Genomic DNA, 57,671 nt, shown 5'->3' on the forward strand with positions numbered 1-57,671 from the left:
TCAAACGATTGGGGAGAGTGAATGATGGAGATTTTAATGTGTTTTGCTATAGGAATTCTATTTACGATTTCCACCTATTTACTTTTATCAAAAAGCTTGCTTCGTATCATTATTGGAACAAGCATATTGAGCCATGCGGTGAATTTATTGGTTCTTACCATGGGAGGATTAAAACAAGGAGCTGTGCCTATCTTAAGTGAACACGCCAAATCCTATGTGGATCCGCTGCCACAGGCATTAATCCTGACAGCGATTGTAATTAGCTTCGGTGTCACATCTTTCTTCCTGGTATTGGCCTATCGTTCCTATCAGGAACTTGGAACGGATAACATGGATCAACTGAGAGGAAATAAGTCATATGAATAACCTTGTTATATTACCTATTTTACTTCCGTTATTGACAGGAATTTTATTGTTATTCCTTGCGAAAAAAATAAATGCCCAACGAATAGTCGCCTTGGCCTCTTCTATACTGGTCCTGGTAGTTACCTTTTCACTTTTAATAGAGGTAAAAACAAATGGCATTCTTACCTTGCAGGCCGGCAGCTGGGATGCCCCTTTCGGAATTAGTCTTGTAGCGGATATGCTGGCAGCCTTACTGGTTTTAACTACATCTCTTATTACATTAGTAACGATTATTTATTCTTTTAAAAATATTGATGCAAACCGTGAAAAATATTTCTACTATGCCCTTATCCAATTTTTAATTGTAGGTGTTAACGGGGCATTTTTGACCGGAGATATATTCAACTTATTTGTATTTTTTGAAGTAATGCTGATGTCATCTTATGTATTACTTGTGACAGGTGGTACAAAAGTACAGCTTCGCGAGTCTATTAAATATTTGCTTGTAAATGTAATTGCTTCTGGCCTTTTTGTTGCTGCTGTTGCATTCTTATACTCTGTTGTAGGTACGCTGAATATGGCAGATATCTCAGAAAGAATTGCGGAAGTAGACCAGCCGGGAATCATCACGGTTATCGCTGTTCTGTTTCTAATCGTGTTTGGATTGAAGGCAGCCATTTTTCCTTTATATTTTTGGATGCCCGGCTCATACTTTGCGCCGCCAATTCCAATCCTGGCTTTGTTTGGTTCATTATTAACGAAGGTTGGTGTTTATTCCATCCTAAGAACCTTTACCATTATGTTTTATCATCATACTGATTATACGCATACATTGCTGGAGTACCTTGGAATTTTAACCATTGTATTGGGCTGTATCGGTGTATTGGCCTATATGGATGGTAAAAAAATCATCATTTACAATATCGTAATTGCCATTGGTGTTATAATCTTCGGTATTTCAATCATGAATACCGCATCCATATCCGGTTCAATTATGTATACAATTCATGACATGATGATTAAAGCAGCCCTGTTTCTGCTTATTGGAGTAATGATGGCCAAAACAGGGACAAGTAATATTAAGCGCATGGGTGGGTTAATTCACGAATCTCCACTTTTAGCTTGGATGTTCTTCATAGCGGCTATATCGTTAGCAGGGGTTCCACCTTTCAGCGGTTTTACAGGAAAATTACTAATCATTCAGGGTGCCTTTGATGAAAGGCATTACGTAGGAGGATTGGTAGTCCTATTCTCAAGTTTAATTGTTTTATATTCCGTGATGCGCATTTTCATATTCGCGTTCTGGGGAGAGAAAAAAGTTTCCGATGAGAACTTCTCCAAGAAAGATAACCGTTTTTTACTATTGCCGATCGGCATTTTACTTGTAGTCTCAATATTGTACGGATTGGGCTCTGAAGTTGTTTATACGTATGTTTCTGATGCGGTTGATGTTTTAATGAATCCATCAGATTACATTCAGGCCGTACTAAAGGAGTGATGAAGATATGTCTTATCAAATATTATTAAATGTAATTCTAGCCTTGACCTGGATGTTCCTGACGACGTCAAATACAGCCGCTTCCTTTATTATCGGCTATTTAATTGGGGCGATTATTCTTTTTCTATTCAGACGCTTTTTTTCGACTCGGTTTTATTTGCATAAGGTAGTGGCTGTCCTTCACCTTCTGGGGATATTTATACGAGAATTATTGATTGCAAACTTCGACGTTTTTAAAACAATCATCAGACCAAAGCTTGAACTGAAGCCAGGAATTTTTACTTATGAAACCAAACTTAAATCGGATTGGCAGATCACTCTTCTGTCCTGTCTGATTACCTTAACTCCCGGTACATTAGTTCTGGATATTTCTTCTGATAACAAAACATTATTCATCCATGCATTAAACATATCGGAGATTCCAGAGATGCAAGAAAGTATAAAAAATTCATTTGAGCGGCTTATTCTGGAGGTGAGTGAGTAATGATTAATTTCATCCTTCAGCTTTCTTTAGTCTGTATAGCTATTTCGATGCTCATTCTAATTTATAGAGTAATTAAGGGACCAAGCATCCCTGATCGTGTAATGGCATTGGATGCTATTGGCATGAACTTAATTTGCATGATTGCCATACTATCTTTATTGCTCAGCACATCCATGTTTTTAGAGGTTATCCTTCTGATCAGTATTCTTTCGTTCACTGGTACGGTTGCCTTTTCGAAATTCCTGGAGAAAGGGGAAATCATAGAAAATGAACGAAATTAGTTCCTATATTTTTGTTTGTATCGTTTTAATCGGTTCTATATTAACCGTTGTATCAGCTCTTGGAATACTCCGTTTACCCGATGTCTATACGCGGAACCATGCAGCTTCTAAAACATCCACTTTGGGTGTAACCCTTGTATTGCTTGGCACATTCTTATATTTCTGGATTACAGAGGGCCATTTTAACTCCCGTATCCTGTTAGCTATCTTCTTTATTTTTATGACAGCTCCGGTTGCCGGACATTTAATCAGCCGTGCAGCCTATAATACAGGCGTTAAATTGTGGAAACATAGTGTGCGTGATGATTTAAAAAAGGCAAAAAAACAAAAAAATAGCTAATGACAGAAAAAGAGGATGCTTACAAGATCGCTTTAGACCTTGTAAAACATCCTCATTTTTTTATTTGAATAACAGCAAGCGTACATCTGCTGATACATATTAATTCGTTCTCTTCATCCGTTATTTTAATTTCCCATACCATTGTTTTTTTTCCTCTGTGTACAATATTTCCTGTTGCGGTCACCAAGCCTTCCCTTTTGCTTTTAAGATGATTCGCATTAATCTCTAAACCAACGACTGCTTCTTTCTCCTCGTCAACCATTGTATATCCACCAAGACTGGCGACCGTTTCGGCAAGAGCCACCGATGCGCCACCGTGAAGAAGTCCCATCGGCTGGTGTGTCCGATGGTCAACAGGCATGGTTGCAACAACTCTTCCTTCACAGACCTCAACTATTTCTATCCCTAATGTACCCATCAATGTTTTACTTAAATCCAATTAAAGGCATCCTTTCCATTGCTTATTTGTTATGAATTAGATAAAGAGCGGAAAAATAAAGGAGTAAAGCTTTCTTACAACTGATTCCTATTCTGATTTTTAAGGTGAATCCCTTCGAAAAAAGATGAACTGGATATCTGTAAGACTTTACAAAAAGCATATCTAGATGATGGAGGATTGGTCAAATGGATCTTCGAGAAGGAATGGTTCCAACTGTATTAGGTACCGCTGTTGCTGCTACTGGTTATGCCCTTAAACAAAAGCATAATAGCAATAAAATGATTGCCAATGCACTATTTGGATTTGGGCTTGCCCATATTGCTCTTGGTGTTATTGATTTAGTCGAGCATCGCAACGATATCTAAACGAACATCATCTATCCCCTAAATAAGCAACCTAACCGTTGCTTATTTTTTGGTCTAATACAATCTACCTTCTCTTATATATAGTTATAAGGTATTTTATTTCGTAAGAGGAGGTGCCCATATGTATGCAAATCAACAGTTTTATAACTGGGCTCAAAGTCTAGGTCCTCATTACCACATACCCACATGGATCCATCCATCTGTTACTGGTATGAATTCTTATTCTTCATATAACAGAAAAGTTCCTGCTATAGATACAACAAAATTTAAGAATTCTGCCAATCGAACCGCGTCCTATCTGACTGAAGCATTAAGAATTGCCAATCAGATCTCTGCATCTCAAGATTTAGCTCGTCAAATTATGGCAGCCTCTGAGTTTAATAACCTAAGCGAAGTGAATCGATTATTGCTTTCAACCGGTATTCGAATAGCTCCTTCCATCTATTACGATCCGGAGGGAATTCGGCTGGTTTTTGCTGATAAACAAACCAGTCCTCCCTGTTGTGAAGTTGGGGTAGTCATACGATGGAGCTAAAAACCAGCAGTTTGATAACTGCTGGTTTTGTTTACAAATTATTATTAATAAAATCCGCCACCATATCCCCATGGGGACCCATATCCATACGGAGGATAACCATATCCATATCCCCATGGTCTGCTAAGCAATGCTCCACCTATTAATCCGCCGGCTAATCCTAAACCAAATCCCCCGATCGGACCTCCAAATCCAAAACCAAAACCTGGTCTACCCCATGGTCTTCCCCACGGTCCGCCCCACGGTCTGCCCCATGGTCTTCTCTGTCTGTAATCCATCTGTAAAATACCTCCTGTTTGTTTAAATGCCTACACTATTATGTATGCAGAAACCTAACAGCAGGTAAGGGCGTATGCCCTCTTACAAGGATAACATTCACATTTAAATCTATTTATGAGATTAGATTAATCTTCACCATCCAAACCAAAACGTTCAACCAATACAGCCAATGTCCTCGCCATTACACCAGTAGCACCTGATGGTCCAAGTTCATAGCTGGAACGTCTTGTAGATGTACCAGCTATATCTAAATGCACCCATGGAGTCTCCTCGGCAAACTCACCAACAAATGCACCTCCCATAATGGCATGCCCCTCTGCTCCCGGCGAATTATTAAGATCAGCTATTTTGCTATTGCGAACACGCGCTTTATCCCTTTCGGTAATTGGCAATCTCCACATGGGTTCTCCAGCTTCATCAGATGCTTTTAAGACTTCCTCAAACCAGCTTTCATGATTTGTCATCGCACCTGTCATTTCTACACCTAATGCTGTAATAACTCCCCCGGTTAATGTAGCTACATCAACTAAATAATCCGCTCCATGCTGTTTAGCATATGTAATCGCATCTGCCAACACAAGACGCCCCTCGGCATCTGTATTCAAGACCTCAATTGTTTTACCAGCCATGGAAACTATGACATCATCCGGTTTGAAGGCATTTCCGGAAATCATATTATCTGTTGATGGAATAACAGCCACAACATTTTGTTCAGGTCTCAATTCCCCAATTATCTCCATAGCTCCAAGGACAGCGGCTGCTCCCCCCATATCCGTTTTCATTCCAACTATCCCTGCTTTTGTCTTTATTGAATATCCGCCTGTATCAAATGTAATTCCTTTGCCAACCAAACCAATTACATCTGTCCAGTCAGATTTCCCTTGATATTTTAGGACAATCATTTTAGGTGGTTCAGCAGATCCTTGGTTGACGGCAAGCAAGGCTCCCATTCCAAGCTCCTGCATATCTTCTTTTTCAAGGATTTCGCACTCAAACTGATACTTATCAGCCAGCCCTTTAGCATAATTGGCCATATCTGTAGACGTTAGCATATTACCTGGAAGATTTACTAAAGTCCGAGCTGAATTGGTTCCTTTTCCATATGTATATCCAACAAAAAGGGAAGACTCAACTAGCTCTCGGTCGGCTTCCGTATATACAGAAACCTCTTCTATTTTCTGATCTGGTTCATTTTTCTTATGCTTATATCCTTCAAATTCATACGTAGACAAGGCTAATGCTTCTCCTAAAGCATGTGCTGCATCCTCCACCGTAATGACATCTGTCAGGAATGACGTTAAGTCGACGCTAATCTTTGTCCATCCACGACCTTCGACTTTCTGAAACATTTTGCCAAATGCTTCTTTCAGCTCTTCGAATGTTAAATCTTTTTGTTTCCCCAATCCAACGAACACCAATCTCTCCGGTGGAATAAGATCAAGTGTATGCAATGTCGAAACTTTTTTCTTCCGAGCGGAAATATCTCCAACCTTGGCAAGCTCCTGAAGCTTACTATTCATCATTTTATCCGCTTCCGATAAAGTCGCTGCAAGCGTAACTGGATGATTAAATGCTCCAGTTACCAAAACAGGCATATGTAGTTGACTCGGATTTTCATTATAAACTTTAAACATACTACTCCTCCTGATCGTTTATCTTTATTCATGCCTTTTCTTACTGACATTAACTATCCTTACCTATTATCTTACCATTGGCATCATAATTTAGAACAAATGACGCATTCCATTCACTGAAAAATTAAACGATTTACCCCGACATATCTTGCCTATTTTACCCTTCCTTTAGACATAAAAAAACAGAGGACTATTATCCTCTGTGAATTAGTTGCGGAGGCCAACAGGATGTTGGTCACAAAGACGTTGTCACAGGACATGGCGTTCTTAGTCTTTGTTCCTTGAAATGGTCGCCTCAGCTTTTATGCAATCCGGCTTCAACGGCTAGAAACTCAGGTCATAAGCATGACCTCTACAGGAGGGGAGAACGCCTCCTTCCGAGCCCCTGTCTTATGCTCCTCGCTTCTGAGCAAGCCGTTTCAGCACTATAGATTATATCCAACACATACCGGCGCTTGGTCATATGGGTCGATGATGATTCTGGCTTCTATTTGGAATACGGTTTTTAGTACTTCTTGGTTAATGATTTCGGTTGGTGTGCCGGATTTGATTATACTGCCGTCTTTCATGGCTATGATATGGTCTGAGTATCTGGAGGCATGGTTAATATCATGAAGAACCATTACAATTGTACTTTTTTCTTGGCGATTGAGTTCCTGAATAATTTGCAATACATCCAGCTGGTGGGCCATATCCAAGTATGTTGTGGGCTCGTCTAAGAGGATGATATCTGTTTTCTGAGCTAGGGCCATGGCTAGCCAAACCTTTTGTCTTTGCCCACCAGATAAGCTTGCGATGCTTCGGTTTCGGAAAGGGGATGTTTTAGTTATATCCATTGCCCATTCAATGATTTCCATATCTTCATTCGTCATTATTTTATTATTTTTACGATGTGGATAACGTCCATAGGATACCAATTCCTCCACACCCAACAAGCCCGGTGCAACCGGGCTTTGCGGCAGCATAGAAAGCCGTCTGGCAATCTCCTTCGTTGAAATCGTGTTCATATCTTGCTCTTGCAAAAATACCTTCCCTTGCTTTTGTTTCAGTATACGTCCCATTGTTTTTAATAAAGTAGATTTTCCACAACCGTTCGGTCCAATAATAGTCGTTATTTTTCCTTTAGTAATGTCTAAGTTTAAATTTTGAAACACGGTCTTTTTTTCATAACAGGCCTCAAGATTTTCTGTACGCAGAATACTCATATCAAATATCCCCCCTTTATGCTTTCGCCTTTTTGAGTAAATACAAGAAGAATGGTACCCCAATAATGGATACGATAATACCAACTGGCAGTTCAGCAGGGGCAATGATTGTTTTGGCAATATAATCAGAAGAGACTACCAACAGCGCACCGATTGCTGCACTCACAGGGATAACAAATCTATTTTGAACACCAACAAGATAGCGCGATATATGCGGCGCCATTAAGCCAATAAATCCAATACTGCCTGATACTGATACACAAGCGCTTATTAAGCCGATACTGCTGAGAAGTAAGATTGATTTTTCTTTATTAATGGCTATACCTAAACTGATAGCGCTACTATCCTCTAATTGGAGCAAATCAAGTATATAGGCCTTTTTTAGAATGATCGGTATACATATAAACAGCCAGGGGGCCATGGCAAGTATGTAAAGCCAATTGGCATCATAAATGCTGCCTGTGATCCACACAACTGCCATTTCAAAATCAGTTGCTTTCATTTTCAGCGACAAATATAAGGAAACGGCACCAAAAGCTGAACCAATCGCTATTCCAGTCAAGATGAGTCGTTCTACATCAAGGGAACCATTTTTCCATGAAAAGGCGAATATAATTAAGGCCGCCAGCAATCCTCCAACGAGACCAAATAAGGGCATAGCCATAATGGAGAGCCATGTCATTCCTTGAAATACGCTATGAAAGAAAAACATAAATAAAACTACAGCCGTACCAGCACCGGCATTAATACCAAGTATTCCTGGATCGGCCAAGCCATTCTTCGTCACTCCCTGAATCACAGCACCGGCTATTCCAAGCCCAATCCCAACCAGACAGCCAATCAGAATCCTCGGTAACCTAAAATCAAAGATGACCAAATCGTGTTCCGGATTTACGTCTATTCGTGCTAATGTCTTTATTACATCGATAACAGACAATTGAAAGGTTCCGGCCATCAAGCTATAAACGATGACTGCTGTAATAGCGAGTACAATCAGCCATAATGTTATGTAATATCTTAGTTTTGAAACTTTATGCAAGGCCTCTTCCTCCTTTTGTTCTGATTAAATAGAGGAAGAATGGTACACCAATCAATGCAGTCACAACGCCAATCGGTGTTTCAAAGGGATAATTAATAAACCTGCTTAAAACGTCACATAAACCAAGAAATACAGCCCCGAGTATGCCTGCACAAGGAATTATCCATTTATAATCAACGCCGACAAGCATACGGCTAATGTGCGGAATGATTAAGCCTACGAAACCAACTTTTCCTACTAATGCAATTGCCGTACCCGTTAAACAAATAACAGACAGAATACAAATTACTTTGACTAATCCGGTACGCTGGCCCAGGCTGATTGAAACTTCCTCACCAAGAGAAAGAATCGTTACGGATTTGGAAACTAGTAAGGCAAGGAAGATTCCAACTATTCCAATTGGTACAGCCAGTCCAAGGAGCTCTGAATCTATTTGATGCAATCTCGCATTATACCAAAAACTAATATTCTGGGAGACTTGGTAATAGGAGGCCAATGCTTGAGACAGGCTGCTCAGAAACGTCCCAATTACAGTACCTATAATTGCCAAACGAACAGGTGATAAACCATTGGGAAGCATAGAGCCAAATCCATAAACAATTCCTGCACCGAGCGCTGAACCAACCATTGACAACAAAATCATTTCAATAGATGTCATATTCGGTAGGAAAATCATTGATACAGTAATGATAAAAGCTGAACCGTCTGCCACCCCCATAATGGAAGGGGATGCAAGATAGTTTCTTGTCATCCCCTGCATTAGTGCACCTGATATAGCAAGGAAAGCTCCAACAAGAAGTGCGCTTATTGCTCTCGGTAAACGGGATGTCATAATAATGGCATGGTCTACATTACCGGCATCATAATGAAAAAGGGCATTCCAAATCGTTATATAATCTATATTTTTGGCTCCATAAAAAACGGATAACAGGATGATAAGGAGTATAAGAATGGGTGCCGCACATATTATCAGTAAAGGTATTTTCCTCTTATCCATACACCATCAACCTTACTCAGTCAAAGAGCTGGTTGCAGCTTCGAGGAAAGCCGTCTTACTCCATGCCGTACCGCCCTGGGCAAGAGGATCCACAGTATTAACGAATACTTTTTCGTTTTTAGCAGCATTCATACTTTTCCAAATTGGATTAGCTTCTAGTTCTTCTAATGCTTTCGGTTTATCAGCATTTTCACTTTCTTCGAATTGAAGGAACACATAATCCGGATTCACTTCCGCAAGCTTTTCCATTGAGATAACTTCCTGTGCCTTCGCAGATTTTACCACTTCCGGTACCTCAAGTCCTAAATCATTGTATAGAACTGGGTTAAGGTACATACTTTCCGGATACACATAGACATTGCCTCCTCGGATACGAAGGACCATTGCCTTTTTCCCTTTCAGAGTTTCACCCAATTGTTCTTTTGCTTCCTCAGCATCTTTCTTATAACCAGAAATAATCATATCTGCTTCAGTTTCTTTACCTGTCAAATGAGCCATTAAATTTAAGTTATCTTCCCAATTTGTTGAGATATGGGAGTATGGGAATGTTGGTGCAACCTTCGTTAATTGTTCAGTAACATTCTCCTTCGCTTTGGAAGTCCAAAGGATTACATCAGGCTTTAATCCAAGTAACGTTTCATAATTTGGCTGTGTTTTTTCCCCTATCGACTTGGCACCAGCCAAATCTTCAGCCAAATAAGCAGGCAGTTCTCCGGCAATTGTAATAGCGCCTACAGGCTTAACTCCTAAAATTGCTGCATCCTCCATGGATTCAAGACTCGCTGTAGCAATCTTTTTCACTTCAGAAGGAACCGTATATTCTTTATCTAGGTATGTAATCGTTTGAGTTTTATCTTCTGATTTCTTACTTTCATTAGCTTGAACTTTATTGTCGGATTGTTTTATTTGTGTCTCCGTACCATTGCATGCTGCCAAACCAAGGCAAATCATTGCGGATAAACCCACTATTAATAAATTCTTTTTAATACTCATTTTCCTCTTCCTCCATCTAATCTTTTTTCTATGTACTCGCTTTCACTCTAACTTAACTATTGTTTTTCCTACCCCCATATTTATCGCAGAAAGCATTGAAAATGATAATCATTATCAAGTATTATATAAAATATATACTAACAAACTGGAATTTTCAATTAATTTTATGTAAATTTTTGAATGATTTATACTTAATTTGTCAAATAATCTTTTGAATCAAATGAAAAGAGGTCAATAAATGAGAGAGACACCCCAAAAAAATTCTATGGAAGACAGCTTGCCTTGGCAGCAAAATATTTCTTTACCCAATACCTGGGAAATAGATATGTACAATCAGAAACAGGACCGGTTTTATCGTATTTTTATTTACAAGCCGGATACTGTTCCTCCTCCTGAAGGATACCCGGTTATCTATGCGTTGGATGCAAACTCTGTATTTGGCACCTTTGTTGATGCAATGCGTGTGCAGATGAGAAAGCCGGAAAAAACTGGCGTGTATCCAGCGATTATTGTTGGAATTGGTTATCACACAGATCAGCCATTCTCTCCTTACCGTGTCTATGATTTTACTAGGGCAATATCAAAAGAGGATTTACCGCCGCACCCAGCAGGCTTGGAATGGCCGTCTCATGGCGGAGCTGAATCTTTCATTACATTTATTAAAGAGAAAGTTAAACCTGAAATTGAGCGCCATCTGCCGGTCAATATAGACAAACAAACACTATTTGGCCATTCACTAGGCGGATTATTTGTTTTACAAACTCTTTTTTCAGAGCCAGATACTTTTCATACATACATTGCAGGAAGCCCCTCTATTCATTGGGATATACAGTTTTTTAGAAGTGAGAAAGAAGCATTCATCCATAAGGTAAAGCAATCTCAACGGCAAATAAAGATTTTGGTCGGGGTAGGCGAGCTGGAAAAGCTACACTTTAGCGGAATGAATAAAAATGCTGCTGAAATTTCCGAAGAACTTAATCAATTGCATCAATACGGTATTCACATACAGTTCAGAGAGTTTACAGAGGAAAGTCATGTATCGGTATTATTACCACTTATTAATCGTGCAATTAAACTGGGGAGTATATAAAAAAGCTATATAGCGAACACCGAATTTAAATCATAAAAAAACCGCCCATGAGGAACGGTAAAGGAAGAAAAATATTTCACTACTTGTTATTAATAATTTGATTTCTAAATACTTGCAAGCTCTCTGTTTCATTCAAAGCTTTTAGCTCAGGTTCAGTCAGCTTGCCTGTTCCCATACTGACTACATACACCTTCAGCTGCTTTTTCCCCCATTTCTGATATACATCGTCCACGGTATCGTAATAAAGATCTATTTTATTCCCCTTTATGGCTGAACCTGTATCAGCAACCACTCCATACCCATAGGATGGGATAAAAAGAATGGTCCCAATTGGAAAGACACTTGTGTCCGCTGCAATCGTTGAATATAAGTCACGTTTTACCCTAACACCGGAATAGGTGATTCCGTAGCTGGGATGGTTTGGATTTTTCCCAGTTGACTCGTATCCTGCTGTATAACCTGTAGCAATCACTTCTTTAGCCGGGTATTTATTCCAATTATCATTTTCTTCCAGCGTGGACGCTGATTTTATTTGTTTAACAGAGGAAGTTGTGTCATAGCTTGATAACGATATTTGCTCTTTGGGCTTAGGATTTTCCCTTACTATTTTAGAATGTATATGGCGAAAAACAGGAAACTCATGAACACTAATTCCTGTAAAATATGAAAGGGTTACAACGGTAGCCAGTAAGAATAAAAAAACGAGTGAAATTGCTCTGATAAATTTAAAAGTATGGTCCATGTGACGATTTCTCCTTTCACACAAACCATTTTTCCCAATACCAGATTATCTATTCGTTTTTCAGAACTATCTATATTTTTTCAAATAAAAAACCCTTTAACGATTGCTCGAAAAGGGTTAAAACATTCTGTATCCCATGGTACGAAGTATTCTTATAACGATACCTGAAACAATCGACCCTGCTAAACCTGCGGCTAGGATAATTGCATCTGCAGAGGCAAGATTGAATAAATGCTCTTTTAATGATTGAAAGCTAGAAGATGGATTTACAAAGTACTCCGTTAACTTAACACTGTTAATAAAATATAATGCTGCCAAAGGATAAATAACGGCCATAATCCATGTCTTTCTAAATAACATATTTAAAATAAAGCCCAATCCGAAAAAAAGAATAAAGAACAATACAACTGATATAATTACAACCGGAATTGACATGCCCATTCTCTATAACTCCCCCTTAGTCGTACAAAAGTAAGTTTATAGGATGGAATAATTTTCGTCAATTGGGTTGTTTTTGAAAAATAACATTTATTTAGTGTTTTTTGTTTTACCACTTCCTCCGCAACATGAGCATGTTTCAGATCCTCCAAGCAATAATTGAAAATATCCCTTTCCATAGCAATACGGGCACTGATAGGCTTTTTGATTCATAATATGATCAACCCCTAATTTAATTGAATTTTCTGATAATATAACAGAAAATTTGGTAAATGAAAAGCACCCCAAAAGACTCAGTAATTTAATGTAAGCGTATACAAGTTAAATTTCCTTTTAAATACTCCCTTATACACCGCTTATAAATTATATAAATAATTTATAAGCGGTGTATTGAAAGACATCCCCAGGATTGATTCCTTCAAGCGGTTTCTTATGAAGGGATGCATGTTTTTCATTTAACTCCGTCAATAACAATGAACTGTCCGGATCCTTTTTAATTGTCTCCTGGTCCATAAAAGCGACATCCAATAATTCAGTTTTTTGTATCGAAATCTCTCCGGAAATTGGTTCCAATAAAAACAGCAGCATATTATCACTGATCTCATTACGTATAACACCTGTTCTAAGGCCAAATAATCCAATGATTTTCGTCTCAATCCCCGTCTCTTCTTTAATCTCTCTAACCACTGCTTCATCTGCTGTTTCTCCCGGCTGTACAAAACCTGCCGGCAATGACCATTTCCCTTTTAAACCGCCATAAGACTTCTTCACAACAAGCCATCTGCCATCCTTTGTTACGACCAATCCTGCTACACCTAACCAGACATATTTGCTTCTTTCTAACATATGAGCACCTTTTCCTAGATTTTTTTAATTATCTATACAAAAAGCTGTCTCGAGTATAATCGGACAGCTTTCTTTCGAAGTATATTATACCTTTATTAGATTAATTTAAATTTACCCTTTTTCATGAGAAGCGGCAAGCCACCCATCATGTATAAGGCACGATTATCAATGATTTTTTTCATCGCAGCTGCTTTTGTACCTTTTAATTTTTTGCCAAAAACGACTCCAATAGCATCATCATCCCCAAGTGAACATACAGTGCCTTTTGGTTCAAATACGAAATCTTTCATTTTCTCTCCTCGAATAAGGGCAGCAATATTTTCAGAGCAAACTTCTGCCTGCTGCATAGAAATTTGAGCTGTTGGTGGGTAAGGACGATTAATCTCTTCATTAATGATTAACGCACAATCTCCAATGACAAAAACATTTTCAAGACCGGGCGCCTGCAAAGTAGGCTCTACTTTCACACGGCCTCGCATCGCCTCAATACCTGACTTTTCAATGATACTGCTTCCTCTGACACCCGCAGCCCAGATAACTGTACCGGCTTTTATTAATTCTGTATCGTCTTCGCCTTTTCCGACAAGAATTCCCTCTTCCGTGCAGCCTTTGACTGGTGTGCCAATCATAAACTCAACACCTTTTTTCTCCAATCGTGCAACAGCATATTGTACAAGCTCCGGATCAAAGCCTGGCAATGCTGTAGGTGCTGCTTCTACACAAATAATACGCGCTTTATTAGGATCAACATCATATTCTTCACAAAGAGCTGGCATACGATTAGCAAGCTCTCCAATAAATTCAATACCTGTAAATCCAGCACCGCCTACTATAATAGTCAGTCTTTCTTCCTTTTTATCCGTTTGGTATTGGGAGAACTGATAATCAATATGTTCACGAATATGACGTGCTTTATTTACACTGGAAATACTGAATGCATATTCCTTTAATCCTTCAATACCAAATGTTTCAGATTCAGCACCTAAAGCAACTACTAAATAATCATATGAAACAGTACCATTCTCGCAAACTATCACTTTCTCATCTTTTTTTATTTCTACAACGGTATCTTCAATCATGGCTACCTTATTACGATCGATGATACTGCTAATATCATAACGTACTTTATTGTGATGTATGGTACCCGCTGACGCTTCATGCAGCCAAGTTGTTTCATAATGATAACGATGCTTATTAATTAGTGTAATTTCAGCTTCATTCACATTAATTTTATTTTGCAAACGCTTAGCTGTTAACAATCCGCCATAACCGGCTCCTAGAATAACAATTTGAGGCTTTTTCACTAGTATCACGTCCACCTTTTTTATATGATATAAAAATTCAAACATCTTGTGATATCATTCACGTATATCACGTCAAAAATGTCACAAAATATTAACATTTCGCTATAGATTACTATATTCTCTTTTGGTTATTTTTTCAAGCGCTGGATATAAAAAGGATAAAAAAATAAGTAACGGTATTACCTTTGACTTTTTTGAATATTTACTCTTATTATCTTTATATACACACATATCCTTTAGAGGAACGTTATACCAAGATATATGGTACTATTTATTAAAGATTTATTTACAATATAGGGGGTAATCAAGTGAAAGAAGATCAAAAAGTATATGACGTAACGATCATAGGTGGAGGACCTGTAGGATTGTTCACTGCTTTCTATGGTGGTATGAGGCAAGCCTCAGTGAAAATCATCGAAAGTCTGCCCCAGCTAGGCGGACAATTATCCGCACTCTATCCCGAGAAATATATTTATGATGTAGCGGGTTTTCCCAAAATACTCGCTCAAGAATTAGTTAATAACCTAAAGGAACAAATGGCTAAGTTCGATCCAACCATTTGCCTTGAACAAGCTGTCGAGAATGTTGAAAAACAGGCAGATGGCGTTTTTAAAGTAACAACCGATAAGGAAGTTCATTATTCAAACACGATCATCATCACAGCCGGTAATGGAGCATTCCAGCCAAGGCGCCTTGAACTTGAAAATGCGTCTAATTATGAAGGGAAAAATCTTCATTATTTTGTTGATGATTTAAATAAATTTGCCGGTAAAAAAGTCGTCGTATGTGGCGGAGGGGACTCTGCAGTAGACTGGGCATTAATGCTTGAGCCTATCGCCGAGGAAGTAACCCTTGTTCATCGCCGGGATAAATTCCGTGCCCATGAACATAGTGTGGAAAATCTTAAAAATTCAAGTGTAATCATAAAGACTCCATATATACCATCTGAATTAGTTGGCGATGGGGAATCCATTAAACAAATCGTGTTGGATGATGCAACCGGGGATCATAAAGAAACGATTGATGTTGATGACGTATTAGTTACGTTTGGCTTTGTTTCTTCACTTGGACCTATTAAAGAGTGGGGACTTAATATCGAGAAAAATTCCATCATTGTGAATAGCAAAATGGAAACTAATATACCTGGTATATATGCAGCAGGAGATATTTGCACATATGATGGGAAAGTGAAGCTAATTGCCTGTGGATTTGGTGAAGCTCCTACGGCTATTAACAATGCAAAAGCATATATGGATCCTAAAGCAAGAATCCAGCCCCTTCACAGTACAAGTATGTTTAAGGATTGATTTATTGAACTAAAACTGGTCAAGACGCGCCATGCAGAATAAATAAAGGAATTCAGGATGTAAGCTCCTATGCTAACACATTCTGAATTCCTTCTTTTTTTAGAACCCAACCTTCCCTCTTTGTATGTATACAAATTCTTCCCTTACGTACTAGTAAATACCAGAGTCAGGCCCCCTATGAAGCGGGTATGAGTTACTAGTGAGGTGATTACAATGAATGTGTTAATAGTCGGTGCAAACAATCGCACAGGCCAGCGAGTACTAGAGCTTTTGAATAAGTCTTCTCATCAGGCATACTGTTTAGTACATGATGAAAATCTTGCTTCATTAGTTAGAAGTCTTGGTGCTGAACCCATGTTCGGAGAAATAACCGATTCTCTCCAATTGGAGGGCATGCACGCAGTTATTTACGCAGTCGATGTAACAAATCCTAGTATTCATGATACGATCTCCCATGTAACACAGCACGGAGCTATCCACTTTATACGAGAGTGTGAAAAAGCGGGCATAGAGCGCTTCGTCATGCTAAGCTCCGTTTATGCTGACAAACCGGATGAAGCACCATGTGTTCTTTATTCCTTATTGGAGGAAACAAGGATGACGGAGAATTATTTAACTGGATCCAGTAGGTTAAAGTATACAATTGTCCGTCCAGGCAAAATGATTGATTCTGATGGCACATTTAAAATACTGGCGGCAGAATCTATCGATGATGATGGAATGATTTCACGTAATGAAGTTGCACAGGTTTTAGTTGATACATTAGAAATAGATACGACTTTTAATAAGAAATTTTATTGTATTGAAGGCCCTTTTCCTATTAAGGAAGCCTTGGCTGAAGTGTAATATAAAAACAACTAGTCTCCCTCTCCCCGCTCTTATTGGGAGAGGTTATTTTTGTATTTAGCAGGAACCTTAAAATGCCTTAGTCTCATATAAAAAATTCCTTCTCAATAGATACCTTTTTGATCGCATCTGTTTAAAGAAGGAATTCCAACTAAATCAGTATTGATTTGTTAGTTTAACATTGCTCTGGATTACCCGTAACTTTAGCTGTACGAAATGAAGACCCACAACCACATGTGGCAATGGCATTCGGATTATCAATCGTAAAACCTCCGCCGAGCATCGATTGTTTATAGTCTATACGCGTTCCAGTCAGGATAGGCGCGTCCTCTTTATTCACAAGAAAATGAATTTCATGCTGTATGGTTTCAATATCACTATCTTGTTTTTTTTGCTCAAAGTTCATGCCATACGATAAACCGCTGCACCCTCCACCATGGACGGAAACACGCAAATATGGCTGATCTTCCCCGCTTTCTTTTATCATCGTATTTATTTGAAAAGCTGCTGCTTCTGTTACAATAATGACATCATTATTCATTACCATTCTTCCCCCTTATAAAAAGTTAGAAGGAAATTAAATCCTCTATTTATTAGTATATACATTAACCGGTGTCCTCTCAACCTTAAAACTGCCCATAATATGCTGCTGTTCGCACGTTTTTGAATAAGATATACGCTTTTAAATAACACTTTACCTAAATGACTATATTATTTTATCCAAAAGATTAATTAATATTTTTTACATAAACAGCAGCGGAATGAAAGAAAATAGAAAGACGAAATTGAAAGGAGTTTCCTTGATGCTTTCTTCCGAACAACAATCCAATCTTCAATCAAAATTAGCAGATGAAAAAAAGGAACTTGAACATCACATTTCCCTGAATAATCATTTTGGCATAGGGGAAGATGAAAATTTTTATAATTATGTAGGAGAACTCTCTACATATGATAACCATCCTGCGGATACCGCCACTGAGCTATATGAACGTGGTAAAGACCTAGCCTTAAATGAACATTTTGAGAATGAACTTAATCAGGTAAATAGAGCTTTACAGGCAATTGAACAAGGAACCTATGGTAAATGTGAAGTATGCGGTAAAGACATCCCTTTTGAGCGGCTTCAAGCAATACCATCTACCACTTATTGCATCGAGCACAGTACTGAGCAAACCGTTTCTCACGAACGTCCAATAGAAGAACAGGTCCTGCATCCATTATATGAAAAAAAGCATGAGACAGAAGTAAATGGCTTTGATGAAGAAGATTCCTGGCAGGCTGTTGCGGAGTGGGGGAGTTCAGATACCCCATCTGATTATTATGATCCAAAAGAGCACTATGATCAGGTCTATTTAAATTCCGATGAATATATTGGATATGTGGAGGATATTGAAAATTTCGCTGGAAACGATATTGAAGGGAAAAATGTTCAAATCTATCCTACAGCAGAACTTGAGCAATTAAAGGATTTATTGGATGAAGAAGGTATCATGACATCCTTTGGCGATTTAAAACCATATGAGGAAGATCCTTATACTGAAGATACCAATGATGATAAGTAATTCTTTATACAAAAAATAGGGAAGAAATAAGCAGAGTATGCCTATTTCTTCCCTTTTTATTATATTAAAACATTGGGTTCTCTTCCAGATATTCATAAATATGATCTACTAATTCTTCCGGACTGTCCCCTGTTACGACTTCTCCATTTACAAGGGCATACATACTGGCAGAGCAAATTCCACAATAACTAAGACACCCATATTCAATAACATCCAAATTAGGATCTTTATCTAAAATCTCCATAGCGGCCTGTGAACCGCTGACAAGATTACTGACACAAAATTCAATTATTGGTTTCATACTATTGTCACCCCTTAGCACAACCAAAATCCTACTCTAAAATGATATAATAGTCAATTAATTAAGGTGAATCAGTTACCTTTTTATACTCCATCTGCCGAGAGATGTGATAGAGAAAATGTTTTTAAATTAGGACATCCGAAACGGAGTAATAATGTGACTTTTCACAAATTATACACAATTCAGTTGTTATTTTTTCCTATTTTCGATATACTTTGTATGGAATTTTACAATATTGACATCTATTATAATAATTTAATATTTTTATAGCACTACTTTGAATTTAGTATTCTAGCATAGTTTAAAATTAGAAAATTGTATCCCAACAAAGGAGTCGTCATTTCTATGAAAAACTTAGTCATCCTCGGTGGTGGGTATGGTGGTATGAGAATACTTAACAAGCTCACTGATCATCATTTTCCCGCAGATATTCATGTTACTTTGGTCGATCGAATTCCTTATCATTGTTTAAAAACTGAATTTTATGCGCTTGCCGCTGGTTCCATTTCTGACCACACTATTCGTGTATCATTTCCTCAGCACGAAAGAATTCAATACAAGTACGGTGAAGTATCCTCTATCGATTTATCAAATAAGAAAGTTCTATTAAAAGATCAGGAACCGCTTACATATGATGAACTGATTATCGGCCTGGGCTGTGAGGACAATTATCATAATGTGCCTGGAGCCGCAGAATATACCTATAGCATACAGTCTATTGATAAATCTCGCAGTACCTATCAAGCACTGAATAACCTCGGACCAGGTAAAGTAGTTGCCATCATTGGCGGAGGATTAAGCGGAATTGAACTAGCTAGTGAATTGATTGAAGGACGCCCGGATTTAAATATTAAGCTTTTTGACCGTAATGACCATATTTTATCAGCATTTCCTAAAAAACTTAGTAATTATGTGGAAAGCTGGTTTCATGAACATCGTGTAGACTTAGTCCCAAATAGTAATATTACTAAGATAGAACCTAACCTGCTTTATAATGGTGACGTTTCCATTCCATGTGATGCCATTGTTTGGACCGCTGGCATTCAGCCAGTACAGCCAGTCAGAGAACTGCCTGTTGAAAAAGACAGCGGTAACAAAATAAAACTGACAGTCCAGCACACCATCCCAGGCTATCCAGATGTATTTGTCATTGGAGATTGCGCAAGCCTTGGACATGCCCCAAGTGCGCAATTGGCAGAGGGGCAAGGTGAACAAATTTATCAGGTACTGGTTAAAAAATGGGCCGGAGAACCGCTCCCAGAATCCTTCCCTCCAATTAAACTGAAGGGAATTCTAGGATCCCTTGGTAAAAAACATGGTTTCGGGCTAATGTCTGAACGTACTATTATTACTGGCAGAATGGCGCGGCTGTTAAAGTCAGGGGTTTTGTGGATGTACAAGTATCATAATGGATAATAGGACCCTATGTTGATGGTTCGAATATATCGATTATTAAAAAACAAGCTTGCAGACCCTAAAAGTAGGCTGCAAGCTTTATCCAAATAATTATTCACTTTTATATCCGTAATCTCGTAAAGCTTCAGTTATTATCTTTAATCGAGGGCTTCCTTCTCCGACTACTTTCCCGTCCAAGATGACTAAAGGATAAAAATATTCTCCTTCGGCAACTTTCTCAGCTATTTCTTTAATTTTCGGATCTTCTGGTGGGTTAAAAATATCGATGTATGTGATCGTTAATGGGTGACTTGGGAATTTTCTCGATAAGGCAGCCTGCAGCCATTCATATGTTTCTTTTGATGATGGCATTCCAACACAGCTTGCACATATTTGTGTGGCTCCGTATACATATAAATTTGCAACCGTCACCTGTTTTCCCCCTATTTTATCGCTTTTCTTTTCATCATACATAAATTTAATATAGGAAACAAATTTTAACTATAAGCTAAGGAATGTAGATAGCTTTTTTAAGGTAAAATCATTATAATATGATTAGGAAAGGAGTCGATAGCCATGGCAGAACAAGAATTATTTGGGCAAGTTCAGGAAGTACTAGATAAATTACGTCCATTTCTTCTTCGCGACGGCGGCGACTGTGAGCTGGTTGATGTGGATGATGGAATTGTAAAATTACGTCTTTTAGGGGCTTGCGGTAGCTGTCCCAGCTCCACAATCACATTGAAAGCTGGCATCGAACGTGCACTTCTTGAAGAAGTTCCAGGCGTTGTTGAAGTTGAACAAGTTTTCTAATGATCAAAACACAAATAGCAGCGATTCCCCTATAATTGGGGAATCGCTGTTTTTAATTTAAATCCGTCAGTTGTATAATAGAACCCGTATTGACCATTGGAATATGAAGGATATTCATTTCAGGAAACTCTCCTTTAAGACGTTCACAAATAAGTGGAACAGAATGTGAAGGAGCTAAAGAAAAAATGGTTGGCCCGGCACCGCTGATTGAACTGCCATAAGCTCCTTCCTCTTTTGCTAAACGTTTAATTCTAGAATAGTGAGGCATTAACTCACTTCGATACTTTTCATGGAAATCATCTCTTTCCATCATCTCTCCAACCAGTTTCCAATCATTTGTAGCAGCAGCGGCTACCAAAATGTTCGCTGCAGCACTTGAAGAAACAGCTTGAGAATGGGACAGATGAGTTGGCAATACTTCACGTGCTCTTTCAGTGTTCAACTCAAACGGAGGAATCGTTACAATTGCCCCGACATCCCCAATCGGTAATGATACAAGGGTTGATTCACAATCATTATGAATGCCGACAATCATGCCACCGTAAATGGATGCACCCACATTATCTGGATGCCCTTCCTCTAAACTCGCAAATCTTAGTTTTTCTTCCTTGCTCAAATTCAGATTACAAAAGACATTGGCAAGCTCAAGTCCCGCTACAATTGCTGACGCACTGCTGCCCAGACCTCTTGCCAACGGTATTTCACTTTTCACCATCAATCTGCAGACCGGCATTTCTGCCCCAAAATAGGCTGCAGCTTTCTTAGCCATCCGAACAATAAAATTACTTTCATCCGAAGGAGTTTTCTTTAATTCATCCGATTTGATAATAACCATCCATTCATCTGATGGCATTGCTTCTATCGTCAAATACAAGCCCAGTGCGATTCCAATTGAGTCAAATCCCGGTCCCAGATTGGCTGTACTTGCCGGTATTTTAATACGCAACATGTCAGGCTGGTTCATGATGAGACTACACCGCCAAAGCATCTTACCAATTCTTCTTCATCGTTTTCAATAACAGTTGGTTGTATTTGACTGTACTCCACAGCCGTATTTGGGTCTTTAAGCCCGTTACCGGTTAATACTGCGACAACTGTTTGTCCCTTCTTTATTTCTCCTGTTTGCAATTGTTTATAGATACCTGCAATGGAAGCACAGGAAGCTGGTTCGGCAAATATTCCTTCTTTTCTGGCTAATAACTGATAAGCCTTGATAATATCATCATCATTGATTTCATCTATTTTTCCGTTTGATTCCTTTACCGCCTCAACGGCATATTCCCAACTGGCCGGATTTCCGATACGAATCGCAGTGGCTATGGTTTCTGGTTGTTCGAACACCCGATTATGTACAATCGCAGCCGCACCTTCCGCTTCGAATCCTCTCATTTCCGGAAGCCCACTCTGGCATTGCTCATGATATTCCTTAAACCCTTTCCAATACGCTGTAATATTACCGGCATTTCCAACCGGTATTGCGAGCACATCAGGGGCCTTACCCAATTGTTTACATATCTCAAAAGCAGCCGTTTTTTGCCCTTCAATTCTGTAAGGATTCACCGAATTGACAAGTGTGATGGGAAATTTGGCACTGATGGAGCGGACCATAGCCAATGCCTGATCGAAGTTCCCTTTAATGGCATAGATTTCGGCTCCATACATAACTGCCTGAGCTAACTTACCCATGGCAATTTTCCCATCAGGAATAACAACAATGCAGCGTAGCCCGGATCGGGCTGCGTAGGCTGCAGCTGCAGCGGATGTATTGCCGGTTGAAGCACATATAATCGTATCACTGCCTTCTTCTATGGCTTTTGCTACTGCCAGCACCATTCCCCGATCTTTAAAGGAGCCTGTTGGATTGGCACCTTCATATTTAACATATAAATCAATCCCCAACTCCTTTGAAAGATTATGACAGCGAATTAACGGCGTATTCCCCTCCAACAGACTTAAATTCGGGGTCTGGTTATTCACCGGTAAAAATTCTTTAAATTCCTGCAGTAACCCATTCCAGCTCATTCTATGCTCCCCCTTCAACTCGATACGTACTTTTTATGGAGTAAACTTTTTCATTGGTTTCCAGCTCACGCAATACGTTTTCAAAATTAGCCACTGGAGCCTTATGTGATACAAGTACAATTTCCGATAATTCGTTGACCTTAATTGGCAGCTGCATGATTTTCTCAAAGCTTATTCCATGGTTAGCAAAAATAGCAGTTAGCTGTGCAAAAACACCAACTTCATCCTTCACATGAATCCGCAGAAAAAATTTGCTATTAATTTCTTCATTCGTTTTTAATTTTTTATCAAATTGAGGTATAACTGCACTTCGCCCATTTACATCCAGCCTCATATTTTTCATGATGGCAACAAGATCCGATACTACTGCTGTTGCTGTTGGCAGACTGCCGGCTCCAGGTCCGTAAAACATGGTCTCACCAACTGCCTCCCCATATACATACACCGCATTATATTCGTCATTTACGGTAGCAAGAGGATGTTCCTCCGGTAAAAGGGTGGGCTGGACGCTCACCTCCACTTTATTTTCGGTTCGATTGGCAAACCCAAGCAGCTTCATAGTGTATCCAAGCCTTTTGCAGAGCGCTAGGTCCGCATCAGAAACAGTTGTAATCCCCTGTACCTTCACATCTTCCAATCCAATATTCATTGAAAAGCCCAAGGTTGCCAGAATCGCCATCTTTCTTGCTGCATCTAAGCCTTCTACATCGGCAGTTGGATCTGCTTCAGCAAAGCCAAGATCCTGTGCTTCTTTTAACGCTTCCTGATAAGAGACTTTTTCCTTGGTCATTTTCGTCATAATATAATTCGTAGTACCATTTACAATGCCCATTATTTTTGTAATATGATCTGATGCAAGTCCATCTACCAAGCTTCGTAAAATAGGGATACCCCCAGCTACACTTGCCTCATAAAATAAATCACAGCCATTCTCTGAAGCAGTACGCAATAAATCCGGTCCATAGACTGCCATCAGATCTTTATTAGCTGTTACTATATGTTTTTTATTATTTAAAGCCTGCATCAGCAACAAGTAAGTATCTTCCACACCGCCTATTACCTCAATAACGATATCTATTTCAGGATCAGAGATGATGTCTGTTGCGGAAGTCGTTAAAAGTTCGGATGATACATCCATTGCTCTATCTTTATATTTATCTTTAACAAGGATTCTTTTAATCTCTACCGGGCAACCAACCTGATGCGTCAGTTTTTCCTGGTGATTCTGAATGATTTGTACCACACCTGTTCCGACAGTTCCCAGTCCCAGTAATCCAATTGTAATTGGTTTCACCCTATCTCCCCCTTTTTGTCTACCACAAAAATACATTTGTTTATGTATAGAAGACATTATAAATATAAACATAACCGTTTACAATATTAAATTAATTAAAAATTAAAATAATTTTACCCTATCGTTCTATTATACACAATATTCCAAAAATATATTTGAACCATAAGCAAAGTAAATTCTTCTCCGCATACTAAATGGGTGTCTTCTTATGATGCAAATTTTATTCAGCAAATAATCACCTCTTATTAGCATGCTTACTAAGATATAAAAAGAAGAATATTTCATAATTAAAGCGATATGGATTTTACAAAGATTGCAAGGATAGATGATTAGCCGATAAGGAAGAAGGCCTTTTAATATGCTCATCAACCACTATTTGTACGTATTATAAATGGAAGTCGGTGTACACTTAATGAAAGATAAATCGATTGATAAAACGGAACAGACTGCAAGACAATGGCTAATGGATCGCGGCGTATCGGTAAAAGATATCGGTGAATTAGTTATGTATCTCCAGCATAAATACCATGATGATTTGCAATTGGAAGATTGTATTTACAACGTGGAACGCGTACTTTCAAAACGCGAGGTTCAAAATGCCATTTTAACCGGCATTCAATTAGATATGTTAGCTGAAAAGGGCTTATTGGAGGAACCAATACAATCCATTATTGGTGTCGATGAAGGTTTGTATGGCGTGGATGAGATTCTTGCATTAAGCATTGTTAATGTATATGGCTCCATTGGCTTTACCAACTATGGATATGTAGATAAACTTAAGCCCGGTATCCTGAAGCGATTAAATGATAAATCAACCGGAGAATGTCATACCTTTCTAGATGATATTGTCGGCGCCATCGCAGCTGCTGCCTCTAGCCGGCTGGCACACCGTATTGAAAACGTGGAGTAAAATCATTAAAGAAGGCTCACACTCGAGAATTAATCATGAGTTGTGAGCCTTTTTTTAGATTAAATAGTCCATTGATCCAATGAATCAATTGTATAAGTTGGCTTGCGGTCATAGCCTTTTAAATGTTCTCTGGTCGTAACACCAGTATGAACAAGCAATGTATCAACCCCAGCATTCATACCAGCCATAATATCCGTATCATAGTTATCTCCAACCATCAACGTCTCTTCTTTAGAGACACCCAGCACCTTCATCGCCTGTTCCATAATGATTGATTCAGGCTTTCCGATAAATATAGGCTCCGTTTGAGTAGACACAGTAACAACAGAAGTTAATGATCCATTACCTGGTAAGAGCCCTCTCTCAGTTGGAATGGCAATATCAGCATTGGTAGAAATGAATGTTGCTCCATTACGGACTGCAAGACAGGCAACCGATAATTTTTCATATGTAATTCCACGATCAATTCCAGTAATCACAAAATCAGCATCTTCATTCTTAAAGGTAAATCCTTTTTCTTTACAGGCTTCAATGATACCGTCTTCCCCAATAATGAAAACAGATGCATCTTGTTTTTTCTCATATATATAATTTGCTGTAGCCATACTTGTTGTAAAAACTTGTTCCCCTGTAGCAGGAATGTCAAATTGGCGCAGCTTTTCAGCTACCTGCTCAGGAGTACGTGATGAATTATTCGTTACAAATAAATAAGGAATCTCTTGTCTTTTTAGTTCCTGCACAAAATGGACAGCCTCCAAAATTCGTTCTGTTCCCTTATACATTGTTCCATCTAAATCAATTAAATAACCTTTATACTTTTTCATACGCATTGTTCTCTCCTGGACGTGTTAGATTTACTTCATTTACTTTACCACAGTAGCATTCAATCGAAAAGCGGAAGCCCGTCTAATTATCTCCTGATGCTAATTAGGACATACCCAAGTAGTTTAATCCTCTTTTTCTACTTTTAAGCTTTCTATTTGGCCAATTAACTTCCTATAAAATTCCGAACGAATGGAAAATCCACCGAACTCCTCATGTGTAGTACAGGTGAACCATGCAAAATTGTTCAAGTATTTCTTGTTTATAAGTTAATTCTTTCCGTGTTACAAAATAGAATGTGTCCGAGTCATATTGGCTCATCGTTTATGTACGTATCATTTATCATATGGTTTAAAAGCTGTTACGACACCTAATTCAGTTTCAATATAGCTTCTTATACATGCAGGGAATTGTTGAATAGTGTTCAAATTTTCATATACTGCTTTTTGCAGTTGCTCGTGATGAATAGCTGTGTAGGCTTGCACGAGTTCTTTCCTGTATGGGAGCAATGTTTTTAAATCAATCTCCATCGCTGAATCAATCACTTTTTCATCCAGCAGGATATCGATTATGTCTTCATAGCTGCCTGGATCTCTCATAATAAAACCATCTATCATTGAATTCCCTACATCCAGAACGGCATCAATGATGGTTTGAAAGATACGCTCTAATGCCAGTTTCTCAATAGTCGACTCAGTCCATTCTCCTTTACTTTTCAGAAGATTTGTCTGAGTTTCTAAATAAAGCAGTTTATCCTCAATTGCTTCTCGATCTACGAAGTACATCCTGTATTCCTCCTCATCAATCTCACCACATATACTATCCATTTTTAAGCTTAAATGGTTGCTAATGAAAGTTCAAGAAATTGGGGTCTCCCATAAAAATAACCCTGAGCAAGGTCTACCTTATTCCGTACCATCACCATAGCCTCATCTTCATTTTCTATTCCTTCTGCAACAACAAGAGAACCCGTTTCTTTAGCAATGAGCAGCAGACCCTTAAGCATAGATTCTTTCACACGGTTTGAATGAATATTTTGTATAACTGTACGATCGATTTTTATGATATCCGGCAATACTTCTCCTATAATATGCAAACTTGCATAGCCAGCTCCTGTATCATCAATAGCTATTCTAATTCCAAGTGAACGTAAATAGCTGACATTTGATCTTAATAGATGAACTCCTTCAATCGAATCTCTCTCGGTTATTTCAAACACTACCACGGATGGTTCAATCTCATATTTTTTTAATAACATCTCTACATGGCCAGGAAAATTACGTTCTCCCATTGTTATTGGTGTAAAATTGATATAGATATCACCCTCTATATCCGTCATTTGGATGTGTTGAAATACCTTTTCCAACACAATCATTTCAAGAGTAAACAATCTGCCAGTTTGTTTAGCGACTGCAAATAACGTTAACGGATTTTCAAGCTTCGTTCCGGACGGTCCTCTTGATAGCATTTCCCATGCTTTAACCTTACCCGTTTCTACTTCTAAGATAGCCTGTGACATCAAGCGAATCGATTTATCATGGATAATACCAGTAAGCTGATGAATCATATCATTATAACCTGGCTCCACCTCATTACGAGCCATGGAATGAGCTAAAACAAAGGCCCGATTAACCGTTGTTTCAATATTTATATAGGTCCGGTCACAGTACATATATCCACGTCCGATAGTAAGCTCAATTGGCGAATATCTATATATGTCAGATTCCTGTACTGACTGGTGTATATTCCCTATTATATTATCCAACTGGTCAGTTCCTGGTGTGCACAAAGGACTCCTTACATACAAGACAATGCTATCCTGATTAAAATCTTGTACTCCCATAATATTTGTTCTGTAAATATATTTTTTAATAGCTATTTCAAATTCTTTTTTTAAATCATGAAAGAAGGAGTAATAGGCTTGCTCACCAGCCATTTCCTTTAATTCATCCATTTTGCTAATATGAAATACAACAATTGCAATTTCACCTTGATTTCCAAATGCTTTTTTTATCCTTGATACAATTGGGTTTCTTATTGTAAATTTCGGAGGATAGAACAGAAGTCTCGAATCAAGAAGAAAAATGGACATCCACTTACTCCATTTTGTTCCTCCATTATAGGAATGAACCATATTACACAATCCTCTCACAAAAGCATAGTTGGGATTTAACATTAGAGCCTTAAACTTTCAGTATATTCCTATTATATCCTTTTTTTAAAATTTTTTGTTGAAAAATGTTAGAATAAGACTAGAAGTCTCCAGTATAAAAACCATAGGATTTAGAAGAATCAAATGATAATAACAAAATGGAGGAACCCATATGTCCGAGCGATTTTTTCTTTACGATGACACGTATGATACAAAAACTAGATTTGTCAGTTTCATGGGTGAAAACAGCAGAATTGACCTAGCTTTAACCAGAACCGATCGTTTCTATGGAAAAACACTTGTGTTGGATATGCAAGGGAACCGTTTCGCCATTATTGGACCAGACGATTTAGAGGAGCCCGGCTATTTGGAATATGCTTTTTCTATAACGAGTGATGAGGCATTGGAGTGGAAAAAATTCTTAGACGAGGTCATTTAACTCTGCACAGCGGTTAAAATAATAGCCCCTCAATTACGAAGAATTGGGGGCTTTTCACTCACTTTTTAGTTTTCTTTAAAATAAAGTACGAACAGCCAAAGTTACAGTATTCATACAGATATTCTTTGATGGTACTTATTTTATTATCGTAGGATGCTTTCTGATTCTGGTCATCAAAAAACCCTTTAAGGCGAAGTTGTCCATATCCCCAGTCCCCAAGTATATAGTCATAACGGTTCAATATCTCACTAAAACGGCTTTTAAAGGTCTCTTCATTAAACCCGTCTCCATGTTCTTCTACAATCTCATATTGAGTGTTATTAATGGTAATCATTTGTTCACCTCTTACTCATTTATTCCGTAATTTGTTTCCTTATTATATCATTCCCCACATATAACCATGAAGTTTTTTATTTATGATGTGGATTTCTCTAGCCCTCCATTTTCTTTATCCATGTTTACCTACTGTTATTATAATGAGCTACCTTACAGATTTTACAATCACTTTCCAATTTCCTACTAAAATAATCACCCTCATTTATCGGTATACTAACGAACAGTAAAGGAGTGTTCCAAATGTTCTATCGTATATTGATTCTATTCATTCTGGCAGCTTATATCTCCCCCTGCATACCTGTGCAAGCATCAGCCAGTCAAGATGAGCAGCAACTATTAAAAAAACGGATGGAAATGTACAAACGTGTAGAAGACTCCACCCAACTCCCTTGGTACTATATAGCTGCTTTTGATCAATATGAACGAAGTATCAGATTGGCTCGAAAAGACCTATCGGACCCAAATACACTTGGTATTCTAATTCCGGCAGATAAGTGGACCGGAATCTCAAATCCAAATACCAAAGACACTAACCCTTTAACCATTTCATTTTTTGGTGGCATGGGGATTGATGGTGATCAAGATGGTAAAGCAGATCCCTTTAATGAATATGATCAATTAGCTGCGATAAATCAATATTTACTATCCTATGGAGTAGATAAAGATAACTTCCGTATCGGTATATGGGAATACTATAAAAGAGATCGAGCAGTAAGTATTATTATGAGCAATGCTCAATTATTTAAAAAACATCAAACCATTGATTTGCAGAAAAAAGCTTTTCCTGTTCCACTTGGCAGCCATTATACATATACAAGCACATGGGGAGTTGCCCGTGGCTGGGGTGGCCGTCGTTCTCATGAAGGTACAGATATTTTTGCAGGCTATGGTGTACCCGTAAGATCCACCTGTTATGGAATTATAGAGCTAAAGGGGTGGAATAAATTTGGCGGGTGGAGAATTGGCATTCGTGATATCAATAACACCTATCATTATTTTGCACATCTAAATGGATTTGCAAAAGGGATTGAGGTTGGTCAATTAGTTGAACCAGGCACTCTCCTTGGAGGTGTTGGCAGCTCTGGATATGGTCCCCCCGGTACATCTGGAAAATTCCCTCCTCATCTTCATTATGGGATGTATAAAGAAAACGGCCGCACTGAATGGTCCTTTAATCCATATCCGTATTTAAAGCTTTGGGAAAGAGCTGAAAAAGCCGCGAAGGCAAAGTAAACTAGAAAGGCTTGGGTCCTGTATAAAACAAGATTCAAGCCTTTTTCTATTGAACAGACCCCCTATTTTGCAGGTAGTTGGATAGCAGGGGATCCCCCTGTCCCACTCCCATTGAAATAAGTAGGAACATGACCGGACACGACTCTCATTCCCATTGGAATAGTGGTTTTAATCTTCGTCGGCTTTGAAGCAAATGGGATAATAACCTGGGCATGAACTTCAACCTCTAAATAGACCTTAATCAGGGCGTTATTGATTCCGTATGGCTCCAGGGTCGTTTTGACATCACTTTGTATATCACTGATTGTTTCCATTTCCACCGGGATTTTTGGACCAAGATTACCAAGCAAGGCATTATTCGTTGCTTTCCCGAGCGGAACCTCATGTATAATTCCCTTTGAACCATTTTCCTTCACCCTTACTCGATCCTTCAGATAGTCAAAGGATGATAAATTACCATTTTCTATTTCACTTAATTGATTTTGGATAAGCAAAGAGGTTTCCGAACGGATTCTATTAATAATTTCTGTGTTAAACTGGATTCCATCCACAGCTATATCGTCTCCCTGCTTGGGTATATCTGTAATAATTTTGTCCATATCATTATGTGTGGAAAGAGTTTCTTTAATTGCTTGATTAATAACCAAGCTGGTAAGTTTTTTCGTTTCAGATTCTGCATAACGCATCAATGTAGGTTCAATAGCCGCATTCACGATCCAAAGACTGATTAGGCTCGTTCCCATAAAGAACAAAAATGTTATAAGAAGGACATGCTTAACCGGCAAGGGACCCCGCATAATAGATCGTTTCCTTTTAATCCGTTTACGTCTATACATAAAAAATCCCCTCCTTACAAGTATACCTATGCTTGTAAGAAGAGGTTTATTAGCTTAATTTCATTGTATGATTGCTGAAGGTTGTATCACATTTTTTAATGGTTACATCCAGCTGTATTTTCAAATCAACTTCATATCTAAATGGGAGCTGCTCACCATTTCTTTCATACACTTCTATGACAGGGCGATCACTGTAGCCTGCATTCTGCCTAGATACGATTCCTTTTCGTCCATCATTTAATTCAACAGTGATGCCGACTGGATAAATGGCAATCGACCTCTTGAATGCATCCACAATCTCCCGATCAAATTTAGTACCTGTACCTGCATACAACAGTTCCAGAGCTTCACTTGGCAGCATCGCTTCCCGATACACACGTTTAGATGTAACAGCATCAAAAACATCTGCTACAGCAATAATTTTAGCCATGTATAAAATTTCATTGTTTTTTAGTCCTCGAGGATACCCGCTGCCATCAAGCCGTTCATGATGCTGATATGCACAATGAGCCACGAGCAATGAAAGATTGTGGACCTGTCTGAGTATATGGAATCCTTCTTCCGAATGCCGTTTAATAATTTGGAACTCACTTTCCAGAAGTTTTCCTGGTTTAAAGAGGATTTCCTCCGGAACGGCCATTTTCCCTACATCATGCAGGATTGAACCAAGTCCCAATGTTCTTAATACATCTGGCTTTAATTTTAATTCCAAGCCGATGGCCAGTGAATATAGTGCGACATTTAAGGAGTGATTAAAAACATAACTATCAAAGGTATAGATATCAGAAATAATATGAAATAAATCCTGATGCCCTTTTAATTCGGCTGTCAGTTGATCAACTAGCTTTGACATGGTCAATGCAGCCTTTTCTATGACTATACTTTTAGATTGCTTGACTTCATTCTTCATATTATCAAAGGTATCTTTAATTGTTACAATAGCTCCTCTTCGGATTTTATCTGAAATAATATCCTCAGGAATTATATGACTGGTTTCTATATCATCAATATAAACATATGGAATATTGTATTTCTGCAGCCGTTTAATCTGCCAATCTGTAATTTGCACACCTTTATGCAACAGGGTACGCCCCTTGATATCAACGATTGGCTTTCCTAAAACAGCACCCGAAGTTAAATAAGCTGTCTGAACGATTCTCATTTTTATACCTCTGTTTAGGAAAAGATTTAATGTCTATAATTTGACATCTTATCCTATATTATAACAGATTAATCTGAAATTATTTTCAATTTTTGGCATATATTATAAACATTTGTTTTTTAATTACACTATTTCATTAGTTCCGTTAACAAAAAAAGAGCACCCCCTTTAGGAGTTGCTCTACATAAATTGAATTGCATCTTTTCCAAGCATTCCTGGAACAATCCCTCTTCTTTTGGCCTCTTCCGTTACTGATTCGAGCGGAGCATTCAATAATTCCTCTAGGGTACGTACCCCTACCGCTCTTCCGGCAATAATCCTACGTTCGTTGAGCCTTTCATTCAATAATCCAATATCCAGTGCTCCGCACATAATATATCCCTTCTGTCCGGCAATTGCCAGTAGAGATGTCTTTGGAAGCTGTACACTCACACCCTTATATAATTTACCGTCTATTTCGAAGGGCACAAATTCAATCATGAGCACCACCCCTTATTCCAGTACCATTCATAAAGTATATGGCTGCTCACCCTAAAAAATGCCGTTAAGATGCAAGCTGCGCTAATTTCCAGGCAAGAATATCTCTAAGAAATTCTGGCATCAAATAGGTTTTGTTCTCAACCTCTCTGACTTCCGGAAAAAGATGGCCAAACGTAAACATATCAGGGATGGCCACCCTGTACAGCTCCTGTGTATTAATTTGTTTACCATTATGTAACCAACAGCTCTGATTATCCCTATCTATCAATTGAACACCGTCATAAACAAATGCCCCCATTATTTTCCCCCTAAAGCCAAGACCCTTTACTTGCAGATGAGGCCAGTCGGGATTACGAGTCAAATTTAAAATTTGTATTAATTTTTCTCCTGTAATGGTTAATATACATGGATTAATTGGGTGAGGACAAATTTTGTGGATATCATATTTAGTCACATCTTTAGCATCCAAACCATCCAATAGTAGACCTGAATTTAATAAGGCGATGTCCACTTCACACCATTCCTTCACCCCTTGGCAAAGTAATTTAGAAAGATCTGAATCATGAAACCAGTCAGTTTTTAACGGCTGTTCTAGAGTTAGTATCGTTTCATTGAGAGTTGTCTTTCCGATTTCATACAGTTTATCTGCCATCAACTGATCTGCTACCGTTAATCCATCCGATCGCATATCTACAAGACCGGCCCGTGTAGAAATAAATCCTTCATCTATTGTTACTTCTGCATGACCGACGTACATTCCATATTTACCTGCACAACATAAAAGAGTTTGGTTAATCCTTTTTCCACTATGCAAAATATGATGAGTATGCCCTCCAATAATCAGAGAAATTTCCGGATGTTTGGCTGCGATAATTTCATCACTTGGTAAGCCTAAGTGAGATAATAAAATTATAATATCTGCTTTTCCCTTTAATTCATTTATAATACGTTCGACCTCATAAAATGGATCTGTGATGGACCACCCTAGGAGATGATACAATTCAGTAAAGGGAGCTGTTACGCCAAAAAAAGCAATACGCCTTCCTTTAGGCGTTACCCTAATATAATATGGCAAAGCCCAGCTAGGTCTGCTTCCATCAGGTTTATAAAGATTGGCAACGGTAACTGGAAATTCGGCTTCCTCATATAAATGATCCAATTCATCATGGGGTAATGTAATTCCCTCGTTATTGCCAATCGTTGCACCGTTTATGCCCGCTTCATTTAATAATTGAATATTTCCTTTTCCCATTGTACCTTCCGTAAAAGGATGAAATCGGTCAACATGATCACCTATATCGAGCTTAAACACAATATCTCCGGCTTCCTCATATGCCGCCTGCTGATTATTCATATATGTTACAATTTTATTCCAATGCTCAAAATGACTATGTATATCATTTATATGAAACAAATGAATTGTTTCCTTCATATTCCCACCTCTAAATTAACGCTTGTACCCCTTCCCAGATCAATTTTATGCCAACTACTACCAGCATGATTCTGAGTGCGATGACCAAGGTTGTACTTTTCATTTTCGTATTTACAAAGGCACCCAATTTTGCTCCAATATATCCACCCGGTATTAGTGCCAATGCATAAAGCCAATTGACATGGCCTTGAAAAATGTGGCTAATGGATCCAATAATGGAAGAGAAGAATATTAACAACATCGATGTCCCGACAGCGACATGGGGAGGAAAATGGAACGCAATCAACATAACCGGTACCATCAAAGAGCCTCCGCCTATCCCAAATAACGAAGAGAGAAAGCCGACCGCAAAAGAGACCAATATGGCGCTACTTTTTTTGTAACCATATTGATGCTCACGCCCTTCCTTATCTATGTATGTACGTGTAACCATCCCGTTGAAATTCTTCTTTTTTGGCTTCAGTTTATTTCTGACCATAAGGAGAAAGGACATGAAAACCATAAGGATTCCAAACAGGATATTAAAGGCATCCACATTTAAATAGGAATTGGCCCATCCTCCAATCAAACTGCCTGGCGCAATCCCAATCAAAAATAAATATGCACTTTTATAGTCCACAGTCTTCTGCTTTAAATAAGCAAGAGTAGAAGACAGCCCCGTAAAAATCAGGGTAAACAGAGAAGTACCCACTGCCATTTGGGGGCTGAGGGCACCGAGGATTCCACCTGATAAAAATAATAGAATCGGAACGATGATAATACCTCCGCCCAATCCAACAAGGGAACCGAAAAAGCCGGCAGCTAACCCCACAATTATTAATAAAATATAACTCATATAATCCGCCTTCCAATGATTTAGTAATAAAGAGACAAAGCTGCTTGATTATAGCTCATCGGTTGTTTATATCATTAATAACACCTCGACGTTATTGCAGAGAAAAATCGTCCAGGCGTATCTGCCTAATAAATCCTTGCGATGTTCCTTCCAACCGCTGGAGGCTTTTAACTTGATTCAGTCGAAGTTTGAACTCCTACTGATTTATCTCACGACCTAATCGAGGTGGGGAGACTTCTGCTGAATCAAGTTAAAACAAATCCATTTGTCTCGGATTTAAATCTTGATAGCTTATCCCGAGCATTTGTTGAAATTCCTTTGCGTTACCAGCGGCGTCTCCACCGGAATTATTGTTAAATAAGACAATAATATCCCTTGTATCCTTTGCTAACTCCTGGATTCTCATTCTCCATTCAAGCAGTTCTTCTTCATTGTATTTATATAAATATCGAACTTCCCGCCAATTTGCATCATTCGGTTTATTCCAGCCATACACATTTCTTCCATGCATCCGCACAAGTGTAACTTCAGAATCGGTTGCAACTGGTACTGTCGGGATTGAACCCTCGCCTGCTTGCGGTTCATCCACAATTGAATGAATCCACCCTTCTTCTTTCATAAAAGACAAGGTTGCTTCACGATATTTCTCACTAAACCATGATTGATTTCTGAATTCCAAGGCCACCTTACAATCGCCCATCATTTCCTTGCAATACCTTAAATAACTGACGTTTTCTTTTTTACAATCAAACCATGGGGGAAATTGAAACAAAACCAAGGCCAGCTTATTCGCGTTACTGTACGGCTTTAAGGAATCCTTAAAAGCATGGAACATGTCTTTTTTTGATTTAAAAGGGATATCGCCACGCTGATGGCCCGTCATTCCTTGATAGGCTTTAACTATAAATTTAAAAGAATCAGGTGTCTCTTTAACCCATTTCTCAGCGTTCCTAATCGGCTGTACCGCATAAAAGGAGGCATCAACTTCCACTACCGGAAAATGGCTACTGTACTCAGCCAGCTTATCTTTAGGCTTAATAGTTGAAGGATAAAGGGTATCATGATCACCCCAACCGGTTACACCAATATAAATCATAAAGGATCCCCCTCCTACGTCATATAATAGCATATGAATACAGATCCTTGGTGATTGGTGCTCCTTTGTTTTGGAGGACTACATTTAATCCTATATACAAAAAAGACGGCACATTTCATGCCGTCTTTTTTACCAGATAATTAAACTCCTTTGTACGCTTCTCTTAAGATTTCTTCCAGTTCACTGATTAGAGGTAATTTTGGATTGGCAGTTGTACATTGGTCTTCAAATGCACGCTCTGCTAATATTTTTACATTTTCCTCAAATCTTTCTTGAGTTATTCCTTGTCCTTTAATGCTCATATCGATTTCCAATGATTTACCCAGCTCAGTGACAGCCTCTATTAATGACTGAACCCCTTCTTCAGTTGTGCTTGCAGGTAGTCCCAGTATTCTGGCTATTTGAGCATATCGCTCATCCGCACAGTAGTATTCATATTTAGGGAAGAGCGCATGTTTTCTTGGACGAATGGCATTGTAACGAATAACATGCGGCATAAGAATTGCATTAGAGCGGCCATGCGGGATATGGAATTCAGCTCCAATCTTATGTGCTAGGCTGTGATTAATACCCAGGAAGGCATTGGAGAAGGCCATCCCTGCCATACAGGATGCATTATGCATTTTCTCACGAGCTTCCTCATTCGCTCCGTCATGGTACGCTGTTTTTAAATTATTAAAGACTAGTTCAATAGCTTTTAAGGCTAAACCATCTGTATAATCATTTGCCATTACAGACACATAAGCCTCAATGGCATGTGTTAAAACGTCCATCCCTGTATCAGCTGTGATATTTTTAGGAACAGTCATGACAAACTGGGAATCCAGGATTGCTACATCCGGTGTTAAGGCATAGTCAGCTAGCGGATACTTTACATTCGTTTCTTTATCCGTAATAACCGCAAATGGCGTTACTTCAGAACCAGTACCGGAAGTGGTCGGGATGGCAACAAATTGGGCTTTTTCACCTAAGTCAGGATATTTATACGTACGTTTCCTGATATCAATGAATTTTTGTTTAATGTTAAAGAATGATGTTTCCGGTTGTTCATAGAATAACCACATGCCCTTCGCTGCATCCAGCGCAGAACCACCGCCCAGAGCGACAATTACATCCGGCTCAAAGCTATGCATTAATTTAGCACCCTTGAATACTGTTTCATCAGATGGATCCGGTTCAACATCCGCAAACATTTCGATTGCTTCAATCCCTTTATTTTTCCATAAATATTCTTTAACAATATCAACATAACCAAGGCTTACCATGCCTGGATCCGTTACAATAAAGGCACGTTTGATTCTTCTCATTTTTGCTAGATACTGTGTGGAATACTTCTCAAAATAAATTTTTGGCGGCAATTTAAACCATTGCATATTATTACGACGCTGTGTCATCATCTTCACGTTAATCAAGTGAGTAGCTGATACATTTTCAGAAACTGAGTTATTTCCATAAGAGCCACAACCAAGTGTTAAAGATGGAATGAAGGCATTATAGATGTCACCAATTCCTCCTTGAGCAGATGGGGAATTTACAATAATACGACATGCTTTCATTTTTATTCCGTATTCCCGTTGGATTTGTTCATTGGTGCTATGAATAACGGCCGAGTGTCCAAGACCACCTAAGTTCAGCATATCCATACATGCACCAAAGCCCTCTTCCGTAGATTTAACACGGATACACGCCAATACCGGACTTAATTTTTCACGAGATAAAGGATATTGTGGACCTGCACCATCAATTTCGGCAATTATTATTTTGGTATGCTCAGGTACTTTAATTCCAGCCATTTCAGCTATCTCATTAGCAGATTTTCCAACAATATGAGCATTAACGGCACATGATTTTTCATCAATAACAAGACGTTCAAGTTTCTTTAATTCTTTATCATTTACAAAATAGCAGTTATTTTTTATAAACTCTTGTTTAACTTCTTCATAGATCTGATCATCTACAATAATAGCTTGCTCAGAGGCACAGATCATGCCGTTATCAAAAGACTTCGATAAAATAACATCATTGACTGCACGTTTTACTTTAGCTGACTTTTCAATATAACAAGGTACGTTACCAGGACCTACACCGAGTGCCGGCTTACCTGTAGAATAAGCTGATTTAACCATTCCTGCTCCGCCTGTCGCAAGCACTAATGCGATATCTTTATGATTCATTAATTGCTTTGTAGCTTCAATGGATGGGTGCTCAATCCATTGAATACATCCTTTAGGAGCACCTGCAGCTACGGCAGCATCATGCAGGACTTGCGCCGCCTTCTTGGAGCATTCTTGTGCTGATGGATGGAAAGCAAATATAATTGGGTTACGTGTCTTAATAGATATTAAAGCTTTAAACATAGTAGTCGAAGTAGGATTCGTAACTGGTGTGACACCTGCAACAATTCCGACAGGCTCTGCAATCTCCATGACACCTGTTTGTTGATCTTCACGAATGACACCAACCGTTTTATCGTATTTAATACTGTGCCAAATATATTCCGTTGCAAACATGTTTTTAGTACATTTATCTTCGTAAATCCCTCTGCCAGTCTCTTCCACCGCCATTTTAGCTAAAAGCATGTGTTGATCAAGACCGGCAATTGCCATTTGATGAACAATCTCATCGATTTTTTCTTGATCAAATGTCTCAAATGTACGCAGGGCCGATTTTCCATTTTCGATTAACTCTTCAATCATCTCAGATACCTTAAGGACTTCTTCTATTTTTTCTTCTTTAACAGCCATTTCAATTTCCTCCTTATAGAAAACTTAGCATTGGTCGTAAATAGTCCCACAGGGATAAAATACGTCCCTATTAGTGAAAAAAATTACTGAACATCCTATCTGACAATTTAATTTTATCAGATTATTTAAAATCAGTCTGTAAACAATTTGTGAACACCTTCACCTTACAGATTGTGAAATACCTCACATACTTATTATATGCCTGCTTTATGTATTTGTCTAACTGTAGTCATTATTTTTTGAATTTAAGTCCTTTGTCATAGATCCACTTCTATCGGATTAACAGAGAAGTCTTTATATTGACAAAATAATAAACTCAAGTAAAGTAATTCTTAAATAGAACTGAAGGGAGAATGATTCCTATGTACAATAAAGCCCTCTTACTGGCAGGCTTAGTTTTTTCTTTAACTGCATGCTCTTCTGGTAATGAAGAAGAATCGCAAAAACCACTAACAGAAGAAGAAAAAATATATGCCAATAACTGTGCTTCCTGCCATGGCAATGCTTTAGAAGGCTATGCCGGACCAAAGCTTGAGGATATCGGAAATAGTATGAGTAAGGATGAAATCCTGGATATAATCAATAACGGTGCGAAAGGAATGCCTGCAGGAATAATCAAAGGCGAGGATGCAGAGAAAGTTGCTGCATGGCTTGCTGAGAAAAAGTAGAATAGAGATTTAAAGAGAGATATGGAATCAATGGTTTATGGTTTAATGAAAATTAAACAGCACTAAGAAATGCCGTTACCACTACGTAACGGCATTTCTTAGTGTTCTATATAATCCTTTTGTCTATCTTGTACGGCAAATTGTTGCGATGCTAAACCAATACGATTTTCATACATTTTCTGCGCCATAACTTTCTTAGCCATTTGAGCTGCTTCCATATAGTACTCATCGCTTACTGTAGCTTTGATTGAAAATCGTAAGCCATACGGACTGCTATCTAATGAAGATAAGCCATGAACTTGATAGGGTTCGAGATATTCTCCTTTTAAATCAGTTTTGAGATAATGGATTTGCTTTTGGTTGAGTTCATCACATACCTCAGCAAGTAACTCTTCTATTTTTGCAGGATTCTCTTGGAAACTAACAATTACGCTCTCAAAAATTCTTCTCCTTTCAACATTTCCGTTTTCTACTTTGCGAATTTCACCATTTGGAACTGTCATTAGTTTTCCGTTAAGTAATCGGATTTTCACCACTCTAAATCCCATATCCTCTACTGTCCCACCATCTATTTCCCCATTTACGTGGACAAAATCCCCTCGCTGAAATTGTTTTTCGAATATCATAAAAAACCCTGCCAGAAGATCAGTCATAATTTTTTGGGCACCCAGTCCAACTACAATTCCTACCACTCCGCCGGCAACCAGTATATTTTTGATATCCACGAAGGGTTTAATCATGGCAAGAATAATAATAAAGAAACCCAAATAATTAGACGTGTTGCGTACTACAGATTCAATTGTTTGTTCCTTTTTCTCAATCAAAAAATTTGTATGCTTAAAGAACTTGTGAAGAATAAACCTGACGAGATAAATCAAAGCATAGGTGATGATAAAAGTGTATAGGATTGTTAATCCATAACTTTTGAGTTGAGGCCAATCAATGCTGATATAACTTTGTAACCTGTTAATAAAGTCCATATCTATCCTCCCTAATTATAAAAACAATATAAGGATTACTAAATACTACTAAATATTCTGTTATTATCCAAGTGTTATTGTTTAATAAAATCTATTAGACCTATTTAAATAAAATAGAGGCAGATGCTATGGAGTCTAAATTATATGGTTCATGGCTAATATAAGTTGCATTGCTTATTCTTCCTTCGGTAAAGATGGGGCATAGCCGCGTCATAGGTGGCTTCCTCCACCTTTCACACATCCTGCACCTTTACCCCGGTATAGGTGGAGGTGGGGCATAGCTACGCCATAGGTAGGGTATAGGTGATTCCCCTTCAACTTTGGAGACGATAAAAAAAGAATCCGAAAATAAATTCGGATTCTTAATATAGTGGAAAGAGTTGTCTCAGTATTAACCGATAGAACCTTCCATCTCAAATTTAATTAATCTGTTCATTTCAACTGCATATTCCATTGGAAGTTCTTTTGTGAACGGTTCAATGAATCCCATAACGATCATTTCTGTTGCTTCCTGTTCTGAGATACCGCGGCTCATTAAATAGAAGAGCTGCTCTTCAGATACTTTGGAAACCTTCGCTTCATGCTCAAGTGAGATATTATCATTGTGGATTTCATTGTATGGAATCGTATCAGAAGTTGATTGATTATCCATAATGAGTGTATCACACTCGATATTAGAGCGTGCTCCATCAGCCCTTTTACCAAAGTGCACAACCCCACGATAGCTCACTTTACCGCCATGCTGAGAAATTGACTTAGATACAATCGTAGAAGATGTATTTGGAGCTAAGTGGATCATTTTAGCGCCTGCATCCTGGTGTTGACCTTTACCTGCAATAGCAATGGAAAGCGTCATACCACGGGCACCCTCACCGCGTAAAATACAAGCTGGATATTTCATGGTAAGCTTGGAGCCGATGTTTCCATCTACCCATTCCATTGTACCGTGAGCATCTACTACTGTACGTTTAGTAACAAGGTTATATACATTGTTTGCCCAGTTTTGGATTGTTGTGTAACGGCAATAAGCATTTTCTTTAACAATGATTTCAACAACAGCACTGTGAAGTGAATTTGTTGTATAAACAGGAGCCGTACAGCCTTCTACATAATGTACGGACGCATCTTTATCAACGATGATTAAAGTACGCTCAAACTGACCCATGTTTTCAGAGTTAATACGGAAATATGCTTGCAATGGTGTATCTACTTTAATACCTGGTGGGACATAGATAAATGATCCGCCAGACCAAACTGCAGAGTTCAATGCAGCAAATTTATTATCAGATGGCGGAATTACTTTAGCAAAGTGTTCACGGAAAAGGTCTTCATTTTCACGTAAAGCGGAATCTGTATCTTTGAATACGATTCCCATTGCTTCTAAGTCTTCCTTCATGTTATGGTACACAACTTCAGATTCGTATTGAGCTGATACACCGGCTAGGTATTTTTGTTCAGCTTCAGGAATACCAAGTTTGTCAAATGTACGTTTAATTTCCTCAGGAACTTCATCCCATGATTTCTCGGACTTCTCAGATGGTTTTACATAATACGTAATCTCATCAAAGTTTAAATCTGAAAGATTGCCTCCCCATTGTGGCATTGGCATGTTATAAAAATGTTCAAGAGACTTCAAGCGGAAGTCAAGCATCCATTGTGGTTCGTTCTTCATACGAGAGATTTCTTCAACAATCCCTTTAGTTAAACCGCGTTTAGAACGAAAGATGGAAACGTCCTTATCATGAAAGCCATATTTATAATCACCGATATCAGGCATTTTTTTAGCCATCGATCGCTTCCTCCTTCTTACTTAGTTCTAGCTGTTTTTCACTCTCAGCTAAAACATGTCATTTTAGTTTTCGTTAAGCCCTTTTTCCATAGCTTTCCAAGCAAGTGTCGCACACTTAATACGTGCTGGAAATTTACTCACACCTTGAAGGGCCTCTATATCACCAAGATCAAGATCGCCTTCGTCATATTCCTTGCCCTGTATCATGTTCGAAAATATACCAGCAAGCTTTAATGCTTCCTCACTGCTTTTGCCTTTGACGATTTGAGTCATCATGGAAGCTGATGACATAGAGATGGAACAACCTTCTCCATCAAACTTTGCATCTTGCACAATACCATCCTCTACTTTAAGTGTAAGATGAATACGATCTCCACAAGTAGGGTTATTCATATCTATCACAAGACTGCCGTCTTCCAGGCTTCCTTTATTTCGTGGATTTTTATAGTGATCCATGATCACTTGCCTGTAAAGGGTATCTAAATTATTAGAAGCCATTACTGAAATACTCCTTTGTTTTAACGAGTCCTTCGACTAAACGGTCGATATCTTGTTCTGTATTATATACATAAAAACTTGCTCTCGCCGTAGACGAAGCTTTTAACCATTTCATAAGCGGTTGTGCACAGTGATGCCCGGCACGAATAGCTATTCCATCTGTATCCAGAACGGTAGCGACATCATGCGGATGAACATCCTCAAGGTTAAAAGTTACTACACCAGCTCTTGATTCCGGATTTTTAGGTCCATAGATTTGGAGCCCCTCTATACTTGATAATTTATCAAGTGCATAAGCAGCAAGCTTATGCTCATGCGCCTCTACATTATCAAGACCAATCTCATTCAAGAAATCAATTGCAGCTCCAAGTCCAATGGCACCTGCAATGATTGGAGTACCGCCTTCAAATTTCCAAGGCAGCTCTTTCCATGTAGAATCCTGCAATCCCACAAAATCAATCATCTCTCCGCCAAATTCGATTGGTTCCATATTCTCGAGGTATTCCTTTTTCCCGTACATGACACCAATGCCAGTTGGTCCACACATTTTATGTGCAGAAAAGGCAAAGAAATCACAGTCAAGATCCTGAACATCCACTTTCAAATGCGGAGTGCTTTGCGCACCATCTACAACCATTACTGCTCCATTTTCATGGGCAATTTTCGCAATTTCTTTAACCGGATTGATGACACCAAGCACATTCGATACGTGCATAACTGAAACGATTTTCGTGTTTGAAGTAATCACTTCTTTGACTGTTTCAAGTGAAATAGTACCGTCTTCTCCAAGCGGGATATATTTCAATGTCGCACCGGTTGCTTTAGCTACTTGCTGCCATGGAATGATATTACTATGATGTTCCATCATACTGATAACAATTTCATCACCAGCTTTTAGGTTAGCTTTCCCGTAGCTGGCAGCAATTGTATTAATCGAAGTCGTTGTCCCTCTTGTAAAGACAACTTCTTCGATGGATTTCGCATTAATGAACTTTCTTACCTTTTCACGTGCTCCCTCATAAGCATCCGTGGCCATCGTTCCAAGTGTGTGAACACCACGGTGTACATTAGAGTTATACCGCTTGTAATACTCATCAATAGTCTGAATAACGGATGCTGGCTTCTGCGAAGTTGCGGCACTGTCCAGATATACTAATGAATGACCATTGACTTTCTCATTTAAAATTGGGAAAAGTTCTTTAATATTCGTTGGAATCATTATTTAACTTTCCTTTCAATTACCTCAGTCAACTGCTTTTTAACAGCTTCAACAGGTAATTGATTTACTACTGGGGCAAGGAACCCATGGATAATTAAACGTTCTGCTTCTGTTTTACTGATCCCTCTGCTCATTAAATAATAAAGCTGAATTGGATCCACACGGCCTACAGAAGCTGCGTGTCCAGCTGTTACATCATCTTCATCAATTAACAGAATAGGGTTTGCATCCCCACGTGCTTTCGGACTAAGCATTAATACTCTGGATTCCTGTACAGCATCAGCTTTAGTGGCACCATGTTCAATCTTACCGATACCATTAAAAATGGAGGATGCTTCATCCTTCATAACACCGTGCTTCAGGATATATCCATTTGAGTTTTTACCAAAATGAACAACTTTAGTTGTAAAGTTTTGAGTTTGTTTACCAGTACCAACCACTACTGTTTTAGTATCACCATATGAACCATTACCATGTAGGTTTGTAATATTCTCTGAAATAGTATTACCATCGTTCATTAAGCCCAATGCCCATTCCACTCGTCCATCATTTCCTACATATGCATTACGGTTTACATAGGTTTTCATATCTTTAGATAATGTATCAACTGCACCATATTTAACGACCGCATTGTTGCCGACGATAACCTCAGAAATGATATTTCCAATAGTCTCTTTGCCGTCAACCAATGAAATATAGTTTTCAACGTACGTTACGGAGCTGCTCTCTTCAGCAACAACAAGTACGTGATTATATAATTCAGTCTCAGCATTATCAATCATGAAGATAGCCTGGATGGGTTCTTCAATAACCACGTTGCGTGGGATATAAAGAAAAGCTCCACCATTAAAGAGTGCTGCATGTAAAGCTGTAAGCTTATTCGTTTTTACAGGAACACTTGTAGTCATGAAGTATTTTTGCAAAAGTTCAGGATGTTCTTTAGCAGCAGTCCTGATATCTGTAAAAATAACACCTTTATCTTTAAGTTCCTGAGATACTGTCAAATAAGCAGCTGTATTGTTTCGTTGTACATACAAACTTCTGTTCTCATCAGGATTGATCAGCTTTTTCACGTCTTCAGCAAGTTCATCAATAGATGTAAATGTCTCGCTTGTAACGGAGTTCACTTTCATATCCTCTAATTGCCATTTATCAATCTTCGTTTTATCAGGTCTCGGCATAGGTAGCTCAGCTGAGGCAGAAAGGGCGTCTAAACGGAAGCTTTCAAGCCAGGCAGGCTCACTATGTGCTTTTGAAAAAGATGATACAACATCTTTTTCGAGTAATGTAGTTTCGATTGTCATAACGATCCTCCTATTGCTTATGCTTCAATTCCTACTGTTTCGTCTTCAATACCTAATTCTTTTTTAATCCAGTCATATCCTTCTGCTTCTAAGCGTTGCGCTAGTTCTGCTCCACCGGATTTCACGATTTTACCTTGCATCATTACGTGAACATAATCTGGAGTAATGTAGTTCAATAAGCGTTGATAGTGAGTAATCATTAGGCAGCCAAAATCTTCGTTTCTCATTTGGTTGATTCCTTTGGAAACAACTTTCAGCGCATCAATATCTAAACCGGAGTCGATTTCATCAAGAATCGCAATGGCTGGTTGCAGCATTAATAATTGAAGGATTTCATTACGTTTCTTTTCACCGCCGGAAAAGCCTTCATTTAAATAACGTTGAGCCATATCTTGATCCATTTCTAATAGATCCATTTTTTTATCCATTTCTTTAATGAATTTCATTAAGGAAATTTCGTCTCCTTCTTCACGTTTACTGTTAATAGCAGAACGCATGAAGTCGGCATTAGTAACCCCAGTAATTTCACTTGGGTATTGCATTGCTAAAAATAGACCGGCACGAGCACGTTCGTCAACTTCCATTTCAAGAACATCTTCACCGTCCATTGTGATGGAACCACTTGTTACTTCATATTTTGGGTGACCCATGATAGCAGATGACAATGTAGATTTTCCTGTACCATTTGGCCCCATAATTGCATGGATTTCTCCACCTTTAACTTCAAGGTTTACCCCTTTAAGAATCTCTTTACCTTCTATTGAAACATGTAAATCTTTAATTGTAAGAACTGAACCAGCCATTCTTATACCTCCAATATATAGTCATCTAAAGTTTTAGATTATTTCTATTCTCAATTTATTCTCATTACAATCTTATAACAAATCAAATCTAGATTCAACTTTTTGAAACGAGAAAATTACATAAAATGGACATAATATTTTAACATAATACTTAGCTTTACTGACATTATAATGTTAATTTTCACGAAAGAAAAGAACCAGCATGATCTTTACCAACCACCCTGATTTTAAAGACGGCAGTAACATTTTTGCACTAATTGAAAACATAAAAACAGGTAGAAGGAGAAATTGATTTTTCTTCCGCTACCTGTTTTTATGATTATCACTTTTAGAATTATTCACTTTATCACTTGATTCATTTACCCATGTACTCTTCTATTCACATCATTTAAGATTTGATTACTCTTCATATAACTACGTTCACGCTTCTCTTCTACTTTCATACGCACTTCAAGATTCTGACTGTAAACTTCATAGCCAACTCCATGTGACTGCCTCATCGCTTTTTCCATTTCATCTGTTACTCTAAGCTGTAACTGATTGTCAAAGATAATGAATCATTCCTTTCCATTTATTATAATAAGGGTATCACTTTGCAGAAGAACCCTCAAAGTCTATATACCACACTGAGCACATCTTAAAAGTGATATTGCGTATTTCTTCTAGGAAATCCTTGATTATCCTGAAAAATAATACCAGAGAAGAAAATAATTCATTGGAAAAGCATCTTATAATACACCTATTATATGATAAAAAAGGTGCAGCTAAATGAATAGCTGCACCTTTTTTGTCTATTATTTATTTGATGGGATAACGGACCCTTTGTAGTTTTCATTAATGAAATCCTGGATATCTTTAGAATGAAGAACTTCAACCAATGTTTTAATTTCTTCCTTATTCTTATCCTCAGATCTAACAGCAATAATGTTTACGTATGGATTATTATCAGCACTTTCCAATGCAATCGCATCCTCAGCTGGTACAAGATCCGCTTCAATGGCATAGTTGGAATTAATCAGTACTGCATCGCCTTCATCATTATTGTAAACCTGCGTAAGCATAGGTGCTTCAATATCCGTTTTAAACTTTAAATTCTTCGGATTTTCCGCAATATCATCCACAGTTGCTTTAGTTTTATCAATGCCTTCTTTTAGCTTTATTAAGCCTTCTGTTTCCAGCATAGATAACATACGTCCATGATCAGCTACTGAGCTGCTCATAATGATGCTTGCGCCTTTTGGTAGGTCATCCAGGCTGTCGTATTTTTTAGAATAAACACCAATCGGTTCAATATGGATTCCGCCTGCATTGGCGAAATCATACCCATTATCCTTCACTTGACTCTCAAAATAAGGGATGTGTTGGAAATAGTTAGCGTCAATTGAGCCATCTTCCAATGCTTTATTCGGCATTACATAGTCTGTAAATACTTCAACTTCAAGTTTAATACCTTTTTCTTCAAGAAGAGTTGCTGCTTCTTCCAATATTTCTGCATGTGGAACATTTGATGCGCCAATTTTAATCGTTTTTAGTTCTTTGTCCCCGGAATTGGATTCATCTCCTGATCCACCGCAGGCTGCCAATAATAGGGTTAATCCTAAAACAAGTATGAACGATAACTTTTTCACTTTGGTTTCCTCCCTAGCGCTTATCTAATTTTCTTGTTATAAAATCTCCAATAAATTGGAGAATAAACACAATAATCAATACTAAAATAGTAGCAACAATCGTGACATCTGTCTGTCCGCGGCTAAACCCTTCCAAATAGGCAAGGTTTCCAAGTCCGCCCGCACCAATCATACCTGCCATCGCTGTATAACCTACAAGCGCAATTGCCGTAACTGTGATACCAGAAACAAGTGCAGGCAGAGATTCAGGAATTAGCACCTTCCATATGATTGTAAAGGAAGTGGCCCCCATCGATCTTGCTGCTTCGATTACACCTTTATCAATTTCACGCAATCCAATCTCAACCATTCGCGCATAGAATGGAGCAGCACCTATAATTAAAGCTGGCAAAGCCGCATTGACACCGATAATACTTCCTACTAATGCCTTTGTGAAAGGAATTAACAACACGATTAGAATAATGAATGGAATGGAACGGAATATGTTAACGAAAGCACCTACAATTCCGTAAATCACTTTGTTTTCCCACATATTCCCCTTTGAGGTCAAGAATAATAGCAGACCCAATATAATTCCAAGGAAAAAAGTTGCGATTAATGAGACACCTGTCATATACAAGGTTTCCCATGTCTTTTCATAAATTCGTTCCCAAACTACATTTGGTAATAATGTTTCCATTATTCTGAAATCACCTCCACACCAATTTCCTGATTGTGGAGATAGTCAATCGCTTTCGCCACTTCAGCAGCATCACCGTCTACATGAATAAATAACGTTCCATAGGACCCGTGCTGAGTCTGCGAAATTTTACCCTGTAATATGTTTACATTGATTTTGTAAGAGCGGATAACCTCTGATAAAACAGGGGTTTCAGCTGATTCGCCAATAAAGGATAATTGTACAACTTTCCCCGTCGGATATTCAGCAAGCAAATGCTCAATCGTCTCTTTCGTTTCTTCTGGCTCAGTCACTTGCTGTACAAATCGTTTAGTAATCGGAGCATTTGGTTTTTTAAATACATCAAGTACTTTTCCGCTCTCGACCACTTTCCCCATCTCCATCACAGCAACGCGATGACAGATTTTACGAATAACATGCATTTCATGTGTAATTAATACGATTGTCAAGCCAAGTCTTTTATTTATATCAACGAGCAAATCCAAAATATCGTCTGTAGTCTGAGGATCAAGTGCTGATGTCGCCTCGTCACAAAGAAGAACCTGTGGATTGTTCGCTAATGCGCGCGCTATACCGACCCGCTGCTTCTGACCGCCGCTCAACTGAGATGGATAAGCATTTTCACGGCCATCTAATCCTACCAGACTTACAAGTTCCTTCACTCTTTCTTTACGTACCTTGCTTGGTACGCCCGCAATTTCTAAAGGAAACTCTATATTTTCGCTGACTGTCCTTGACCAGAGGAGATTAAAGTGTTGAAAAATCATACTTATTTCCATTCTGGCTTTTCTTAATTCAGCGCCTTTTATAGCAGCCATATCTTTGCCTGCCACCAAGACACTGCCTTCTGTTGGCTTCTCTAAACCGTTCAGCATTCTAATGAGGGTACTTTTTCCCGCACCGCTGTACCCAATAATTCCAAAGATCTCGCCTTTTTCAATAGATAATGAGACTTGATCCACTGCTTTGACAGCTGATGAACGTTTAAATGTTCCTGAGAAGGTCTTCGATACATCACGTAATGTAATCATGAAAAGTTCACCTGCTCTTTCTATCAACCTATAATTAAAGAATAACTTCAGTTAAACAAAAATGCCTTTCTGCGGAGGCAGAAAGGCATGATTTATTTATAACATGTTCCTTTCTCTCATCTCCCAGGATTTATTATCCTGTGTGAATTGGCACCTTTTCAATCATAAATGATTGCCGGTTGCCGGGCGTCAAAGGGCACTTCCCTCGGCCTCTCTTGATAAGAGTACTTAAACTATTCAATTAAATCTAACTGTCTGCTATCCTATCATGTTGAAGAAAGAACTGTCAACACCAAAGTCTGCATAGCATGTTCAATATTTATTTCACAACCACCTCAGTGGAAGCTATACCTGTTGCTTTTTCAATCGCAAGCTCCAATTCTTCAATTAGATCTTCTGCATGTTCAATTCCAACAGACAGTCTGATTAAATCCTCCTGTACACCTGATGCTTTTAATCCCTCTTCACTTAGTTGCTGATGAGTCGTGCTTGCCGGATGGATAATTAGGCTCTTTGCATCTCCCACATTGGCCACATGGGACCACAGTTCAACGGAATCAATCAGTTTTTTACCTGCCTCACGTCCACCCTTTATTCCAAAAACAACGACTGCTCCAGCACCTTTGGGTAAATATTTCTTCGTTTTTTCGTAATCAGGGTGATCTGAATCTCCTGGATACAAGACCCACGATACAGCCGGATGCTGTTTTAAATAGTCAACTATTAATCTCGTATTGGCTACATGCTCCTTCATCCTCACATGCAGAGTTTCCAATCCGAGAATAAATTGAAAGGCATTGTACGGGCTTAAGGAAGGACCTAAATCTCTCAACAGCTGAACTCTGGCCTTCACAATAAATGCTGCTGCACCAATTGCTTCACTGTAAATCAGATCATGATAGCTTGGATCGGGTTCAGTAAAGCCCGGAAATTTAGATGAATTCCAGTCAAACTTCCCTCCATCGACTATGACCCCGCCTAATGTGGTTCCATTTCCAAGCAGCCATTTCGTAGCTGAGTGTACGACGATATCCGCTCCAAACTCAATCGGACGGGATAAATAAGGAGTTGCAAATGTATTATCAATGATTAACGGAATTCCAGCTTCATGAGCAATTTCCGCCACCCGTTCAATATCAAGAACCTGCAGGCTTGGATTTCCAATCGTTTCTCCAAAAATAGCTTTGGTCTTTGATGTAATCGCTTCTCTAAAATTTTCAGTGTCACTTGGATCCACGAACCTTACGTTAATACCATACTTAGGGAGAGTATTGGCAAATAAATTGTAGGTTCCGCCGTATAGAGTGGACGCAGAGATAATTTCATCACCTGCTCCCGCAATATTTAGGATTGAGAGTGTTATAGCTGCAGCACCACTTGATACCGCTAAAGCTCCAATGCCACCTTCTAATTCTGCTATACGTTCTTCGAATACACTTGAAGTTGGATTATGGATTCTAGTATAAATATAGCCAGTTTCAGCTAATCCAAATAAATCCGCAGCATGATCTGTGTCTTTAAATAAATAAGCATTCGTCTGGTAAATCGGCACGCTTCTCGCTCCAGTTACCGAATCCTGCTGCAATCCTCCGTGTATACCTACTGTTTCAAACCGATACTTCTTTTCTTCATTTGCCATTCTACATCTCTCCATTTCATTTTAAATAGAGAAGTGAGTAAATGAAAAAAACCTCTTCACAAGAAGAGGCAGGCATTTTCCATCTCTCCTTATCTCCCGGATTTATATCCGCTGGAATTGGCACCGTGTATTATATAAATACCGGTTGCCGGGCTTCAACGGGCCAGTCCCTCCACCTCTCTTGATAAGAACCAAGTATTAAGTTGTTAAAACTATAGCATATGGAAAAATATGAGTCAACTGATTATTCAGAATTTTTAAATTAAATAACAAGGAGCTTCTTTTACTATAATAAATGCCTCCAGTTAGCCACTTAACAATCGTCTAATCGGTTGAGATTACAGGCTATTATAGAGAATTCTACAAATCAATTAAAACTTCTGACATAGACAGCGTAAAATAGAAACAGCACCTTTAAAAGATTCTAGTTAAATATTCATCGACATATTTCCTGAGAAATAACTGCTCTTACTCTGTAATTCTCTTTAATTGATCAACAAGATAGGGAACTGAGTGGAAGGCATAGATTTTCTCGATTAGCTGGTTATCCTTGATTAAAATGAGGCATGGTACACTTTGAATTTGATATTCTTCTGCAAGTTCCTTAGCATAGTTAAGATTGACTTTTTCCAAAGAGGCATTTGGGAGGACTTCCTTTGCAATATCAAGCATTTTACCTGCTAATTGACATGTTCCGCAAAGAGGAGTAAAAGTATAGATCGCTTTATTTATCGTGGTTTGATTGTTCATTTTTCATTACATCCTTCATTTGTTTTAAAAATTCGGCTTTTACATCTATATTGGCTGCCAAAAGAACCGTTGCTAAATGATATCTTGGCGCATTAGCAACTTCACGGTATGTACGATTAATATATATGTGAGATGCATTTGGCATTTCTCGTCTTAACTGTTTTCTCAGCTTTTCTCCGGATTCATCTGCATCAGCCAAAATATACACGTCTCTCTGTTCAAGTTCGTCTACTAATTCATCCATTTTCGATAGACTGATGGTTCCATTTGTACATCTTATATCGACAGATTCGTTAAGTACAGATTGTATTTTTTGACGGTCGGTAGAACCTTCCACAATAATTACTTTCTCACTTTGAGCATCCTGCATGATTGATCACCTTTTATTAGGAGAGTACGTTCTATGTGATTGGACAATTGCCTTCGTCTTTTTCATTATATGTATCTTACCCTAACATAGTGGAAAGTAACAATTGATCTAAAAACATAATAAAAAGGAAAGAAGCTGACGAATGACCCCAAACTTCTCCCCTCTATTGACTACTCTTCTTTAGTCGCTGTTTCGTATTGGCCAGCATCCATTAATTCATCATATTCGCTGATTTCGGATGGTTCAACAACTACCATCCATGCTTTTTCATATGGAGATTCATTAACATATTCTGGACTATCCGCTAATTCTTCATTTACTTCAACAACTGTCCCACTGATTGGCGCATACAATTCAGATACTGTCTTAACTGATTCTACACTGCCAAACGGTTCATTACGGGTCAATTGATCACCTATTTCCGGTAGTTCCACAAATACGATGTCTCCCAATTCTTTTTGAGCAAAATCAGTTATTCCAATTCGAATCTTACCATCCTCTTGTTTAACCCATTCATGCTCAGCTGTATAACGTAATCCCGCTGGAATGCTCATGATTTAATCCCCCCAAAATGTATGTATGGTTCCTATTTATCATGACATCAAACTGGTTATTTGACAATTGTTTCATGCCCAGATTTTCTGGTAATTTACCTCTTTGAATCCTACTGTTACTTTTTCTCCATCAAATGCGATTGGGCGCTTGATTAGCATCCCGTCTGATGCAAGCAAGGTAAGAATTTCATCTTCAGACATATCCTTCACTTTATCTTTTAACCCAAGTTCTCTGTATTTCATCCCACTTGTGTTAAAAAATTTCTGAAGAGACAATTCACTTTTTTGATAAATTATTTCTAGCTCTTCTTTCGATGGAGGATTTTGCGCTATATCAACTTCTTGATAGGATATTCCCTTTTCATCAAACCATTTCTTTGCTTTTCTGCATGTCCCGCATTTAGGATACCAGTATAATGTAATCATCGTTTTATCACCTCAATTGAAGCATACCACATTTTTTCATCTATCTTAAACGGATATACTTCTGCTCTAGAAAAGGTAACAGGTCTAACATAGCAGGAAAAGAAAAAGCCTGGTTTTCACCAGACCTCCATAGTATAAAGGATTAAACAGTGTAACGCTCAGCATCAACTAACTTTTCTGAAGCTTCACGTTTAAGTGCGATTACATTGATTGGTGTGAAACGTGTGAATTTACGTAAAGCTGATGTCATCATACGTAATGTATCACCAGTTTCTGTTGCCACTAATGTTTCTTTAGCATGCTTCTCGATTTCGCCAAATGCTTCCTGGCAGAAGATTTGAGTATAAAGAAGTTTTTGTTTGTTCTTTTCTAAGCCATCTTTTTTGATTGCTTTTTCTGTACGAAGAACAACTGATTCCATCGCATAAACGAAAGAAGCAATATCCGCAATATTAACAAGAATTTCTTGTTCTTTTTCCAGCTCAGTACCATATTTTTGCGCAGCCAATCCTGCAATCATAATACCAATCTTCTTAGCATTTTTCACAAGATGTTTTTCTTGATCAAGCGGCTCTGTACCTGGCTCTTCAGGCATAAGCATCATGAGTCCTTCAGACAGCTCCTGTGCTTTTTGTAATAACGGCAATTCACCTTTTAAAGCTTTTTTCAGGAATGTACCTGGTACAAGCAGACGGTTAATTTCGTTTGTTCCTTCAAATATACGGTTAATACGAGAATCACGGTACATTCTTTCAATTTCATACTCAGCCATAAATCCATAGCCTCCATGAAGCTGAACCGCTTCATCCACAACATAATCTAAAACCTCGGAAGCAAAGAACTTATTTAAGGAGCATTCGATTGCATATTCAGCAATTGATTTTGCTACTTCTTTCCCATCTTTTACTTCTTCATCACTTAGGCGGCTCATTCTTTCCTCGAATAAACCAACTGTCCTATAGACGGAACTTTCAGCTGCGTATATTTTGGAAGCCATTGTAGAGAGCTTTTCTTTTGTTAAATTAAATGAAGAGATTGGTGTTTTAAACTGTTGGCGTTGATTAGCATACGTAGCAGCTAATTCAAATCCTCGTTTGGAAGCACCAACAGCTCCTACTCCCAATTTATAACGACCGATATTCAAAATGTTAAAGGCAATTACATGACCTCTTCCTGCTTCTCCCAATAGGTTCTCAACAGGTACTTCTGCATCCTCAAGAATTAATGTTCTAGTTGAAGAGCTCTTAATCCCCATTTTCTTTTCTTCCGGTCCAGTAGACACACCTGGATACTCTCTTTCTACGATAAATGCAGAGAATTTGTCACCGTCGATTTTTGCATATACGACAAATACATCAGCAAAGCCTGCATTTGTAATCCATTGTTTTTCACCATTTAAGACATAGTGAGTTCCTGCTTCATTCAATTTTGCTGTTGTCTTTGCGCCAAGTGCATCAGAGCCTGAGCTTGGTTCTGTTAAGGCATAGGCTGCTAGCTTTTCCCCGGTAGCCAATAATGGAAGGTACTTTTGTTTTTGTTCTTCGTTACCAAACAAAACGATTGGCAAGGAACCAATACCAACATGTGCTCCATGAGAAATAGAGAAGCCTCCTGCACGGGATAGTCTTTCTGAAATAAGGGCGGAACTAACTTTATCCAAGCCTAATCCACCGTATTCCTCCGGTACATCTGCGCCCAATAGACCCAGTTCTCCAGCTTGTTTCAATAGTTTTACAGAACGGTCAAACTCATGATCCTCTAAATATTCCACCTGAGGCAATACTTCATTTACTAAATAATCCTCAGTCGTTTTTGCAATCATTTTATGCTCATCTGTATAGTCCTCAGGTGTAAACATATTCTCTGCTTCAATATCCTCAATTAAAAACGCTCCGCCTTTTAACACTTCTTCTGTTTGATTAGCCATTTTTCTTCCCCCTTATTTAGAGATGACTGGGCTCTCGTTGCCAATCATCTCATCGCTTATAACTTTTTATGCTAATAATTCAAATACTCCAGCCGCGCCCATTCCTCCGCCAATACACATCGTTACGACTCCAAATTGCTCATTTCGTCGTTTCATCTCGTGAAGGAGACTCAAGGTTAATTTAGCTCCAGTACACCCAAGTGGATGTCCTAATGCAATGGCACCGCCATTTACATTCACCCTCTCCTCATCCAATCCAAGTTGACGAATTACCTGAATGGATTGGGAAGCAAACGCTTCATTTAATTCGAACAATCCAATATCAGATAAACTTAAGCCTGCCAGTTTAAGAGCTTTAGGAATTGCTTCTACCGGACCGATTCCCATAAGTTCCGGTGGCACTCCTGCGACTGCAAAAGAACGAAATTTTAAAAGTGGCTTGAAGCCATCCGCCTCGGCTTTTTCCCGATCCATCAGTAATACCGCTGCTGCTCCATCACTGGTTTGTGAAGCATTCCCGGCTGTTACTGTTCCTGTGAGTGAAAATGCAGGCCTCAGTCTAGCAAGCACTTCCGTTGTTGTCCCTTCTCGTACTCCTTCATCTGTTGTAAATTGAACGGAGCGCTCTTTTAATTTATTGTCTGATCCTACTTGACGAAAAGTGACATCAACAGGAACGATTTCATCTTCAAATTTCCCATCCCGAATGGCCTGTGCTGCTTTTTGGTGACTGCGTACTGCAAAGGCATCCTGGTCTTCACGGGTAATCCCAAATTTCTTAGCAACTTCTTCAGCCGTATGTCCCATACCCATATAATATTCAGGAGCTGCTTCTGCCAGTTTCGAATTGGGACGAACTACATGTCCCATCATCGGAACCATACTCATCGATTCAACCCCACCGGAAATGACCGTTTCAGAATGTCCGAGCATAATTCGCTCTGCTCCATAAGCAATGGATTGCAGTCCTGATGAACAGTAACGATTGATCGTTATAGCGGGTACATTGTATGGTAAACCTGCCAAGGCACCGATATTACGAGTCACATTGAGCCCTTGCTCTGCTTCAGGCATAGCGCATCCAAAGATCATATCATCAATTGGTCCATCGTAATTTTCTGCTCGTTTTAGCGTTTCCTTTACTACTAATGCACCTAAATCATCTGGTCGAACATTTGCAAGAGTTCCTTTTTTGGCTCTGCCTACCGGGGTTCTGGCTCCGGCTACAATCACTGCTTCTCTCATGCCAATCCTCCTCTTAATCACTCAAAATACGGATCTATTAATTGCGTAATGGTTTTCCTTTAACAAGCATATGTTGCATGCGCTGCTGTGTTTTTCCTTCTTGGACAAGGCTGATAAATGCTTCTCTTTCTAAATCAAGTAAATACTGTTCATCTACTTCTGTTCCATAAGGCACTTTACCGCCAGCTAAAACATAGGCAATTTTTTGGGCAATCTTCAAATCATGCTCTGAAATATAGCCTGAATACAGCATGGATTGCGCTCCTAGTAACAGAGCCGCATAACCAGGTTCTCCTGATACCGGAATTTTTTTGCGCACCGGTGGCTTATAACCAGTATCATGTAAAGCAATAACAGCCTGTTTCGCATCGTATAACTGATGATCCGGATTAAAGCTGATTCCATCGTTACTATTCAGGAAGTTATTCTCTCTTGCTTCATCAGCGGAAGTAGATACTTGGGCAGTAGCAATCGTTTCAAACACTTTAATAGCAACTTTAGTAATATCGAAATCAATACCATTCGGTAAGCTATCCAGATGTTTAATATACAGCTCTTTATTTCCGCCTCCGCCAGGCAACAAACCGACACCCGTCTCAACCAATCCTATATATGACTCAGATGATGCCTGGATTTTTGCGGCTGGCAAGCAAATTTCAGCTCCTCCGCCAAGCGTCATATTAAATGGCGCAGCGACAACCGGTTTATTGCTGTATTTAATATTCATCATTGCTTGCTGGAATTGACGTGTAATCATTTCTACATCAAATATATTGTCGTCCTGTACTTCCATTAAAATCATGGCCAGGTTGGCTCCAACGCAGAAGTTTTTGCCCTGGTTTCCGATAACTAATCCTTTGTAGTTTTTATCCACTTCTTCAATTGCATAATTGATCATTTGAATAATATCAAAGCCAATCGCATTATTCGGAGAATGGAATTCTAGCAAAGCCACACCATCACCAATATCAATCAGGCTCGCACCGCTATTTTTCTTAATGACCCCTTTTTGTTTCTTAATCAACTTCAGATTTATGATTTTTTCGTTTACTTCAACCTCTTGATATTCACCATTTGCATAATAAAGGGTTCCGTTATCCCCTTCTTTATAGAAGGTTGTGTTACCGTTTTCAATCATTTGTGTGATCCATTCAGGAATATTGCGTCCTTCCTCCTGCATCCTGGCAACGGATTTCTCTAAGCCAATTGCATCCCAGGTTTCAAATGGTCCAAGCTGCCAGCCAAATCCCCATTTCATCGCCTGGTCGATTGCGACAATATCATCTGCAA

The 57,671-nt window shown here is 38.6% G+C and carries 65 protein-coding genes and 2 riboswitches (2 of these 67 cut by a window edge); of the genes, 18 read left to right on the top strand and 47 right to left on the bottom strand.

The features are described 5' to 3' along the window. The 6 genes in view from AC4BHP_RS11665 to mnhG are tightly spaced (at most 7 nt apart) and all read left to right on the top strand, a layout consistent with a single transcriptional unit that may run on beyond the window. Positions 1-25, top strand: the end of a protein-coding gene (locus tag AC4BHP_RS11665) for a Na(+)/H(+) antiporter subunit B (protein ID WP_066106630.1). The gene continues 398 nt to the left of window position 1, outside the view; only the last 25 of its 423 coding nucleotides appear in the window; its start codon lies beyond the left edge, outside the window; its stop codon occupies positions 23-25. Beyond that, positions 25-366 (top strand): Na(+)/H(+) antiporter subunit C, encoded by a 342-nt coding sequence (locus AC4BHP_RS11670; protein ID WP_066106626.1) that lies wholly within the window; start codon positions 25-27, stop codon positions 364-366. The genes AC4BHP_RS11665 and AC4BHP_RS11670 overlap by 1 nt, the downstream gene beginning before the upstream one ends. Continuing rightward, positions 359-1,843, top strand: coding sequence for a Na+/H+ antiporter subunit D (locus tag AC4BHP_RS11675; protein ID WP_490552372.1), 1,485 nt, complete (start codon positions 359-361; stop codon positions 1,841-1,843). Before AC4BHP_RS11670 ends, AC4BHP_RS11675 begins: the two co-directional genes overlap by 8 nt. Positions 1,844-1,850: 7 nt before the next feature. After that, positions 1,851-2,327 carry a Na+/H+ antiporter subunit E gene (locus AC4BHP_RS11680; RefSeq protein WP_066106620.1) on the top strand — a complete coding sequence of 159 codons (477 nt, stop codon included), beginning with the start codon at positions 1,851-1,853 and terminating at the stop codon, positions 2,325-2,327. Next, complete coding sequence (locus AC4BHP_RS11685) at positions 2,327-2,608, top strand: Na(+)/H(+) antiporter subunit F1 (protein ID WP_066106615.1); 282 nt, start codon at positions 2,327-2,329, stop codon at positions 2,606-2,608. The genes AC4BHP_RS11680 and AC4BHP_RS11685 overlap by 1 nt, the downstream gene beginning before the upstream one ends. Beyond that, entirely contained in the window at positions 2,595-2,948 is a 354-nt protein-coding gene (mnhG, locus tag AC4BHP_RS11690; RefSeq protein ID WP_066106612.1) for a monovalent cation/H(+) antiporter subunit G, read from the top strand. The genes AC4BHP_RS11685 and mnhG overlap by 14 nt, the downstream gene beginning before the upstream one ends. Positions 2,949-3,000: 52 nt before the next feature. Here the strand turns inward: mnhG and AC4BHP_RS11695 are convergent, their stop codons facing one another. Next, positions 3,001-3,366, bottom strand: coding sequence for a hotdog fold thioesterase (locus AC4BHP_RS11695; RefSeq protein ID WP_066106926.1), 366 nt, complete (start codon positions 3,364-3,366; stop codon positions 3,001-3,003). Between the two features lie 206 nt (positions 3,367-3,572). Between AC4BHP_RS11695 and AC4BHP_RS11700 the strand changes: the two genes are divergently transcribed. Further along, on the top strand, positions 3,573-3,752 hold the full coding sequence (locus AC4BHP_RS11700) for an asparagine synthase (RefSeq protein ID WP_066106609.1): 180 nt from the start codon (positions 3,573-3,575) through the stop codon (positions 3,750-3,752). Between the two features lie 121 nt (positions 3,753-3,873). Continuing rightward, the gene (locus AC4BHP_RS11705) at positions 3,874-4,287 is read left to right on the top strand and encodes a YuzC family spore coat inner layer protein (protein ID WP_066106606.1); all 414 of its coding nucleotides are present in this window, start codon (positions 3,874-3,876) and stop codon (positions 4,285-4,287) included. Positions 4,288-4,331: 44 nt separating this feature from the next. Here the strand turns inward: AC4BHP_RS11705 and AC4BHP_RS11710 are convergent, their stop codons facing one another. From AC4BHP_RS11710 to AC4BHP_RS11735, 6 genes are all read right to left on the bottom strand, one after another. Next, entirely contained in the window at positions 4,332-4,565 is a 234-nt protein-coding gene (locus AC4BHP_RS11710; RefSeq protein ID WP_066106603.1) for an inner spore coat protein YmaG, read from the bottom strand. Positions 4,566-4,691: 126 nt separating this feature from the next. After that, positions 4,692-6,200, bottom strand: a complete 1,509-nt coding sequence (locus AC4BHP_RS11715) for a leucyl aminopeptidase (protein WP_066106601.1) — start codon at positions 6,198-6,200, stop codon at positions 4,692-4,694. 425 nt (positions 6,201-6,625) lie between these two features. Next, positions 6,626-7,405, bottom strand: a complete 780-nt coding sequence (locus AC4BHP_RS11720; protein ID WP_139892288.1) for an ABC transporter ATP-binding protein — start codon at positions 7,403-7,405, stop codon at positions 6,626-6,628. Between the two features lie 16 nt (positions 7,406-7,421). Then, positions 7,422-8,444, bottom strand: coding sequence for a FecCD family ABC transporter permease (locus tag AC4BHP_RS11725; protein ID WP_066106594.1), 1,023 nt, complete (start codon positions 8,442-8,444; stop codon positions 7,422-7,424). Then, on the bottom strand, positions 8,437-9,441 hold the full coding sequence (locus tag AC4BHP_RS11730; RefSeq protein ID WP_490552378.1) for a FecCD family ABC transporter permease: 1,005 nt from the start codon (positions 9,439-9,441) through the stop codon (positions 8,437-8,439). Before AC4BHP_RS11730 ends, AC4BHP_RS11725 begins: the two co-directional genes overlap by 8 nt. 12 nt (positions 9,442-9,453) lie before the next feature. Continuing rightward, a complete protein-coding gene (locus AC4BHP_RS11735) occupies positions 9,454-10,428 on the bottom strand; it encodes an iron-hydroxamate ABC transporter substrate-binding protein (RefSeq protein ID WP_139892357.1) in 975 nt (324 codons plus the stop codon). 244 nt (positions 10,429-10,672) lie between these two features. Here AC4BHP_RS11735 and AC4BHP_RS11740 point away from each other — a divergent pair, with 244 nt between their 5' ends. Then, positions 10,673-11,524, top strand: a complete 852-nt coding sequence (locus tag AC4BHP_RS11740) for an alpha/beta hydrolase (protein WP_490552379.1) — start codon at positions 10,673-10,675, stop codon at positions 11,522-11,524. A 79-nt stretch (positions 11,525-11,603) separates the two neighbouring features. On the opposite strand, the gene spsC is transcribed toward AC4BHP_RS11740, so the two are convergent. The 5 genes from spsC to AC4BHP_RS11765 form a co-directional block, all read right to left on the bottom strand. After that, positions 11,604-12,266, bottom strand: coding sequence for a stationary phase survival protein SpsC (gene spsC, locus AC4BHP_RS11745; protein WP_139892282.1), 663 nt, complete (start codon positions 12,264-12,266; stop codon positions 11,604-11,606). 117 nt (positions 12,267-12,383) lie between these two features. Beyond that, the gene (locus tag AC4BHP_RS11750) at positions 12,384-12,707 is read right to left on the bottom strand and encodes a YuiB family protein (RefSeq protein WP_066106581.1); all 324 of its coding nucleotides are present in this window, start codon (positions 12,705-12,707) and stop codon (positions 12,384-12,386) included. A gap of 87 nt (positions 12,708-12,794) precedes the next feature. Next, positions 12,795-12,917: a YuiA family protein gene (locus AC4BHP_RS11755; protein WP_175354293.1), complete on the bottom strand. Its 123-nt coding sequence runs from the start codon at positions 12,915-12,917 to the stop codon at positions 12,795-12,797. Between the two features lie 150 nt (positions 12,918-13,067). Continuing rightward, positions 13,068-13,550, bottom strand: coding sequence for an NUDIX hydrolase (locus AC4BHP_RS11760; RefSeq protein ID WP_140461717.1), 483 nt, complete (start codon positions 13,548-13,550; stop codon positions 13,068-13,070). Positions 13,551-13,645: 95 nt separating this feature from the next. Continuing rightward, positions 13,646-14,863 (bottom strand): NAD(P)/FAD-dependent oxidoreductase, encoded by a 1,218-nt coding sequence (locus tag AC4BHP_RS11765; RefSeq protein ID WP_225983739.1) that lies wholly within the window; start codon positions 14,861-14,863, stop codon positions 13,646-13,648. 299 nt (positions 14,864-15,162) lie between these two features. Between AC4BHP_RS11765 and AC4BHP_RS11770 the strand changes: the two genes are divergently transcribed. Next, the gene (locus tag AC4BHP_RS11770; RefSeq protein WP_066106573.1) at positions 15,163-16,161 is read left to right on the top strand and encodes an NAD(P)/FAD-dependent oxidoreductase; all 999 of its coding nucleotides are present in this window, start codon (positions 15,163-15,165) and stop codon (positions 16,159-16,161) included. Positions 16,162-16,374: 213 nt separating this feature from the next. Further along, positions 16,375-17,007 (top strand): NAD(P)H-binding protein, encoded by a 633-nt coding sequence (locus AC4BHP_RS11775; RefSeq protein WP_066106570.1) that lies wholly within the window; start codon positions 16,375-16,377, stop codon positions 17,005-17,007. A gap of 175 nt (positions 17,008-17,182) precedes the next feature. On the opposite strand, the gene AC4BHP_RS11780 is transcribed toward AC4BHP_RS11775, so the two are convergent. After that, complete coding sequence (locus AC4BHP_RS11780) at positions 17,183-17,548, bottom strand: HesB/IscA family protein (RefSeq protein ID WP_066106916.1); 366 nt, start codon at positions 17,546-17,548, stop codon at positions 17,183-17,185. A gap of 262 nt (positions 17,549-17,810) precedes the next feature. Here AC4BHP_RS11780 and AC4BHP_RS11785 point away from each other — a divergent pair, with 262 nt between their 5' ends. Next, positions 17,811-18,569, top strand: coding sequence for a TraR/DksA C4-type zinc finger protein (locus AC4BHP_RS11785; RefSeq protein WP_490552384.1), 759 nt, complete (start codon positions 17,811-17,813; stop codon positions 18,567-18,569). A 64-nt stretch (positions 18,570-18,633) separates the two neighbouring features. Here the strand turns inward: AC4BHP_RS11785 and AC4BHP_RS11790 are convergent, their stop codons facing one another. Beyond that, complete coding sequence (locus AC4BHP_RS11790) at positions 18,634-18,870, bottom strand: YuzB family protein (RefSeq protein ID WP_066106566.1); 237 nt, start codon at positions 18,868-18,870, stop codon at positions 18,634-18,636. A 345-nt stretch (positions 18,871-19,215) separates the two neighbouring features. Here AC4BHP_RS11790 and AC4BHP_RS11795 point away from each other — a divergent pair, with 345 nt between their 5' ends. After that, positions 19,216-20,286, top strand: coding sequence for an NAD(P)/FAD-dependent oxidoreductase (locus AC4BHP_RS11795; RefSeq protein WP_066106563.1), 1,071 nt, complete (start codon positions 19,216-19,218; stop codon positions 20,284-20,286). A gap of 90 nt (positions 20,287-20,376) precedes the next feature. Here the strand turns inward: AC4BHP_RS11795 and AC4BHP_RS11800 are convergent, their stop codons facing one another. Beyond that, the gene (locus AC4BHP_RS11800) at positions 20,377-20,739 is read right to left on the bottom strand and encodes a YuzD family protein (RefSeq protein ID WP_066106560.1); all 363 of its coding nucleotides are present in this window, start codon (positions 20,737-20,739) and stop codon (positions 20,377-20,379) included. Between the two features lie 102 nt (positions 20,740-20,841). On the opposite strand from AC4BHP_RS11800, the gene AC4BHP_RS11805 reads away from it, so the two are divergent. Next, entirely contained in the window at positions 20,842-21,078 is a 237-nt protein-coding gene (locus AC4BHP_RS11805) for a NifU family protein (RefSeq protein WP_066106557.1), read from the top strand. 52 nt (positions 21,079-21,130) lie between these two features. On the opposite strand, the gene thrB is transcribed toward AC4BHP_RS11805, so the two are convergent. The 3 genes from thrB to AC4BHP_RS11820 are packed head-to-tail and all read right to left on the bottom strand — an operon-like array spanning position 21,131 to position 24,394. Beyond that, positions 21,131-22,042: a homoserine kinase gene (gene thrB / locus AC4BHP_RS11810; RefSeq protein ID WP_066106554.1), complete on the bottom strand. Its 912-nt coding sequence runs from the start codon at positions 22,040-22,042 to the stop codon at positions 21,131-21,133. Continuing rightward, on the bottom strand, positions 22,039-23,100 hold the full coding sequence (gene thrC, locus AC4BHP_RS11815; RefSeq protein ID WP_490552389.1) for a threonine synthase: 1,062 nt from the start codon (positions 23,098-23,100) through the stop codon (positions 22,039-22,041). Before thrC ends, thrB begins: the two co-directional genes overlap by 4 nt. 1 nt (position 23,101) lies before the next feature. After that, the gene (locus tag AC4BHP_RS11820) at positions 23,102-24,394 is read right to left on the bottom strand and encodes a homoserine dehydrogenase (protein WP_175354291.1); all 1,293 of its coding nucleotides are present in this window, start codon (positions 24,392-24,394) and stop codon (positions 23,102-23,104) included. Positions 24,395-24,806: 412 nt separating this feature from the next. On the opposite strand from AC4BHP_RS11820, the gene AC4BHP_RS11825 reads away from it, so the two are divergent. Continuing rightward, positions 24,807-25,304 (top strand): phosphatidylglycerophosphatase A family protein, encoded by a 498-nt coding sequence (locus AC4BHP_RS11825; RefSeq protein ID WP_066106546.1) that lies wholly within the window; start codon positions 24,807-24,809, stop codon positions 25,302-25,304. A gap of 59 nt (positions 25,305-25,363) precedes the next feature. On the opposite strand, the gene AC4BHP_RS11830 is transcribed toward AC4BHP_RS11825, so the two are convergent. The 3 genes from AC4BHP_RS11830 to AC4BHP_RS11840 all read right to left on the bottom strand — a co-directional run bounded on the left by AC4BHP_RS11830 (position 25,364) and on the right by AC4BHP_RS11840 (position 28,260). After that, positions 25,364-26,128, bottom strand: a complete 765-nt coding sequence (locus AC4BHP_RS11830) for a TIGR01457 family HAD-type hydrolase (RefSeq protein WP_066106910.1) — start codon at positions 26,126-26,128, stop codon at positions 25,364-25,366. Between the two features lie 333 nt (positions 26,129-26,461). Continuing rightward, positions 26,462-26,911, bottom strand: coding sequence for a DUF86 domain-containing protein (locus AC4BHP_RS11835; RefSeq protein ID WP_139892273.1), 450 nt, complete (start codon positions 26,909-26,911; stop codon positions 26,462-26,464). Between the two features lie 50 nt (positions 26,912-26,961). After that, the gene (locus tag AC4BHP_RS11840; protein ID WP_490552393.1) at positions 26,962-28,260 is read right to left on the bottom strand and encodes an EAL domain-containing protein; all 1,299 of its coding nucleotides are present in this window, start codon (positions 28,258-28,260) and stop codon (positions 26,962-26,964) included. Between the two features lie 190 nt (positions 28,261-28,450). Here AC4BHP_RS11840 and AC4BHP_RS11845 point away from each other — a divergent pair, with 190 nt between their 5' ends. Next, positions 28,451-28,717, top strand: a complete 267-nt coding sequence (locus AC4BHP_RS11845) for a DUF3055 domain-containing protein (protein WP_066106537.1) — start codon at positions 28,451-28,453, stop codon at positions 28,715-28,717. Positions 28,718-28,775: 58 nt separating this feature from the next. On the opposite strand, the gene AC4BHP_RS11850 is transcribed toward AC4BHP_RS11845, so the two are convergent. Continuing rightward, positions 28,776-29,051 carry a YutD family protein gene (locus AC4BHP_RS11850; RefSeq protein ID WP_066106535.1) on the bottom strand — a complete coding sequence of 92 codons (276 nt, stop codon included), beginning with the start codon at positions 29,049-29,051 and terminating at the stop codon, positions 28,776-28,778. A 242-nt stretch (positions 29,052-29,293) separates the two neighbouring features. Between AC4BHP_RS11850 and AC4BHP_RS11855 the strand changes: the two genes are divergently transcribed. Then, positions 29,294-30,286 carry a M23 family metallopeptidase gene (locus tag AC4BHP_RS11855; protein WP_066106532.1) on the top strand — a complete coding sequence of 331 codons (993 nt, stop codon included), beginning with the start codon at positions 29,294-29,296 and terminating at the stop codon, positions 30,284-30,286. A 62-nt stretch (positions 30,287-30,348) separates the two neighbouring features. Here AC4BHP_RS11855 and yunB read toward each other — a convergent pair whose 3' ends face one another. From yunB to adhE, 7 genes are all read right to left on the bottom strand, one after another. Further along, on the bottom strand, positions 30,349-31,122 hold the full coding sequence (gene yunB, locus AC4BHP_RS11860; protein WP_066106530.1) for a sporulation protein YunB: 774 nt from the start codon (positions 31,120-31,122) through the stop codon (positions 30,349-30,351). Between the two features lie 49 nt (positions 31,123-31,171). Then, a complete protein-coding gene (locus tag AC4BHP_RS11865; protein ID WP_490552403.1) occupies positions 31,172-32,284 on the bottom strand; it encodes an HD-GYP domain-containing protein in 1,113 nt (370 codons plus the stop codon). A gap of 180 nt (positions 32,285-32,464) precedes the next feature. Continuing rightward, positions 32,465-32,764: a YunC family protein gene (locus AC4BHP_RS11870; RefSeq protein WP_066106526.1), complete on the bottom strand. Its 300-nt coding sequence runs from the start codon at positions 32,762-32,764 to the stop codon at positions 32,465-32,467. 64 nt (positions 32,765-32,828) lie between these two features. Next, positions 32,829-34,196 (bottom strand): bifunctional metallophosphatase/5'-nucleotidase, encoded by a 1,368-nt coding sequence (locus AC4BHP_RS11875; protein WP_490552406.1) that lies wholly within the window; start codon positions 34,194-34,196, stop codon positions 32,829-32,831. Between the two features lie 10 nt (positions 34,197-34,206). Then, a complete protein-coding gene (locus AC4BHP_RS11880; protein ID WP_066106520.1) occupies positions 34,207-35,031 on the bottom strand; it encodes a sulfite exporter TauE/SafE family protein in 825 nt (274 codons plus the stop codon). Positions 35,032-35,281: 250 nt separating this feature from the next. Continuing rightward, a complete protein-coding gene (locus AC4BHP_RS11885; RefSeq protein WP_066106517.1) occupies positions 35,282-36,127 on the bottom strand; it encodes a DUF72 domain-containing protein in 846 nt (281 codons plus the stop codon). A gap of 140 nt (positions 36,128-36,267) precedes the next feature. Beyond that, entirely contained in the window at positions 36,268-38,871 is a 2,604-nt protein-coding gene (gene adhE, locus AC4BHP_RS11890; RefSeq protein ID WP_066106514.1) for a bifunctional acetaldehyde-CoA/alcohol dehydrogenase, read from the bottom strand. 362 nt (positions 38,872-39,233) lie between these two features. Between adhE and AC4BHP_RS11895 the strand changes: the two genes are divergently transcribed. Continuing rightward, a complete protein-coding gene (locus AC4BHP_RS11895) occupies positions 39,234-39,539 on the top strand; it encodes a c-type cytochrome (RefSeq protein WP_490552409.1) in 306 nt (101 codons plus the stop codon). A gap of 98 nt (positions 39,540-39,637) precedes the next feature. Here AC4BHP_RS11895 and AC4BHP_RS11900 read toward each other — a convergent pair whose 3' ends face one another. The 18 genes from AC4BHP_RS11900 to AC4BHP_RS11985 all read right to left on the bottom strand — a co-directional run. Further along, positions 39,638-40,519 carry a mechanosensitive ion channel family protein gene (locus AC4BHP_RS11900; protein ID WP_148630705.1) on the bottom strand — a complete coding sequence of 294 codons (882 nt, stop codon included), beginning with the start codon at positions 40,517-40,519 and terminating at the stop codon, positions 39,638-39,640. Positions 40,520-40,910: 391 nt separating this feature from the next. Continuing rightward, positions 40,911-42,308 (bottom strand): Fe-S cluster assembly protein SufB, encoded by a 1,398-nt coding sequence (gene sufB, locus AC4BHP_RS11905; protein ID WP_066106507.1) that lies wholly within the window; start codon positions 42,306-42,308, stop codon positions 40,911-40,913. A 63-nt stretch (positions 42,309-42,371) separates the two neighbouring features. After that, complete coding sequence (sufU, locus tag AC4BHP_RS11910; RefSeq protein ID WP_066106504.1) at positions 42,372-42,806, bottom strand: Fe-S cluster assembly sulfur transfer protein SufU; 435 nt, start codon at positions 42,804-42,806, stop codon at positions 42,372-42,374. Next, positions 42,796-44,025, bottom strand: coding sequence for a cysteine desulfurase (locus AC4BHP_RS11915; RefSeq protein ID WP_490552413.1), 1,230 nt, complete (start codon positions 44,023-44,025; stop codon positions 42,796-42,798). Before AC4BHP_RS11915 ends, sufU begins: the two co-directional genes overlap by 11 nt. Next, entirely contained in the window at positions 44,025-45,329 is a 1,305-nt protein-coding gene (gene sufD / locus AC4BHP_RS11920) for a Fe-S cluster assembly protein SufD (protein WP_066106498.1), read from the bottom strand. Before sufD ends, AC4BHP_RS11915 begins: the two co-directional genes overlap by 1 nt. Before the next feature lie 17 nt (positions 45,330-45,346). Beyond that, positions 45,347-46,132, bottom strand: coding sequence for a Fe-S cluster assembly ATPase SufC (gene sufC / locus AC4BHP_RS11925; protein WP_066106490.1), 786 nt, complete (start codon positions 46,130-46,132; stop codon positions 45,347-45,349). 359 nt (positions 46,133-46,491) lie between these two features. Next, complete coding sequence (locus AC4BHP_RS11930) at positions 46,492-46,644, bottom strand: YuzK family famiily protein (RefSeq protein WP_490552416.1); 153 nt, start codon at positions 46,642-46,644, stop codon at positions 46,492-46,494. Between the two features lie 282 nt (positions 46,645-46,926). Next, the gene (locus AC4BHP_RS11935) at positions 46,927-47,760 is read right to left on the bottom strand and encodes a MetQ/NlpA family ABC transporter substrate-binding protein (protein ID WP_066106487.1); all 834 of its coding nucleotides are present in this window, start codon (positions 47,758-47,760) and stop codon (positions 46,927-46,929) included. 13 nt (positions 47,761-47,773) lie between these two features. Continuing rightward, positions 47,774-48,442, bottom strand: a complete 669-nt coding sequence (locus AC4BHP_RS11940) for a methionine ABC transporter permease (RefSeq protein WP_066106484.1) — start codon at positions 48,440-48,442, stop codon at positions 47,774-47,776. After that, positions 48,439-49,470 (bottom strand): methionine ABC transporter ATP-binding protein, encoded by a 1,032-nt coding sequence (locus AC4BHP_RS11945; protein WP_066106481.1) that lies wholly within the window; start codon positions 49,468-49,470, stop codon positions 48,439-48,441. Before AC4BHP_RS11945 ends, AC4BHP_RS11940 begins: the two co-directional genes overlap by 4 nt. Positions 49,471-49,583: 113 nt before the next feature. Further along, positions 49,584-49,695, bottom strand: a riboswitch (SAM riboswitch). Positions 49,696-49,789: 94 nt separating this feature from the next. After that, positions 49,790-51,109 (bottom strand): O-acetylhomoserine aminocarboxypropyltransferase/cysteine synthase family protein, encoded by a 1,320-nt coding sequence (locus tag AC4BHP_RS11950; protein ID WP_066106478.1) that lies wholly within the window; start codon positions 51,107-51,109, stop codon positions 49,790-49,792. 86 nt (positions 51,110-51,195) lie between these two features. Next, positions 51,196-51,300, bottom strand: a riboswitch (SAM riboswitch). 277 nt (positions 51,301-51,577) lie between these two features. Continuing rightward, positions 51,578-51,859, bottom strand: a complete 282-nt coding sequence (locus AC4BHP_RS11955) for a thioredoxin family protein (protein WP_140461729.1) — start codon at positions 51,857-51,859, stop codon at positions 51,578-51,580. Continuing rightward, entirely contained in the window at positions 51,834-52,229 is a 396-nt protein-coding gene (locus AC4BHP_RS11960; RefSeq protein WP_490552420.1) for a toprim domain-containing protein, read from the bottom strand. The genes AC4BHP_RS11955 and AC4BHP_RS11960 overlap by 26 nt, the downstream gene beginning before the upstream one ends. A gap of 170 nt (positions 52,230-52,399) precedes the next feature. After that, positions 52,400-52,783, bottom strand: a complete 384-nt coding sequence (gene gcvH / locus AC4BHP_RS11965; RefSeq protein WP_066106469.1) for a glycine cleavage system protein GcvH — start codon at positions 52,781-52,783, stop codon at positions 52,400-52,402. 72 nt (positions 52,784-52,855) lie between these two features. Then, complete coding sequence (locus tag AC4BHP_RS11970) at positions 52,856-53,209, bottom strand: arsenate reductase family protein (protein ID WP_066106466.1); 354 nt, start codon at positions 53,207-53,209, stop codon at positions 52,856-52,858. A 142-nt stretch (positions 53,210-53,351) separates the two neighbouring features. Then, a complete protein-coding gene (locus AC4BHP_RS11975; protein WP_140461731.1) occupies positions 53,352-55,136 on the bottom strand; it encodes an acyl-CoA dehydrogenase FadE in 1,785 nt (594 codons plus the stop codon). Positions 55,137-55,202: 66 nt separating this feature from the next. Then, the gene (locus tag AC4BHP_RS11980) at positions 55,203-56,381 is read right to left on the bottom strand and encodes an acetyl-CoA C-acetyltransferase (protein ID WP_140461732.1); all 1,179 of its coding nucleotides are present in this window, start codon (positions 56,379-56,381) and stop codon (positions 55,203-55,205) included. Between the two features lie 37 nt (positions 56,382-56,418). After that, positions 56,419-57,671, bottom strand: partial view of a 3-hydroxyacyl-CoA dehydrogenase/enoyl-CoA hydratase family protein gene (locus AC4BHP_RS11985; protein ID WP_490552553.1) — the 3' portion only. Its footprint extends 1,090 nt past the window's final position; the window shows 1,253 of its 2,343 coding nt (coding positions 1,091-2,343); the start codon falls outside the window, past its right edge; the stop codon is at positions 56,419-56,421.

It is taken from the genome of Pradoshia sp. Z4_20, assembly GCF_058216035.1.

Coding starts and splice junctions, on each gene's coding strand:
- AC4BHP_RS11670 (WP_066106626.1), top strand. CDS start 25: ATGGAGATTTTAATGTGTTTTGCTATAGGAATTCTATTTACGATTTCC.
- AC4BHP_RS11675 (WP_490552372.1), top strand. CDS start 359: ATGAATAACCTTGTTATATTACCTATTTTACTTCCGTTATTGACAGGA.
- AC4BHP_RS11680 (WP_066106620.1), top strand. CDS start 1,851: ATGTCTTATCAAATATTATTAAATGTAATTCTAGCCTTGACCTGGATG.
- AC4BHP_RS11685 (WP_066106615.1), top strand. CDS start 2,327: ATGATTAATTTCATCCTTCAGCTTTCTTTAGTCTGTATAGCTATTTCG.
- mnhG (WP_066106612.1), top strand. CDS start 2,595: ATGAACGAAATTAGTTCCTATATTTTTGTTTGTATCGTTTTAATCGGT.
- AC4BHP_RS11695 (WP_066106926.1), bottom strand. CDS start 3,366: ATGGGTACATTAGGGATAGAAATAGTTGAGGTCTGTGAAGGAAGAGTT.
- AC4BHP_RS11700 (WP_066106609.1), top strand. CDS start 3,573: ATGGATCTTCGAGAAGGAATGGTTCCAACTGTATTAGGTACCGCTGTT.
- AC4BHP_RS11705 (WP_066106606.1), top strand. CDS start 3,874: ATGTATGCAAATCAACAGTTTTATAACTGGGCTCAAAGTCTAGGTCCT.
- AC4BHP_RS11710 (WP_066106603.1), bottom strand. CDS start 4,565: ATGGATTACAGACAGAGAAGACCATGGGGCAGACCGTGGGGCGGACCG.
- AC4BHP_RS11715 (WP_066106601.1), bottom strand. CDS start 6,200: ATGTTTAAAGTTTATAATGAAAATCCGAGTCAACTACATATGCCTGTT.
- AC4BHP_RS11720 (WP_139892288.1), bottom strand. CDS start 7,405: ATGAGTATTCTGCGTACAGAAAATCTTGAGGCCTGTTATGAAAAAAAG.
- AC4BHP_RS11730 (WP_490552378.1), bottom strand. CDS start 9,441: ATGGATAAGAGGAAAATACCTTTACTGATAATATGTGCGGCACCCATT.
- AC4BHP_RS11740 (WP_490552379.1), top strand. CDS start 10,673: ATGAGAGAGACACCCCAAAAAAATTCTATGGAAGACAGCTTGCCTTGG.
- spsC (WP_139892282.1), bottom strand. CDS start 12,266: ATGGACCATACTTTTAAATTTATCAGAGCAATTTCACTCGTTTTTTTA.
- AC4BHP_RS11750 (WP_066106581.1), bottom strand. CDS start 12,707: ATGGGCATGTCAATTCCGGTTGTAATTATATCAGTTGTATTGTTCTTT.
- AC4BHP_RS11755 (WP_175354293.1), bottom strand. CDS start 12,917: ATGAATCAAAAAGCCTATCAGTGCCCGTATTGCTATGGAAAGGGATAT.
- AC4BHP_RS11760 (WP_140461717.1), bottom strand. CDS start 13,550: ATGTTAGAAAGAAGCAAATATGTCTGGTTAGGTGTAGCAGGATTGGTC.
- AC4BHP_RS11775 (WP_066106570.1), top strand. CDS start 16,375: ATGAATGTGTTAATAGTCGGTGCAAACAATCGCACAGGCCAGCGAGTA.
- AC4BHP_RS11780 (WP_066106916.1), bottom strand. CDS start 17,548: ATGAATAATGATGTCATTATTGTAACAGAAGCAGCAGCTTTTCAAATA.
- AC4BHP_RS11785 (WP_490552384.1), top strand. CDS start 17,811: ATGCTTTCTTCCGAACAACAATCCAATCTTCAATCAAAATTAGCAGAT.
- AC4BHP_RS11790 (WP_066106566.1), bottom strand. CDS start 18,870: ATGAAACCAATAATTGAATTTTGTGTCAGTAATCTTGTCAGCGGTTCA.
- AC4BHP_RS11795 (WP_066106563.1), top strand. CDS start 19,216: ATGAAAAACTTAGTCATCCTCGGTGGTGGGTATGGTGGTATGAGAATA.
- AC4BHP_RS11800 (WP_066106560.1), bottom strand. CDS start 20,739: ATGTATGATGAAAAGAAAAGCGATAAAATAGGGGGAAAACAGGTGACG.
- AC4BHP_RS11805 (WP_066106557.1), top strand. CDS start 20,842: ATGGCAGAACAAGAATTATTTGGGCAAGTTCAGGAAGTACTAGATAAA.
- thrB (WP_066106554.1), bottom strand. CDS start 22,042: ATGAACCAGCCTGACATGTTGCGTATTAAAATACCGGCAAGTACAGCC.
- thrC (WP_490552389.1), bottom strand. CDS start 23,100: ATGAGCTGGAATGGGTTACTGCAGGAATTTAAAGAATTTTTACCGGTG.
- AC4BHP_RS11825 (WP_066106546.1), top strand. CDS start 24,807: ATGAAAGATAAATCGATTGATAAAACGGAACAGACTGCAAGACAATGG.
- AC4BHP_RS11830 (WP_066106910.1), bottom strand. CDS start 26,128: ATGAAAAAGTATAAAGGTTATTTAATTGATTTAGATGGAACAATGTAT.
- AC4BHP_RS11835 (WP_139892273.1), bottom strand. CDS start 26,911: ATGTACTTCGTAGATCGAGAAGCAATTGAGGATAAACTGCTTTATTTA.
- AC4BHP_RS11840 (WP_490552393.1), bottom strand. CDS start 28,260: ATGGTTCATTCCTATAATGGAGGAACAAAATGGAGTAAGTGGATGTCC.
- AC4BHP_RS11845 (WP_066106537.1), top strand. CDS start 28,451: ATGTCCGAGCGATTTTTTCTTTACGATGACACGTATGATACAAAAACT.
- AC4BHP_RS11850 (WP_066106535.1), bottom strand. CDS start 29,051: ATGATTACCATTAATAACACTCAATATGAGATTGTAGAAGAACATGGA.
- AC4BHP_RS11855 (WP_066106532.1), top strand. CDS start 29,294: ATGTTCTATCGTATATTGATTCTATTCATTCTGGCAGCTTATATCTCC.
- yunB (WP_066106530.1), bottom strand. CDS start 31,122: ATGTATAGACGTAAACGGATTAAAAGGAAACGATCTATTATGCGGGGT.
- AC4BHP_RS11865 (WP_490552403.1), bottom strand. CDS start 32,284: ATGAGAATCGTTCAGACAGCTTATTTAACTTCGGGTGCTGTTTTAGGA.
- AC4BHP_RS11870 (WP_066106526.1), bottom strand. CDS start 32,764: ATGATTGAATTTGTGCCCTTCGAAATAGACGGTAAATTATATAAGGGT.
- AC4BHP_RS11875 (WP_490552406.1), bottom strand. CDS start 34,196: ATGAAGGAAACAATTCATTTGTTTCATATAAATGATATACATAGTCAT.
- AC4BHP_RS11880 (WP_066106520.1), bottom strand. CDS start 35,031: ATGAGTTATATTTTATTAATAATTGTGGGGTTAGCTGCCGGCTTTTTC.
- AC4BHP_RS11885 (WP_066106517.1), bottom strand. CDS start 36,127: ATGATTTATATTGGTGTAACCGGTTGGGGTGATCATGATACCCTTTAT.
- adhE (WP_066106514.1), bottom strand. CDS start 38,871: ATGGCTGTTAAAGAAGAAAAAATAGAAGAAGTCCTTAAGGTATCTGAG.
- AC4BHP_RS11895 (WP_490552409.1), top strand. CDS start 39,234: ATGTACAATAAAGCCCTCTTACTGGCAGGCTTAGTTTTTTCTTTAACT.
- AC4BHP_RS11900 (WP_148630705.1), bottom strand. CDS start 40,519: ATGGACTTTATTAACAGGTTACAAAGTTATATCAGCATTGATTGGCCT.
- sufB (WP_066106507.1), bottom strand. CDS start 42,308: ATGGCTAAAAAAATGCCTGATATCGGTGATTATAAATATGGCTTTCAT.
- sufU (WP_066106504.1), bottom strand. CDS start 42,806: ATGGCTTCTAATAATTTAGATACCCTTTACAGGCAAGTGATCATGGAT.
- AC4BHP_RS11915 (WP_490552413.1), bottom strand. CDS start 44,025: ATGATTCCAACGAATATTAAAGAACTTTTCCCAATTTTAAATGAGAAA.
- sufD (WP_066106498.1), bottom strand. CDS start 45,329: ATGACAATCGAAACTACATTACTCGAAAAAGATGTTGTATCATCTTTT.
- sufC (WP_066106490.1), bottom strand. CDS start 46,132: ATGGCTGGTTCAGTTCTTACAATTAAAGATTTACATGTTTCAATAGAA.
- AC4BHP_RS11930 (WP_490552416.1), bottom strand. CDS start 46,644: ATGGAAAAAGCGATGAGGCAGTCACATGGAGTTGGCTATGAAGTTTAC.
- AC4BHP_RS11945 (WP_066106481.1), bottom strand. CDS start 49,470: ATGATTACATTACGTGATGTATCGAAGACCTTCTCAGGAACATTTAAA.
- AC4BHP_RS11950 (WP_066106478.1), bottom strand. CDS start 51,109: ATGGCAAATGAAGAAAAGAAGTATCGGTTTGAAACAGTAGGTATACAC.
- AC4BHP_RS11955 (WP_140461729.1), bottom strand. CDS start 51,859: ATGAACAATCAAACCACGATAAATAAAGCGATCTATACTTTTACTCCT.
- AC4BHP_RS11960 (WP_490552420.1), bottom strand. CDS start 52,229: ATGCAGGATGCTCAAAGTGAGAAAGTAATTATTGTGGAAGGTTCTACC.
- gcvH (WP_066106469.1), bottom strand. CDS start 52,783: ATGAGCATTCCAGCGGGATTACGTTATACAGCTGAGCATGAATGGGTT.
- AC4BHP_RS11970 (WP_066106466.1), bottom strand. CDS start 53,209: ATGATTACATTATACTGGTATCCTAAATGCGGGACATGCAGAAAAGCA.
- AC4BHP_RS11975 (WP_140461731.1), bottom strand. CDS start 55,136: ATGGCTAATCAAACAGAAGAAGTGTTAAAAGGCGGAGCGTTTTTAATT.
- AC4BHP_RS11980 (WP_140461732.1), bottom strand. CDS start 56,381: ATGAGAGAAGCAGTGATTGTAGCCGGAGCCAGAACCCCGGTAGGCAGA.